The organism is Pseudomonas sp. 2 (assembly GCF_056627435.1).
This window is the reverse complement of sequence record NZ_JBWXNG010000016.1, coordinates 1-57225: the sequence shown is the minus strand read 5'-3', so window position 1 is coordinate 57225 and position 57225 is coordinate 1. Positions and strand designations below refer to the sequence as shown.

General features: G+C 61.7%; 48 protein-coding genes, 1 other RNA gene and 2 pseudogenes. 29 read left to right on the top strand and 22 right to left on the bottom strand.

Annotation, left to right across the window (positions count from 1 at the left end; all coding sequences use genetic code 11):
* Positions 1–44: 44 nt before the first annotated feature.
* The 8 genes from AC1MEK_RS23050 to AC1MEK_RS23015 all read left to right on the top strand — a co-directional run bounded on the left by AC1MEK_RS23050 (position 45) and on the right by AC1MEK_RS23015 (position 6252).
* Complete coding sequence (locus tag AC1MEK_RS23050) at positions 45–845, top strand: heme ABC transporter permease (protein ID WP_480398589.1); 801 nt, start codon at positions 45–47, stop codon at positions 843–845.
* The gene (gene ccmD, locus AC1MEK_RS23045) at positions 842–1018 is read left to right on the top strand and encodes a heme exporter protein CcmD (RefSeq protein ID WP_480398588.1); all 177 of its coding nucleotides are present in this window, start codon (positions 842–844) and stop codon (positions 1016–1018) included. The genes AC1MEK_RS23050 and ccmD overlap by 4 nt, the downstream gene beginning before the upstream one ends.
* The gene (gene ccmE / locus AC1MEK_RS23040; RefSeq protein ID WP_480398587.1) at positions 1015–1494 is read left to right on the top strand and encodes a cytochrome c maturation protein CcmE; all 480 of its coding nucleotides are present in this window, start codon (positions 1015–1017) and stop codon (positions 1492–1494) included. Before ccmD ends, ccmE begins: the two co-directional genes overlap by 4 nt.
* Before the next feature lie 3 nt (positions 1495–1497).
* On the top strand, positions 1498–3471 hold the full coding sequence (locus tag AC1MEK_RS23035) for a heme lyase CcmF/NrfE family subunit (protein ID WP_480398586.1): 1974 nt from the start codon (positions 1498–1500) through the stop codon (positions 3469–3471).
* Positions 3468–4004, top strand: a complete 537-nt coding sequence (locus tag AC1MEK_RS23030; protein WP_480398585.1) for a DsbE family thiol:disulfide interchange protein — start codon at positions 3468–3470, stop codon at positions 4002–4004. Before AC1MEK_RS23035 ends, AC1MEK_RS23030 begins: the two co-directional genes overlap by 4 nt.
* Positions 4005–4138: 134 nt before the next feature.
* A complete protein-coding gene (locus tag AC1MEK_RS23025; protein ID WP_480398584.1) occupies positions 4139–4585 on the top strand; it encodes a cytochrome c-type biogenesis protein in 447 nt (148 codons plus the stop codon).
* Entirely contained in the window at positions 4582–5787 is a 1206-nt protein-coding gene (gene ccmI / locus AC1MEK_RS23020; RefSeq protein ID WP_480398583.1) for a c-type cytochrome biogenesis protein CcmI, read from the top strand. Before AC1MEK_RS23025 ends, ccmI begins: the two co-directional genes overlap by 4 nt.
* Positions 5788–5838: 51 nt before the next feature.
* A complete protein-coding gene (locus AC1MEK_RS23015) occupies positions 5839–6252 on the top strand; it encodes a hypothetical protein (protein ID WP_480398582.1) in 414 nt (137 codons plus the stop codon).
* A 178-nt stretch (positions 6253–6430) separates the two neighbouring features.
* Here AC1MEK_RS23015 and AC1MEK_RS23010 read toward each other — a convergent pair whose 3' ends face one another.
* The 4 genes and pseudogenes from AC1MEK_RS23010 to AC1MEK_RS22995 form a co-directional block, all read right to left on the bottom strand.
* Positions 6431–7429: a sulfate ABC transporter substrate-binding protein gene (locus AC1MEK_RS23010; protein WP_480398581.1), complete on the bottom strand. Its 999-nt coding sequence runs from the start codon at positions 7427–7429 to the stop codon at positions 6431–6433.
* A 120-nt stretch (positions 7430–7549) separates the two neighbouring features.
* On the bottom strand, positions 7550–8434 hold the full coding sequence (locus AC1MEK_RS23005; protein WP_480398580.1) for an urea transporter: 885 nt from the start codon (positions 8432–8434) through the stop codon (positions 7550–7552).
* Between the two features lie 147 nt (positions 8435–8581).
* Positions 8582–9316: a methyl-accepting chemotaxis protein gene (locus AC1MEK_RS23000; RefSeq protein ID WP_480398687.1), complete on the bottom strand. Its 735-nt coding sequence runs from the start codon at positions 9314–9316 to the stop codon at positions 8582–8584.
* Between the two features lie 123 nt (positions 9317–9439).
* Positions 9440–10126: pseudogene (locus tag AC1MEK_RS22995) on the bottom strand (cache domain-containing protein); the annotation flags it as partial.
* A gap of 675 nt (positions 10127–10801) precedes the next feature.
* Between AC1MEK_RS22995 and AC1MEK_RS22990 the strand changes: the two are divergent.
* Positions 10802–11194: a response regulator gene (locus tag AC1MEK_RS22990; protein WP_480398579.1), complete on the top strand. Its 393-nt coding sequence runs from the start codon at positions 10802–10804 to the stop codon at positions 11192–11194.
* Between the two features lie 23 nt (positions 11195–11217).
* On the opposite strand, the gene AC1MEK_RS22985 is transcribed toward AC1MEK_RS22990, so the two are convergent.
* The gene (locus AC1MEK_RS22985; protein ID WP_480398578.1) at positions 11218–11826 is read right to left on the bottom strand and encodes a TetR/AcrR family transcriptional regulator; all 609 of its coding nucleotides are present in this window, start codon (positions 11824–11826) and stop codon (positions 11218–11220) included.
* Positions 11827–12032: 206 nt separating this feature from the next.
* On the opposite strand from AC1MEK_RS22985, the gene AC1MEK_RS22980 reads away from it, so the two are divergent.
* A complete protein-coding gene (locus tag AC1MEK_RS22980) occupies positions 12033–12254 on the top strand; it encodes a hypothetical protein (RefSeq protein ID WP_480398577.1) in 222 nt (73 codons plus the stop codon).
* 158 nt (positions 12255–12412) lie between these two features.
* Here the strand turns inward: AC1MEK_RS22980 and AC1MEK_RS22975 are convergent, their stop codons facing one another.
* The gene (locus AC1MEK_RS22975; RefSeq protein WP_480398576.1) at positions 12413–13171 is read right to left on the bottom strand and encodes a COG4705 family protein; all 759 of its coding nucleotides are present in this window, start codon (positions 13169–13171) and stop codon (positions 12413–12415) included.
* 283 nt (positions 13172–13454) lie between these two features.
* Between AC1MEK_RS22975 and AC1MEK_RS22970 the strand changes: the two genes are divergently transcribed.
* Positions 13455–13760 (top strand): hypothetical protein, encoded by a 306-nt coding sequence (locus tag AC1MEK_RS22970; protein ID WP_480398575.1) that lies wholly within the window; start codon positions 13455–13457, stop codon positions 13758–13760.
* A 49-nt stretch (positions 13761–13809) separates the two neighbouring features.
* Here the strand turns inward: AC1MEK_RS22970 and AC1MEK_RS22965 are convergent, their stop codons facing one another.
* The 7 genes from AC1MEK_RS22965 to puuE form a co-directional block, all read right to left on the bottom strand.
* Positions 13810–14598 (bottom strand): outer membrane protein OmpK, encoded by a 789-nt coding sequence (locus AC1MEK_RS22965; RefSeq protein WP_480398574.1) that lies wholly within the window; start codon positions 14596–14598, stop codon positions 13810–13812.
* Positions 14599–14951: 353 nt separating this feature from the next.
* Positions 14952–16307, bottom strand: coding sequence for a nucleobase:cation symporter-2 family protein (locus AC1MEK_RS22960; RefSeq protein ID WP_480398573.1), 1356 nt, complete (start codon positions 16305–16307; stop codon positions 14952–14954).
* Positions 16308–16526: 219 nt separating this feature from the next.
* Positions 16527–17828: a urate hydroxylase PuuD gene (locus AC1MEK_RS22955; protein ID WP_480398572.1), complete on the bottom strand. Its 1302-nt coding sequence runs from the start codon at positions 17826–17828 to the stop codon at positions 16527–16529.
* Between the two features lie 50 nt (positions 17829–17878).
* The gene (locus AC1MEK_RS22950) at positions 17879–18379 is read right to left on the bottom strand and encodes an ureidoglycolate lyase (protein ID WP_480398571.1); all 501 of its coding nucleotides are present in this window, start codon (positions 18377–18379) and stop codon (positions 17879–17881) included.
* Between the two features lie 168 nt (positions 18380–18547).
* Positions 18548–19543: an allantoicase gene (gene alc, locus AC1MEK_RS22945; RefSeq protein WP_480398570.1), complete on the bottom strand. Its 996-nt coding sequence runs from the start codon at positions 19541–19543 to the stop codon at positions 18548–18550.
* Between the two features lie 49 nt (positions 19544–19592).
* Positions 19593–20108, bottom strand: coding sequence for a 2-oxo-4-hydroxy-4-carboxy-5-ureidoimidazoline decarboxylase (gene uraD / locus AC1MEK_RS22940; RefSeq protein ID WP_480398569.1), 516 nt, complete (start codon positions 20106–20108; stop codon positions 19593–19595).
* A complete protein-coding gene (gene puuE / locus AC1MEK_RS22935) occupies positions 20105–21031 on the bottom strand; it encodes an allantoinase PuuE (RefSeq protein ID WP_480398568.1) in 927 nt (308 codons plus the stop codon). The genes uraD and puuE overlap by 4 nt, the downstream gene beginning before the upstream one ends.
* Before the next feature lie 388 nt (positions 21032–21419).
* On the opposite strand from puuE, the gene uraH reads away from it, so the two are divergent.
* Together uraH and AC1MEK_RS22925 are read left to right on the top strand one after the other, a co-directional pair.
* On the top strand, positions 21420–21773 hold the full coding sequence (gene uraH, locus AC1MEK_RS22930) for a hydroxyisourate hydrolase (RefSeq protein ID WP_480398567.1): 354 nt from the start codon (positions 21420–21422) through the stop codon (positions 21771–21773).
* A gap of 122 nt (positions 21774–21895) precedes the next feature.
* Positions 21896–25090, top strand: a complete 3195-nt coding sequence (locus tag AC1MEK_RS22925) for a dermonecrotic toxin domain-containing protein (protein ID WP_480398566.1) — start codon at positions 21896–21898, stop codon at positions 25088–25090.
* A 20-nt stretch (positions 25091–25110) separates the two neighbouring features.
* Here the strand turns inward: AC1MEK_RS22925 and AC1MEK_RS22920 are convergent, their stop codons facing one another.
* On the bottom strand, positions 25111–25737 hold the full coding sequence (locus AC1MEK_RS22920; protein ID WP_480398565.1) for a LysE family translocator: 627 nt from the start codon (positions 25735–25737) through the stop codon (positions 25111–25113).
* A 189-nt stretch (positions 25738–25926) separates the two neighbouring features.
* Positions 25927–27273, bottom strand: a complete 1347-nt coding sequence (locus AC1MEK_RS22915; RefSeq protein ID WP_480398686.1) for an NCS2 family permease — start codon at positions 27271–27273, stop codon at positions 25927–25929.
* 385 nt (positions 27274–27658) lie between these two features.
* Between AC1MEK_RS22915 and AC1MEK_RS22910 the strand changes: the two genes are divergently transcribed.
* On the top strand, positions 27659–28423 hold the full coding sequence (locus AC1MEK_RS22910) for a GntR family transcriptional regulator (protein WP_480398564.1): 765 nt from the start codon (positions 27659–27661) through the stop codon (positions 28421–28423).
* 144 nt (positions 28424–28567) lie between these two features.
* On the opposite strand, the gene guaD is transcribed toward AC1MEK_RS22910, so the two are convergent.
* The 4 genes from guaD to xdhA form a co-directional block, all read right to left on the bottom strand.
* Positions 28568–29872: a guanine deaminase gene (guaD, locus tag AC1MEK_RS22905; protein ID WP_480398563.1), complete on the bottom strand. Its 1305-nt coding sequence runs from the start codon at positions 29870–29872 to the stop codon at positions 28568–28570.
* Positions 29873–29896: 24 nt separating this feature from the next.
* Positions 29897–30739, bottom strand: a complete 843-nt coding sequence (gene xdhC, locus AC1MEK_RS22900) for a xanthine dehydrogenase accessory protein XdhC (RefSeq protein ID WP_480398562.1) — start codon at positions 30737–30739, stop codon at positions 29897–29899.
* 253 nt (positions 30740–30992) lie between these two features.
* Positions 30993–33404 (bottom strand): xanthine dehydrogenase molybdopterin binding subunit, encoded by a 2412-nt coding sequence (gene xdhB / locus AC1MEK_RS22895; protein WP_480398561.1) that lies wholly within the window; start codon positions 33402–33404, stop codon positions 30993–30995.
* Positions 33397–34866, bottom strand: coding sequence for a xanthine dehydrogenase small subunit (gene xdhA, locus AC1MEK_RS22890; protein WP_480398560.1), 1470 nt, complete (start codon positions 34864–34866; stop codon positions 33397–33399). Before xdhA ends, xdhB begins: the two co-directional genes overlap by 8 nt.
* A gap of 303 nt (positions 34867–35169) precedes the next feature.
* On the opposite strand from xdhA, the gene AC1MEK_RS22885 reads away from it, so the two are divergent.
* The 8 genes from AC1MEK_RS22885 to AC1MEK_RS22850 all read left to right on the top strand — a co-directional run bounded on the left by AC1MEK_RS22885 (position 35170) and on the right by AC1MEK_RS22850 (position 47285).
* Positions 35170–35829 (top strand): GntR family transcriptional regulator, encoded by a 660-nt coding sequence (locus tag AC1MEK_RS22885; RefSeq protein ID WP_480398559.1) that lies wholly within the window; start codon positions 35170–35172, stop codon positions 35827–35829.
* Positions 35830–35832: 3 nt separating this feature from the next.
* The gene (gene smc / locus AC1MEK_RS22880; RefSeq protein WP_480398558.1) at positions 35833–39321 is read left to right on the top strand and encodes a chromosome segregation protein SMC; all 3489 of its coding nucleotides are present in this window, start codon (positions 35833–35835) and stop codon (positions 39319–39321) included.
* A gap of 265 nt (positions 39322–39586) precedes the next feature.
* Positions 39587–40453, top strand: coding sequence for a cell division protein ZipA (gene zipA, locus AC1MEK_RS22875; RefSeq protein WP_480398557.1), 867 nt, complete (start codon positions 39587–39589; stop codon positions 40451–40453).
* Between the two features lie 185 nt (positions 40454–40638).
* Complete coding sequence (ligA, locus tag AC1MEK_RS22870; RefSeq protein WP_480398556.1) at positions 40639–43002, top strand: NAD-dependent DNA ligase LigA; 2364 nt, start codon at positions 40639–40641, stop codon at positions 43000–43002.
* A gap of 165 nt (positions 43003–43167) precedes the next feature.
* Positions 43168–44334, top strand: a complete 1167-nt coding sequence (locus AC1MEK_RS22865; protein WP_480398555.1) for a zinc-binding metallopeptidase family protein — start codon at positions 43168–43170, stop codon at positions 44332–44334.
* A 167-nt stretch (positions 44335–44501) separates the two neighbouring features.
* Positions 44502–46307 (top strand): sensor domain-containing phosphodiesterase, encoded by a 1806-nt coding sequence (locus AC1MEK_RS22860; protein ID WP_480398554.1) that lies wholly within the window; start codon positions 44502–44504, stop codon positions 46305–46307.
* 146 nt (positions 46308–46453) lie between these two features.
* Positions 46454–46550: signal recognition particle sRNA small type (gene ffs, locus AC1MEK_RS22855), an RNA gene on the top strand.
* 249 nt (positions 46551–46799) lie between these two features.
* A complete protein-coding gene (locus tag AC1MEK_RS22850) occupies positions 46800–47285 on the top strand; it encodes a hypothetical protein (RefSeq protein WP_480398553.1) in 486 nt (161 codons plus the stop codon).
* A gap of 299 nt (positions 47286–47584) precedes the next feature.
* Here AC1MEK_RS22850 and AC1MEK_RS22845 read toward each other — a convergent pair whose 3' ends face one another.
* Together AC1MEK_RS22845 and AC1MEK_RS22840 are read right to left on the bottom strand one after the other, a co-directional pair.
* Positions 47585–47938, bottom strand: coding sequence for a hypothetical protein (locus AC1MEK_RS22845; protein ID WP_480398552.1), 354 nt, complete (start codon positions 47936–47938; stop codon positions 47585–47587).
* 284 nt (positions 47939–48222) lie between these two features.
* Entirely contained in the window at positions 48223–49071 is an 849-nt protein-coding gene (locus AC1MEK_RS22840) for a methylenetetrahydrofolate reductase (protein ID WP_480398551.1), read from the bottom strand.
* A 164-nt stretch (positions 49072–49235) separates the two neighbouring features.
* On the opposite strand from AC1MEK_RS22840, the gene AC1MEK_RS22835 reads away from it, so the two are divergent.
* Genes AC1MEK_RS22835 through AC1MEK_RS22825 form a run of 3 tightly spaced genes read left to right on the top strand, consistent with a single transcriptional unit; the run spans position 49236 to position 52005 of the window.
* The gene (locus tag AC1MEK_RS22835) at positions 49236–49688 is read left to right on the top strand and encodes a hypothetical protein (RefSeq protein ID WP_480398550.1); all 453 of its coding nucleotides are present in this window, start codon (positions 49236–49238) and stop codon (positions 49686–49688) included.
* Positions 49685–50005, top strand: a complete 321-nt coding sequence (locus tag AC1MEK_RS22830) for a hypothetical protein (RefSeq protein ID WP_480398549.1) — start codon at positions 49685–49687, stop codon at positions 50003–50005. Before AC1MEK_RS22835 ends, AC1MEK_RS22830 begins: the two co-directional genes overlap by 4 nt.
* Positions 50006–50049: 44 nt before the next feature.
* Positions 50050–52005, top strand: coding sequence for a hypothetical protein (locus AC1MEK_RS22825; protein WP_480398548.1), 1956 nt, complete (start codon positions 50050–50052; stop codon positions 52003–52005).
* 219 nt (positions 52006–52224) lie between these two features.
* On the opposite strand, the gene AC1MEK_RS22820 is transcribed toward AC1MEK_RS22825, so the two are convergent.
* A complete protein-coding gene (locus tag AC1MEK_RS22820) occupies positions 52225–53559 on the bottom strand; it encodes a hypothetical protein (RefSeq protein WP_480398547.1) in 1335 nt (444 codons plus the stop codon).
* A gap of 373 nt (positions 53560–53932) precedes the next feature.
* On the opposite strand from AC1MEK_RS22820, the gene coaA reads away from it, so the two are divergent.
* The 4 genes and pseudogenes from coaA to AC1MEK_RS22800 all read left to right on the top strand — a co-directional run bounded on the left by coaA (position 53933) and on the right by AC1MEK_RS22800 (position 57195).
* Positions 53933–54835 carry a type I pantothenate kinase gene (gene coaA, locus AC1MEK_RS22815; RefSeq protein WP_480398546.1) on the top strand — a complete coding sequence of 301 codons (903 nt, stop codon included), beginning with the start codon at positions 53933–53935 and terminating at the stop codon, positions 54833–54835.
* Positions 54835–55203 (top strand): Rap1a/Tai family immunity protein, encoded by a 369-nt coding sequence (locus AC1MEK_RS22810; protein WP_480398545.1) that lies wholly within the window; start codon positions 54835–54837, stop codon positions 55201–55203. The genes coaA and AC1MEK_RS22810 overlap by 1 nt, the downstream gene beginning before the upstream one ends.
* Positions 55204–55332: 129 nt before the next feature.
* On the top strand, positions 55333–55917 hold the full coding sequence (locus tag AC1MEK_RS22805) for a TetR/AcrR family transcriptional regulator (protein WP_480398544.1): 585 nt from the start codon (positions 55333–55335) through the stop codon (positions 55915–55917).
* Between the two features lie 54 nt (positions 55918–55971).
* A pseudogene (locus AC1MEK_RS22800) lies at positions 55972–57195 on the top strand (MFS transporter).
* Positions 57196–57225: the final 30 nt, after the last annotated feature.

Genomic DNA, 57225 nt, shown 5'->3' with positions numbered 1-57225 from the left:
GATGAATGAAACCGTGAGAAACGCATGATGAAAAAGGCAGCGCGATGAACACAAGCGCCAAGACGAAAGGCGGCATCAGTTGGGCCTGGTTCCACAAACTGGGTTCGCCGAAATGGTTTTACGGCATCAGCGGTCGCCTGCTGCCCTGGCTCAGCATCGCCGCTGCGCTGTTGATCGGCATCGGCGTGGTCTGGGGCCTGGCCTTCGCGCCGCCGGATTACCAACAGGGCAACAGCTTTCGCATCATCTATATCCACGTGCCTTCGGCCATGCTGGCGCAATCCTGCTACGTGATGCTGGCAGTCTGCGGCGTGGTGGGGCTGGTGTGGAAGATGAAAATGGCCGACATCGCGCTGCAATGCGCCGCGCCCATCGGCGCCTGGATGACCGCCGTGGCGCTGGTCACCGGGGCGATCTGGGGCAAGCCGACCTGGGGCTCCTGGTGGGTCTGGGACGCACGCCTGACGTCCATGCTGATTCTGCTGTTCCTGTACTTCGGTCTTATTGCGCTGGGCAACGCCATCAGCAATCGTGACAGCGCGGCCAAGGCCTGCGCAGTGCTGGCCATTGTCGGCGTGATCAACATCCCGATCATCAAGTACTCGGTCGAGTGGTGGAACACCCTGCACCAGGGCGCGACCTTCAGCCTTACCGAAAAACCGGCGATGCCCGTCGAAATGTGGCTGCCGCTGCTGTTCACCGCTCTGGGTTTCTACTGCTTCTTCGGCGCCGTGCTGCTGCTGCGCATGCGCCTGGAAGTGCTCAAGCGCGAGTCCCGCGCCAGTTGGGTCAAGGACGAAGTGTTGAACAGCCTCGGTCGCAATGGCAAAGGAGCCGGGCAATGAGTTTCGAGACATTCGTCGACTTCCTCGCCATGGGCAAACACGGGCTGTTCGTCTGGACGGCCTACGGCATCTGCCTGACCGTACTGGCCGTCAACGTCGCGTCACCCTTGCTGGCGCGCCGGCGTTACCTGCAACAAGAGGCGCGTCGTCTGCGCCGGGAGAGCAACTCGTGAATCCGCTGCGAAAGAAGCGCCTGTTGATTATCGTGGCGATCCTCGCCGGGGTCGGCATCGCGGTCAGCCTGGCCTTGAGCGCCCTGCAAGAGAACATCAACCTGTTCTACACCCCGACCCAGATCGCCAGCGGCGAAGCGCCCCACGACACGCGCATCCGCGCCGGCGGCATGGTGCAGAAGGGCTCGCTGCAACGTTCTGCCGATTCGCTGGACGTCAGCTTTGTGGTCACCGACTTCAACAAGTCGGTAAAAATCACCTATCGCGGCATCCTCCCGGACCTGTTCCGCGAAGGGCAGGGCATCGTTGCGTTGGGCAAGCTCAACGCCGAGGGCGTGGTGGTGGCGGACGAAGTGCTGGCCAAGCACGATGAGAAATACATGCCGCCTGAAGTGACCAAGGCGTTGAAAGACAGCGGTCAGCCTGCATCGAATTCACCCGCCGGTGCCGCCTACGCGCCGGCCAAACAGGGGTAAGCCATGATTCCCGAACTCGGCCATCTGGCCATGATCCTGGCCCTGTGCTTTGCCATCGTGCAGGCCGTGGTGCCACTGCTGGGCGCCTGGCGCGGCGATCGCGTGTGGATGGGCCTGGCCCAGCCCGCTGCCTGGGGGCAATTCGCCTTTCTGTTGTTCGCCTTCGGTTGCCTGACGTATTCGTTCATGGTCGACGACTTTTCGGTGGCCTACATCGCTGAAAACTCCAACAGCGCCTTGCCGTGGTATTACAAATTCAGCGCGGTATGGGGCGCCCACGAAGGCTCGCTGCTGCTCTGGGCGCTGATTCTCGGCGGCTGGACCTTTGCCGTGTCGGTGTTCTCGCGGCAGTTGCCGCAAGTGATGCTGGCCCGGGTGCTGGCGGTGATGGGCATGATCAGCGTGGGTTTCCTGCTGTTCCTGATCCTCACCTCCAACCCGTTCAGCCGCATCCTGCCGCAGAGCCCGCAGGACGGCCGCGATCTCAACCCGCTGCTGCAGGACCCGGGGCTGATCATTCACCCGCCGATGCTGTACATGGGCTATGTCGGGTTCTCCGTGGCCTTCGCCTTCGCCATCGCCGCCTTGCTCGGCGGGCGCCTGGACGCCGCCTGGGCCCGTTGGTCGCGCCCCTGGACCATCGTCGCCTGGGGCTTTCTCGGTATCGGCATCACCCTGGGCTCATGGTGGGCCTATTACGAGCTGGGCTGGGGCGGCTGGTGGTTCTGGGACCCGGTGGAAAACGCCTCGTTCATGCCATGGCTGGTGGGCACGGCGCTGATTCACTCGCTGGCGGTCACGGAAAAACGCGGCGTGTTCAAGAGCTGGACCGTGCTGCTGGCCATCGCCGCATTTTCCTTGAGCCTGTTGGGCACTTTCCTGGTGCGCTCCGGGGTGCTGACTTCGGTGCACGCCTTCGCTTCGGACCCGGCGCGCGGCGTGTTCATTCTGGTGTTCCTGTTGCTGGTGGTGGGCGGTTCGCTGACCCTGTTCGCCGTGCGCGCGCCGGTGGTCAAAAGCCATGTCGGTTTTGGCCTGTGGTCGCGGGAAACCCTGCTGTTGGGCAATAACCTGGTGCTGGTGGTGGCGGCCGCGATGATTCTGCTCGGCACCCTCTATCCGCTGGTGCTCGACGCCCTGAGCGGGGCGAAGATGTCGGTCGGTCCGCCGTATTTCAACGCGATGTTCGTGCCGCTGATGGGCGTGCTGATGGCGGTGATGGCCGTCGGCGTGCTGGTGCGCTGGAAAGACACCCCGGTCAAGTGGCTGATGGGCATGCTCGCGCCGGTGCTGGTCGCCAGTGCCGTGCTAGCTGTGATCGCCGGGTTCGCCATGGCTGATTTCCACTGGGCAGTGCTCGCCACCTTCCTGCTGGCGGCCTGGGTGCTGCTGGCTGGGGTGCGCGACGTGCTGGACAAGACTCGCCACAAGGGCCTGATCAAGGGCATGCGTTCGCTGACCCGCAGCTACTGGGGCATGCAGGTGGCGCACATCGGCATCGCCGTGGTGGCGCTGGGCGTGGTGCTGTCGAGCCAGAACAGCTCCGAGCGAGATATGCGCCTGGCACCGGGCGAGTCGGTGGAGCTGGGCGGTTACCAGTTCGTCTTCGAAGGCGCCAAACACGTTCAGGGGCCGAACTTCACGTCTGACAAGAGCACCATTCGCGTGCTCGAAGCGGGCAAGGAAGTGACGGTGCTGCACCCGGAAAAACGCCTGTACACCGTGCAGCGCTCGATGATGACCGAAGCGGGCATCGACGCCGGGTTCACCCGCGATCTGTACGTCGCACTGGGTGAGCCGCTGGACAACGGCGCCTGGGCGGTGCGGGTGCACGTCAAGCCGTTCGTACGCTGGATCTGGTTCGGCGGCCTGATCACGGCGCTCGGTGGCCTGCTGGCGGCGCTGGATCCGCGTTATCGGGTCAAGGTCAGGGCCAAGGTTCGGGATGCATTGGGGTTGTCGGGAGCGGCGGTATGAAGCGTTGGGTGTTGTTGATTCCTCTGGTGCTGTTCCTGGGCGTGGCGGCGTTTCTCTACAAGGGCCTGTACCTGGACCCTTCGGAGTTGCCGTCGGCGCTGATCGACAAGCCGTTTCCTGAGTTTTCCCTGCCGGCGGTGCAGGACGGCAAGCCGCTGACCCGCGCCAACCTCGTCGGCAAGCCGGCGCTGGTCAATGTCTGGGGCACCTGGTGCATCGCCTGCCGCGTCGAGCACCCGGTGCTGACCAAACTGGCACAGCAGGGCGTGGTGATCTACGGCGTCAACTACAAGGATGTGAATGCCGACGCGCTGAAGTGGCTCAAGGATTTTCACGATCCCTACGAGCTCAACATCAATGACGAGGCGGGCAGCCTGGGCCTGAATCTGGGTGTCTATGGCGCGCCGGAAACCTTCCTGATCGACGCCAAGGGCATCATTCGCTACAAGCACGTCGGCGTGATCGACGAGACGGTCTGGCGCGAGAAACTAGCCGGGCTGTATCAGGGGCTGGTCGATGAGGGCAAGCAATGAGCCGTACACCGATCCCTGTGGGAGCCGAGCTTGCTTGCGAAGGCGATGTCATGGCCGATGCAGATGTTGCGGATGTTCCGGCCTCTTCGCGAGCAAGCTCACTCCTACAGGTTGCGCGTTCAGCGGTTGTAGCCATGTTGATGCTGGGCAGCGCGAGTATCGCCCACGCCGCCATCGACGCCTACACCTTCAAGGATGACGCCGAGCGCGCCCGCTACACCGAGCTGACCCGCGAGCTGCGTTGCCCCAAGTGCCAGAATCAGGACATCGCCGATTCCAACGCGCCGATTGCCGCCGACCTGCGCAAGGAGATCTACCGCATGCTCGGCGAAGGCCAGAGCAATCAGCAGATCATCGACTTCATGGTCGACCGCTACGGCGAGTTCGTGCGCTACAAGCCTGAACTCAACGCCCACACCTGGCTGCTCTGGTTCGGCCCCGGCGGGCTGTTGCTGGGCGGCGTGGTGCTGATCGGCGTGATCGTCGCGCGGCGTCGCAAACAGCGCGCCGCTGAACCTGATGTGCTTTCCACCGAGGAGCGGCAGCGCCTCGCCCACCTGCTGGATAACAAACCCGAATGATCGATTTCTGGCTAGCGGCCGGCCTGCTGTTGCTGGTGGCTTTGAGTTTTCTGCTGATTCCCCTTGTGCGCGGTCGACGCGCCCAAAGCGAGGAGGATCGCACCGCCCTTAACGTCGCCCTGTATCAAGAGCGCTTGGCCGAGCTGCAGGCGCAGCAGGCCGATGGTGTACTGACTGCGGCGCAGATGGACAGTGGTCGCGCCGAAGCGGCCCGTGAGTTGCTGGCCGACACCGAAGGCGTTGCGGCACAAAAGATCGGGCGTCTGGGCAAGCCGTTGCCATTGCTGGTGGCGGTCCTGGTGCCGGTGCTGGGCCTGGGGCTTTACCTGCATTTCGGTGCCAGCGACAAGGTCGAACTGACCCGCGAGTTCGCCACGCCACCGGCGTCCCTTGCGCAGATGACCGATCGCCTGGAGCGAGCGGTCAAGGCGCAGCCTGACTCCGCCGAGAGCATTTATTTCCTGGCGCGTACCTATATGGCTCAGGATCGTCCGGCGGATGCTGCGAAGATGTTCGAAGCGGCGGTGGGGCTGGCCGGTCGTCAGCCGGAGCTGTTGGGGCAGTGGGCGCAGTCGCTGTATTTCGCCGGCAACAAGGCCTGGACCCCGCAGATCCAGGGGTTGGCCGACGAGGCGCTGAAAGCTGACCCCAAAGAGCCCACCAGCCTGGGCCTGAAAGGCATTAACGCGTTCGAGAGCCAGCACTTCCAGGACGCCGTGGATTACTGGCGGCGCCTGCTGGCGGTGCTGCCGCCCAACGATCCTTCGCGCAGTGCGCTGGAAGGCGGCATTGCCAAAGCCAGCGATCGGCTGGTGCAAAGCGGTGGCACCTTGAAGGACGCGCCCTTGGTGGCGGCCGCCGGGGCCCATCTGAAGGTTCAGGTGAGCCTGGCCGATGAGCTGAAGGCCAAGGTGCAGCCGGGCGATACGGTGTTCATCTTCGCCCGCGCGGTTTCCGGCCCGCCAGCGCCATTGGCGGTCAAGCGCGTGACCGTGGCGGATCTGCCGGTGCAAGTGGAGCTGACCGACGCCGACGCGATGATGCCGCAACTGAAACTGTCGAACTTTCCGGAAGTCCAACTGGTTGCGCGGGTATCCCGCGCAGGCCAGCCGACGTCCGGCGAGTGGATTGGCCGCAGTCAGCCGTTGCCCAGCAACGTGACCGCCCGCCAGGCCTTGACCATCGACAGCCCTGATCAGTAGCCGCCGACCCACCCAGCAGGTCGTGCGGCCCGACCCAAAAGAGATGCCTTTATGTATCGCGTCGCACGATTTGCCTTGTTGACTGTGGTGGTGGCGCTGAGCGCCGCCTGTGCGGTCCAGCGCCCCGGCCCTACCAGCTCGGAGCCGATTCCGACGATTCCAGGGCCGTCGCCCACCCCGCAGCCGGGCACGCCCCGCACCACGCCGCAGACCCCGCCTTCGATGCCGATTCCGTCGGGCCCGAAAACCAGCGCCAACTTCGCCCCGCCACCGGGCGGCAACAGTCACTGGGACGCGAAGCTGGGCGTGCATGTGCTCGACAACGTGCCCAACACCTTTTACCGCCAGCGCACCTATTACCGCTGGAACAACGGCTGGAGCTGGTCGACCTCGCCAGCCGGGCCTTGGCAGGAGACTGATTCGAGCGGCGTGCCGGCGGGGTTGAGTCGGCAGTTCGGGAATTGATCCCGGGGAGCGACACCGAACCGTAGCAGCACGGCTTGCCGGCGGGGGCGATCTTGAGGGCCACCCGCGAGCAAGCTCGGCTGCTACGGTCCAGATAACGCCACATCCGCGTACTGGGCCTGTGCAACGGCATAAAAAACGGCGACCTGAGGTCGCCGTTTCTGTTTGCGTGAATGGCTTATTTGGCCGGGTAGATCTGGTCGAACACCCCGCCATCGACAAAGTGGGTCTTCTGCACGGTGCGCCAGTCGCCGAAGGTCTTGTCTACCGAGAGGAAATCGACTTTCGGGAAGCGGTCGGTGTACTTGGCCAGCACCGCCGGGTCACGCGGACGCAGGTAGTTCGCGGCAGCAATTTCCTGGCCCTCCGGCGACCACAGGTACTTGAGGTATTCCTCGGCGGCGGCGCGGGTGCCTTTCTTGTCCACGACCTTGTCGACCACGCTCACCGGCGGCTCGGCTTCGGCGGACACGCTCGGGTAGACCACTTCGAACTGGTCGCGGCCGAATTCGCGGGCGATCATTTCCGCCTCGTTCTCGAAGGTCACCAGCACGTCGCCGATCTGGTTGGTCATGAAGGTGGTGGTGGCGCCACGACCGCCGGTGTCCAGTACCGGCACATGGCTGAACAGCTGGCCAACGAACTTCTTCGCCGCCGCTTCATCGCCGCCATTCTTCAGGGTGTAGCCCCACGCCGAGAGGTAGGTGTAGCGGCCGTTGCCCGAGGTTTTCGGGTTGGGCACCACGACTTCGACGCCATCCTTGACCAGATCCGGCCAGTCTTTCAGGTGCTTGGGGTTGCCCTTGCGCACGATGAACACCGTGGCGGAGGTGAACGGAGCGCTGTGGTTGGGCAGGCGCTCGACCCAGTTTTTCGGTACCAGTTCGCCGTTGTCGGCCAGCGCATTGATGTCGGTGGCCATGTTCATGGTGATCACGTCCGCCTGCAGGCCGTCGATCACGGCGCGTGCCTGCTTGCTCGAACCGCCGAAGGACATCTTCAGCGGGATGTCTTCCTTGTGCTCGGCCTGCCAGTGTTTCTGGAAGGCGATGTTGTAGTCCTTGTAGAAGTCGCGCATCACGTCATAGGAGACGTTGAGCAATTCGGGCGCGGCCTGGGCGGCACTGCCGAACGCCATGGCGGCGACCAGCATCGAAGCGGCGAAGATCTTTTTCACTGGGAAATTCCTTGGGGTGTCGGCAATTATTGTTATGACGAAAAAGAGTGGCTAATGGCCGCGACTATAACGAAATCGGTTAGCGCCCCATAGATTAAAAACTTCTGTACTTATACCTGTTTAACCGTGCAGCCGTTGATTGCCAGCGGCCTGGCGAAACAGCCGGCCCCCAGCCTGCACCAGCCAGCAGGCGAGGATGAACGGCGCGGTCAATGTGGCCAGACCCAGGCCGGCAAAACCCGGTTGCAGGAGGATCGCCAACAGGATGGCAATTCCCGGCAGCCAGGGTTTGTTGCGCACCTGGCTGAAGGCCAGAGCCGCCAGCGCAGGGTTGTAACCGGCCAGTCCCAACAGCAGTGGGTTGTTCTCCTGCTGCCACAAGGCGAACGCCACGCCGCTGACGCAGCCCAGCGCGGCCCATATCGCGGCACGCGGGCTTGCGAACAACAGGCCGATGCCGATCAGTACACCCGCCAGCGGGTTATCCAAGAGAAACACTTGGCCCAACCCCTGTGGCAGTGCGTGGAGCAGGTTGGTGTCAGTGATTGCTGCCGCAGGCATCGGCTCGGCGAACACCAGCAGCACCCAACTGAACAGCACGAACGGCGCGGTGTAGGCCTTCAGGCACGAGGCCCGCGGCGTTCGCGCAAGCCAGGCGTGCATCAGCATTGCGCTCAGCCCGCCGCAGGCGATGATCAGCAGCGGCGACAGGGGCGACCAGTCAAAGCGGTAGCTGATCAGCAGCCCGAGCAGTACGCCGTTGTAGCTGTACACGCCGGACTGGCGCTCAGCCTTGGGGTAGCCGCGGCGTTGTGCCGTTAGCAACCCGGCCACGGCGCCAAGCAGGGCGCCGCCCAGGGAAGAGGGCGCACTGATGAGGATTGCCAACAGGCACATCAGGCCACACAAGGGGTTGCGTTGCAGCAGGACCTGACTGAAGCCGTTGAGTAGGGCTTCGGCCCAGTCAGGGCAGTGAGAGGCGGGGGCAGAGCGAAGGGTTTGCATTGGTGTATTCAATAATGTTTTTTATTGTATACATAATGGCTGAAGGTGATGGGTCAGGCAAGTTTCGCCTCGTAGCAGTCCGGCTTGTCGGCGATGGCGATATCACTGGCACTGTCGCCGGCAAGCCGGACTGCTACGGGCTCTACGTCAAACCCGGAACTGGCGCAACAACCCGTTCAACTGCTCACTCAACCCCTTGAGCTGCACACTGGCCGCGCTGGATTGCTCGGCGGCAATCGCCGTGCCTTGGGACAGTTGCGCGGCTTGGGTGACGTTCTGGTTGATGTCCTCGACCACGTGGGACTGCTGCAGCGTGGCGCTGGCGATCGAGGCGTTCAGGCCATTGAGGTTGCGCAGGGCCTGGCTGATCGAGGTCAGGCTCTGGCCGGCCAGATTGGCCTGCTCGATGGTCAGTTGCGAGGAGCGGCTGCTGTCGCCGATCACCTTCACGGCGGCGTCGGAATGACTTTGCAGGCGCTCGATCATCACCTGAATCTCGGCCGTGGATTTCTGCGTGCGTTGCGCCAGCAGCCGCACTTCGTCAGCCACCACCGCAAAACCGCGGCCCTGGTCGCCCGCCCGCGCCGCTTCGATGGCGGCGTTCAAGGCCAGCAGATTGGTCTGTTCGGCAATGGAGCTGATCACCTCCAGCACCCCGCCAATCTGCGTGCTTTCGCTGGACAGGGTGCGGATCACGTCCACCGCCTGGTTAATGGTGCCGGACAGGTGGTCGATCTGCTTGAGGCTCGAATCGATGTTCGCCTGGCCCTGCTGCGCCTGGGATTCGGCATTGCGCATCTCGCTGGCGGCGTGCTCGGCGTTCTTGGCCACATCCTGCACGCCGTAGGTGACTTCGTTGATCGCGGTGGCCACCTGTTCCATCTGCAGCGACTGCTGCTGGCTGCGCTCTTGAGCCTGCAGCGCGTTGTTGCCCAGTTCGCCGGACGCCTGGCCAAGGCTCACCGCCGACACTTGCAGTTGGCCAATGACACCGCGCAGCTTGGCGGTGAAGGCGTTGAAGTGCCCGGCGAGCTGGGTGATTTCGTCCTTGCCGTGGGTTTCCAGGCTGCGTGTCAGGTCGCTTTCGCCGCTGGCAATGTTGGCCATGGCCTCGACCGTGGCGTTCAGGGGGCCGGAGATGCTGCGGCCGATGACGATCAACAGCAGCGCCATCACCACGATGATCGCGGCGCTGATCGACAGCGCCTTGATCACTTGCTGCTGGAATTCGGCCTGCACGTCGTCGACGTACACCCCCGAGCCGATGATCCAGCCCCAGGGCGTGAACAGCGAGATATAGGAAGTCTTCTGCACCGGCTCGCTGGCGCCCGGCTTGGGCCAGCGGTAGTTGACCATCCCGGCGCCCTTGGCCTTGGCCAGGGTGACCATTTCGTTGAAGACCTGGAAGCCGTCCGGGTCCTTCACCCCGGAAAGGTCCTGGCCCACCAGCTTGGGGTTGGCCGGGTGCATGATCATCACCGGGCGCAGGTCGTTGATCCAGAAGTAGTCGGTCTGGTTGTAGCGCAGGCCGCGAATGGCATCCATGGCCTGCTGCTGGGCCTGTTCGCGGGTCAGTTTGCCGCTGCTTTCAAGGCTTTGGTAATACTCCAGCACACCATTGGCGGTCTGCACCACGTGCATGGTTTTCTGCGCCTTGGCGTCATACAGATCGTCGTGGATCTGCTTGAGCATGGCCACGGCCAGGGTGAACAGCATCAGCACGGCGACGATTAGAATCAGCCACAGACGCCGGCTGATCGACAGATTACGCATATTCATGACCGTCACTCCGTTTCATTGTTCTTGTTATCGCGCGGGCCCTTCTTGACCACTCGCAGTCGCCTGCGAGCAGCACGGGCCCGTCTTCAGCATCTCGGCGCAGGATCGGCAAACCTGAGTGCGTGACGGGCGATTTGTACAGTCAGTCGTCGACTAAGGCCAATTCGCCATTAGTCCTAGAATCCACCTTTTCAGAAATCTGACGTCAAATTGCCAGCTTTGTAGGCAAAGGCTTACACGAAGTGGAGATTTCAGCTCTAGGTTGGATCCCAGATTCGCGATAAATTGGATCCATCAACCGCAACGAAGGAACGCTGCGGGATCAGGGACGATCGACCGTTCGCCAGGAATGGCTGCCGACAAGGAGTTGGACGGTCTTGCACAAACCCGCTTCGGCGGGTTTTTTAATGCCCGCAGAAAGGTCGACTCCCTCGCCGCAGCCTCCGCCGCTAATAACCTTATCGAGCAAATTTCATCATCGAATGGAATTTCCAGCGCGCGCGCCGCTCACAGTACCGACAGCAACCCGAGTCCAGGGCAGGGCTGGCTGAACAGGTAATGGGAAGACTTATGGTGGGTGCAGCGCAAATGGCAGCGAACGAGCAGGTAAAACGTCTCATTCTGGTGGTGGAGGATGAGTCGATCATTCGCGATTTCGTCTGCGAGATCCTGGGCGATGAGGGCTTTGCCACCCACGCGCTGGAAAACGCCGACGACGCCGTGAAGTTTCTCGATGATCACGCCGAGCGAGTGTCGCTGCTGCTCACCGATATCCTCATGCCTGGCACCTTGAACGGCGCCGATCTGGCCAACCTTTCAGGCAACAAATGGCCGCAGATTCCGATTCTGATCATGTCCGGCCATGAAACGCCGGAAAGCTCCGGCGTGCAGCACCCGGTGACCTTCATCCGCAAACCCTGGAGCTTCGGGCAATTGCTCGATGGCGTCGACAAGGCGCTGCAGTCAGTGAAGGCGCCTTAGCCCTAACCGATCTGAGTCCGCGCCTAGCGATCCGGCTCACACCCCTTGAGCACCAGGCGCACGATGGTCTGGGCGGCGGCCTCGTAGTCGGCGTCGTCCAGCTTCGCCTTGCCGGTGACCGACGAAATCTGCCAGTCGAAATCGGCGTAGGTCTGGGTCGCGGCCCAGATGCTGAACATCAGGTGATGCGGGTCGAGCGGGGCGATCAGGCCGTCGTCGATCCAGCCCTGGATGCACTCGATGTTGTGCCGGGCCTGGGCGTTGAGCTGTTCGGTCTGCTCATTGGTGAGGTGCGGCGCGCCGTGCATGATCTCGCTGGCGAACACCTTGGAAGCAAACGGCAGGTCGCGAGAGATGCGGATCTTGGAGCGGATGTAGCCGCTCAGCACTTCGCCGGGAACCCCTTGGCGATTGAAGGGGGTCGACGCCTGCATGATCGGCTCGATGATGCTTTCGAGCACCTCGCGGTAGAGGTTTTCCTTGGATTTGAAGTAGTAATAGACGTTGGGCTTGGGCACACCGGCCTTGGCGGCGATGTCGCTGGTCTTGGTGGCGGCGAAGCCCTTGTCGGCGAATTCTTCACTGGCTGCGCGCAGGATCAGTTCTTTGTTGCGCTCGCGGATGCTGCTCATAAAGCGGAATGTCCTTGCCTGCTCGGCGGTGGCGAATGGTAGCACCGGCCTCGCGACAGGCTCAAGATTGCGCCGGGCACCCAGGCGCAGGGGCTGTGCTGGCGGTTGTCGGCGGTGCTATGGTGCGCCTTGCGGTCGGATCAAGCGGGAATCAACTGGCGCCTTTTCAAGGCTGAACGGGATTTGCACGGCGAGGTGTCAGCAGCATGAACAACCCTTTGTTTTCCAGCGTCGTTGCCTATGCCCAGCACTGCGAGCGGCAACTGGTGGAAATCCTCCACCGCAGACCCACCCTGGATCGGCAGCAGGTCATGACCTGGGTCGACGAACAGAGCCACGCCCTCGAAGACTGCGACCCGCTTGAGCTGCTGCGCTCGCTCAACGCCAAGGTGCGGGCGGGCAAGCCGATGCCGTGGGAGAGCCACTGAAGCAGGCTTTTAAATGTGGGAGCCGGCTTGCTGGCGAATGCGGTGTCTCATTCAACGACGATATTGGCTGATCAACTCCATTCGCCAGCAAGCCGGCTCCCACGCCCTTCGGGCAGAGGCAGATCCCGAGCACTCCACCGTGCCAGGCCGAACCCTACCTACTGGTCCGAAACCTGCGCATATGCCTTGGCGGGCTCGCGGTTGTAGAAACTGGCCACGCCCACCAGCACCACCAAAACGCTCAACAACACCATCGACGAACCCACGGTGCCAAAATCCAGGCCGCCTTTCTCGTGGGGCTTGGTCAGCACATCGCCCAGCGTCGCGCCAAACGGCCGGGTCAGCACGAACGCGATCCAGAACAGCGCCACCGACGACAGCCGCGTGGTGTAGTGCAGCACAGCCACCACCGCAATCGCCGAACCGATCAGCAGGGCGCCGCCGGCAAAACCCAGCCCCGAGTCGTCCGCCAGGAAATCCCCCAGCGCCGTGCCCAGGGTGTTGGAAAACAGAATCGCGAACCAATAGAACAGCTCGGCCTTGAGCGTGGTCACGCGGGTCACCGAGAGAGATCTCTCACTCAAGTACCAGACCGAGAAAATCGCCAGCAAGATCGCCACGAGAATCGCCGAACCCGCCGCATACCCCAGGCCCAGCGTACGGTCCATGAAGTCCGACATCGCGGTGCCTGCCGTGCTGGTCGACAGAATCACGATCCAGTACAGCGCCGGGTTATAGCGCTTGGAGGCCAGTTGGGTCAGCAGTGTGGCGACGAACACGCTGATCAGAATCAGTGAACTCATCAAGTAACCGACGTCCAGGGTCATCGACAACAGGTCGCCGGCGGTTTCGCCAAGGGTCGTGGCACAGATCTTCATGATCCAGAAGGCGAGGGTAATCTGCGGAAGTTTATTCATGGGCTATACCGAAACAGGTCAGACACAGGGGTTGTCATAGGCGTCTGGCCTGAGCCGACGGTGGCCCATGGTCGGTGAAGGCGCGTTAAAAACAGGTCCAAGGGACATGAAAATCCCATGAAAGAGGCAGTTGGCGGACATATTCGCTTGCAGTTCTTTCGATCGCGACACGCCTTGAATAGTCAGCAGGTGTAAAATCCGCCGCGGCATATCGATGGACCGAATTGCCGTTACAAAGGTTACGGATTCAAACGAAGGAGATAGACCGATGCATGGATACGGAATGTCCGGAGACTTGCTTCACCTGAGCCTTTATCTGCTGACCATCGTCGCCTGGCTTTATTTATGGCTGGTGTGCGTCTTTGGCAGCGTGCCGTTCAAGAAGCGCCTGGGCACTCACGCACTGTTGATTTGCGCGCTGGGCGTGCCGAGCCTTGCCACCTTTATGGTGGGCGGGGCGTTTTTGTTGTTCGGGCTGGAATATATCTTGTGGAGTCTGATGGTGGTGGGCGTCGGCATGCCACTGGCGGGCGCACAGTGGGTCAATCGCGACCGGCAAAAAGACCAGTCGGTACAACTGCGACGTTGAACTTCATCGGGCGTGGGCTTTGCACGAACAAAGCCCACGCCCGCGTTCGTTAGAAGAATACCTTCACCAAAAAACTCGCCGTATTCTGGTCGGTATCAAAGTTACGGGTGTCATTGATCCCGTACTTGTTGCTCCAGTAGTCATACTCGATACCCACGTACAACTGTTTCTCCGGCAGGTTCATGGCCTTGCCCAGGTCGTACTTGATCTGCGGGTTGAAGTGCAGGTTGGAGTGGTAGTCGCCTTTGGTGTTGGACTGTTTGTTGTCCACCACCCAGTCCATGAAACCGTCGATCAGGATGTCGGATTTGCCCACGGGGATGGTGTAGGACCATACCGGGGTGATCTGCCAGGCGCCGTAACCTGCGCGGTGGCCGTCGTTGTAGCGTTTGTAGAAGTTGAGCTGGAAGTAGTCAAAACCGGGGATGGCCAGGTCGAAGCCCGGGCCGATCAGGTAGGACTCGACATCGCCTTCGCCAAACTCGTAAGTGCCGGCCAGCAGTACGTCCTTGATCGGGCCCAGTTCGAACTTGCGGTCGAAGATCTTGCCCATCGACAGGCGCGGGGAGAATTCGCCGTAGATCGACGAGTTGCCCAGGTTGGCGTCTTGCTTGCCGTTGTAGTTGATGTAGTCGACGAAGAGGAAGTTGTCGCCGTATTTCCAGCCGTCGGCGTGTTCGAAGGTGAACGTCTGTTGGATCGACGGGTTCACCGCGAAGTTGTGGCCGTTCAGATAGGTCAGGCTGTTGCTCTGCCACTGCAGTAGGTCGTCTGCCATGGCAGGCGTTGCCCCGATCAGGCTGGCGGCGGCCATCAGGCTGGAAAGTGTACGGTTCATGCATTTACTCCCTAAGGTTAAAGTCGTTGTCGCTCGGTTGTAACGCTCTGTTGTGGCGCTATTTCTTCTGAATAAGTTGTCCGTTCGGTCAACTTGATGGGTGCAACAAGTCCGCGCCCGCAGCCGAAAAAAGGCCGAAAGAACTCGTCGGCTGTTTTGCAACAGTCGCCTTGATGAACGTTCGGTGCCTTTTCGAGGGTGCAGCGGGTGATCGGTTATCCGTCTTTGCAGTCAGAATCTTGTTGGTGGTCGTTCGACCCTGATTTCGAGCGGCGGCGGAGGATACTGACTCGCGCGGCCGCGCTCAAGTGCTCCGCGACGGAGCACCTGAGTCGACACCGGGTAAACGGGTGTCAGTGCGAGTGCACAGGCCCTGCCATGGCTGCGCGTTCGGCACCGCCGAGCACGTTGAACAGCAGGTTCAGCGCCACGGCGCTCAAGGTCGCCATGGCGATGCCGCTGTGGGTGATGGGGCCCATCCAGTGTGGCAACTGGCTGAAGAATTCCGGGCGTACCACCGGAATCAGGCCCATGCCGATGCTGACCGCGACCAGCAGTTGGTTGCGACGGTCGGAGATGTCGGCTTCCTGGAGGATCTTGATGCCGGTCGCCGCGACCATGCCGAACATGGCGATCGCCGCGCCGCCCAGCACCGCGGGCGGAATCGACGCCACCAGGTACGCCGCCTTGGGCAACAGGCTCAGCAGCACCAGAAAACCACCGGCGACCATGGTCACCGAGCGGCAGCGCACGCCGGTCATCTGCACCAGGCCGATGTTCTGGGCGAAAGAGGAGTGGGTGAAGGTGTTGAGAAAACCGGCCAGGAACGAGGCCGCCGCGTCACACAGCAGGCCGCGGCGGAGCATGCCGGGCGTGACTTCGCGGTCGGTGATCTTGCCCAGCGCCAGAAACATCCCGGTGGACTCGACGAAGATGATCACCACCACCAGGCACATCGACAGGATCGGCGCGAGGCTGAAGGTCGGCATGCCGAAGTGCATGGGCGTGACCACTTTGACCCAGTCGGCCTGCGCCAGACCGCTCAAGTCGACCATGCCGATGAAGCCCGACAGGATGTAACCCAGGCCCATGCCGATCAGCACCGAGATGTTGACCCAGAAGCCGCGCATGAAACGGTTGATCAGCAGAATACTGCACAGCACCAGCGCGGCCACGCCCAGGTACAGCGGGTCGCCGAAGCTCGGCGCCTTGCTGCCGCCGCCCGCCCAGTTCACGGCCACCGGAAACAGCGAAAGGCCGATGGAAGTGATCACGGTGCCGGTCACCAGAGGCGGGAAGAACCGCACGACCTTGGACATGAACGGCGCGATCAGCATGCCGAAAAAACCGGCGGCGATGGTCGCCCCGAAGATCCCCGGCAAACCGACCCCCGGCATGCCCGCCATCGCCACCATGCTGCCTACGGCGGCGAAGCTGGCGCCCATCATCACCGGCATGCGAATCCCCACCGGGCCGATGCCGAAGGACTGCACGACGGTGGCGATACCGGCGACCAAGAGGTCGGCGTTGATCAGGAAGGCGATTTCTTCACGAGACAGGCCAGCGGCCTGGCCGATGATCAGCGGCACCGCGACGGCGCCCCCGTACATCAGCAGGACGTGTTGCAGGCCCACCAGAATCAGTTGCATCAGTGGCAGGGGCTGTCGTGGTGGCGCAGCGGGGATGCGCGCGTGAGTTGACTCGGACATGCAACACCTCGGATTTTGTTCTTGTTTTTGAGTACGCCCGTTGCGGCTGGGCGGTGGAATCTCTACATCAGGAGCGCGTTGGGCTCGGTCCCTGTGGGAGCCGGCTTGCTGGCGAAAGCGGTGTGTCATTCAACTTTGCGGTGTCTGACAGATTGCATTCGCCAGCAAGCCGGCTCCCACAGGGTTGCGTACATCGGGGGCATCAGCGATGCCCACGCATCAGTTGGTCTGCGCCCCCTTGTCGATCCATTGCCCCAGCAGATCACGTTCCTGCTGGGTCATCTGGGTGATGTTGCCCAGTGGCATGATCTGCGCGGTGACGGCCTGGGCCTGGATGCGCGGTGCCAGTTGCTGGATCTGCTGCGGGGTGTCGAACATGATCCCGGCCGGTGCGCTGCTGAACAGCGGGCTGGTCGGCTTGGCCGAATGGCAGACCGCGCAACGTTCCTGAATCACGCTGTGGACCTTGCTGAAATCGACGCCGCCGGCATTGCTGGCTTGAGCAGGCTGCTCGGCAGGGGCGGGGGCTTTCTCGGGTTGCGGCTCGTCGGCGCGGTGGCCGCCGATGGCGGTTGCAGGCAACGGCTGGTATTCGATCTTCGCCGCCACTTCCGGGCCCTTGGTCATTTGCGCGGGACCGGTGACATAGGCCAGGCAAATCATGCCCAGAGCACCGACCGGCAATGCCCAGGCAAAGCGGTTGCTGTCATGACGGGTGTTGAAATAGTGACGCACCACCACCGCACACACCGCGATCCCGGCCAGGATCAGCCAGTTGTACTGGCTGCCGTAGGTGCTCGGGAAGTGGTTGCTGATCATGATGAACAGCACCGGCAGGGTGAAGTAGTTGTTGTGACGCGAACGCAGCAGGCCTTTGGCCGGCAGGGTCGGGTCCGGCGTGCGGTTCTGCTCGATGGCCGCAACCAGCGCGCGCTGGGCCGGCATGATGATGCGGAACACGTTGCCGACCATGATGGTGCCCATGATCGCGCCGGTGTGCAGGTACGCACCACGGCCGCTGAACACCTGGGTGAAGCCATAGCAGGCGCCGATGATCAGCACGAACAGCACCAGGCCCAACAGGCCAGGGCGCTTGCCCAGTGGCGAGTCGCAGAGCAGGTCATAGATGAACCAGCTGGCGATCAGCGCGCCGACACCGATGGCGATGCCTTCGCCGCCGCTCAGGGTGCTGCCGGGGGCGAGCAGGTAAAGGGTAGGGTTGGAGTAGAACACGATGCACAGCAGCACGATGCCCGACATCCAGGTCCAGTAGGCTTCCCATTTGAACCAGTGCAGGTTGTCCGGCATGGTCGGCGGGGCCAGTTTGTATTTCTCCAGGTGGTAGATACCGCCACCGTGGATCGCCCACAGATCACCCGAAAGGCCATCACGGGGGTTGGCGCGGTTGAGGTTGTTCTCCAGCCAGACGAAGTAAAAGGATGCGCCGATCCAGGCGATCCCGACGATCATGTGAATCCAGCGCACGCCCAGATTCAGCCATTCCATCAGATGTGCAGCCACAGTTCTTACCGTTTGCCTGACGTCACTGGCGGACGTTTAGGCCCTTCTTATTAGTGGGGATCGAGAATCATCTTCTGACTCTCTTCGAAGAAATGCTCATCGCAGTTATTGCCACTGCCACTGCGATCAACCACCAGGAAGTCATCCCGCTTTTCGATCGTCAGCACCGGGTGGTGCCAGACGCCGCGATGGTAATTAACACCCTGCCTGCCATTGGTGATGAAGGCGCGGGTCAACTCTGGTTCAGGTACATCGCCAAATGGCGCGACCACGACCAGAAAAGGGTTGCCGAGCAGCGGAATGAAAGCCTGGCTGCCCAGCGGATGGCGCTCCAGCATGCTGACGGTCAGCGGCATGTCCTGCGCGTCGGCGCGGAAAATGCTGATGATCGCCTTGTCCTCGGGCGTGGCCGTTTCAACGTCGGCCAGCCGGTGGAAGCGCATGGTCGAGCCGTTGTTGATCATGAAATGATCGCTGCCATCGGTTTCGATGACATCACCGAAAGGGGCGAAGGCTTCTTTGGTCAACGGCTCGATAATCAGTTTGCGCATGCGGGTTCTTCTTTCTCGAAATTCATTGATGATCGTTGTAACGGTTTTGCACGGTCCCTGTGGGAGCGAGCTTGCTCGCGAAGAGGCCGGTGAATCCGGTGCATTTATGGCGCCTGGCCCAACGTATTCGTGAGCAAGCTCACTCCCACAGTCTCACAACCGTATGGCTTATTTCGCCACTTTGCCCAGCACACGCAAGCGGCTCACGCCACCGTCCGGGAACACGTTCAGGCGGATGTGGGTGATCGGGCCCAGGGCCTTGATCTGCTCGATGAAGCTGTGTTCGGCGTGCATTTCCAGCTTCTGGCTCGGCAGCAGTTCGCGCCAGAACAGGCTCTGGGTTTCGATCTGGCTGTCGGTGCCACCTTTGACGAACGCGCCCTGGATCGAGCAGCTGTCCGGGTAGTTGCCCTTGAAGTGCAGGGTGTCGACGATGATCTGCTCGACTTCACCGGCATGGCCCAGCGCCACGATCACCCAGTCATTGCCCGGGGTGCGGCGACGCGCGGTTTCCCAGCCGTCGCCCATGTTGATGCCGCGGCCCGGGTTGAGGATGTTGCTCATGCGGCCGAAGTGCTCGTCGGAGCAGGCCAGCGCACGGCCACCATTGAGCGCCGCTGCCAGATCCACCTGCTCGTTGTCGCCCACCGCCGACCAGTCGCGATGCGGCACGCCGTACACGCGCAGACGCGCCACGCCGCCGTCCGGGTAGATGTTGAAGCGCAGGTGGCTGTAGGCCTGGGTGTCGCTGATTTCGTGGTAGTGGTGGCTGTCGCCCTTGAGCTCCACGGCCGGCAGCACTTCAGTCCACACGGTGTTTTCGTCCGGCTCGCCCGAGGCCAGGAAGCAGGCTTCCAGCGAGGCCGATGGCGGGTAGTTGCCGGTGAAGTACGAGGTGTCTATGTCCACGCCCTTGATCGAACCGGCCACGCCCAGGCGGATCACGGCGCTGTCATAACCTTCGAAACGCTTGCGGCGCGATTCCCAGCCGTCCATCCACTTGCCGTTGTCGTCGAACACGCCTTCTTTCCACACCGCGGGGGTGGGCTGGAACAGGCGGTTGGCGTCGGCGAACCAGTCGTCGGTGACGGAGATGATCTTGGTGCCCAGGCGGGCATCGGCCAGGTTGACGAATTTCTCGAAGGGTACGGCGTAAGCTTTCATTCTTTTTGTCTGCCTTTGATTGATGGCGTGGGAGAAGGTCGGTTGGGGCTCAGAGTGTCTGCAAGCGGAACATCGCGATCTTGTTGATCTCGGCCAGCGCGCAGGCGAACTCGGTGTCGACCGGGTTGTGAATGCGCGTTTCGAAAGCCGCGAGGATCTGATGCCGGTTGCTGCCCTTGACCGCCATGATGAAGGGGAACTTGAACTTGGCTTTATAGGCGTCGTTCAGCTCGGTGAAGCGTGCAAATTCTTCAGCCGTGCATTGGTGGATACCGGCGCCAGCCTGTTCATTCGTGCTGGCTTCGGTCAGTTGGCCTTGCACGGCGGCTTTGCCGGCAAGATCCGGGTGAGCGTTGATCAGCGCCAGTTGCGCAGCGTGATCGGCGCTCAGCAGGATATCGCTCATACGGGCATGCAGGACGTCGATGTCATCGATGTCGGCGCCTTGGCCGAGGTCATAGGCCTTTTCGGCGACCCACGGCGAATGCTCGTAGATATCGGCGAAGGCTTTGACGAAGTCTTCGCGGTCAAGAGATGAAGGGGTCAGCGTCTTAAAACGGCTCACTTGCGGGCTCCTTCGAATGGATGGGTTTCGTGCCAGTGGCGGGCGATGTCGACGCGGCGGGCGAACCACACCTGCTCATGGCCTTTGACGTATTCGATGAAACGCTGCAGCGAGGCCAGGCGGGCAGGGCGGCCGATCAGGCGGCAATGCAGACCGATGGAGAGCATCTTCGGCGCTTCGGCGCCTTCGGCGTAGAGCACGTCGAAGGCGTCCTTGAGGTAGTCGAAAAAGTCGTCACCCTTGTTGAAACCCTGCACCTGGGTGAAGCGCATGTCGTTGGTGTCCAGGGTGTAGGGGATCACTAGATGCGGCTTGCCGGTGGGGTTGTTCGGCTCCCAGTAGGGCAGGTCGTCGTCGTAAGTGTCGCAGTCATAGAGGAAACCGCCTTCTTCCATCACCAGGCGCCGGGTGTTCGGGCCGGTGCGGCCGGTGTACCAGCCCAGCGGGCGCTCGCCGGTGAGCTCGGTGAGGATGCGGATGGCTTCGAGCATGTGCTCGCGTTCCTGGGCCTCGTCCATGTACTGGTAGTCGATCCAGCGGTAGCCGTGGCTGCAGATCTCGTGGCCGGCCTCGACCATGGCGCGGATCACGTCCGGATGGCGCTGGGCGGCCATGGCCACGGCAAAAATCGTCAGTGGAATGCCCGATTGTTTGAACAGCTTGAGAATGCGCCACACCCCGGCACGGCTGCCGTATTCGTACAGCGACTCCATGCTCATGTTGCGCTGGCCTTGCAGGGGCTGGGCGGCGACCATCTCGGACAGGAAGGCTTCGGATTCCTTGTCGCCGTGCAGGATGTTGCGCTCGCCGCCTTCTTCGTAATTGAGCACGAACGACAGCGCGATACGGGCATTGCCTGGCCAGTGTGGGTGGGGCGGGTTACTGCCGTAACCGATCAGGTCGCGAGGATAGTCGGCGCTCACTGCAATCTTCCTTATCTTGGTGTTGTCTGTGGCAGTGGCCGGATCGAGCCTGGCAGGACCACTGCGGCGATGGAGAGATTGTATACAACTTTATTTGCGATTTGTAACCCTGTTTTTTCGCCTTTCTCCTGCCGTACATCAGCCAATTGCACGTAGCAAGAAACTTGCCTGACTGGTCAGGTTAGCCGGAAAAAGCTCAGTAATATCCGCGATGCCCGTGAAATCGGGCGCTGCGCGACCGGCGGCCCGGTGTGGGGCAAAAAGGCGATTTTAATTGTGTACAATTTTTAAAGAAAATGTCTTAATCGTTCATCGCTCGCCTCTTCATCCGCCCTGAATGAGTGCGCGCCGCCCCTTCCAACCATCCAAAAAGAGGCACTGACACGCCATGGGACGATTGACCACACACGTGCTGGACGCCGCGCACGGCTGCCCGGGCAATGACATTCGGGTTGTGCTGTACCGCGTCGAAGGCGAACGCCTGGAAAAGGTCGCCCAGACCCTGACCAACAGCGACGGCCGTTGCGATGCTCCCTTGTTACAGGGCGAGGATTACGTTTCGGGCGTCTACCAGCTGCACTTCAGCGCCGGCGACTACTACCGCGCCAAGGGCGTGAAACTGGGCGAGCAGCCGTTTCTCGATGAAGTGGTGCTGCGCTTCGGCATTGATGCCGGTCAGGATCACTACCACGTGCCGCTGCTAATTTCGCCGTACAGCTATTCGACCTACCGCGGCAGTTGATCCGCCGTTTTCATCTGCTGCACCACTTCCTCATTGCCCGCCCCACACTGCGGGCTTTTTTTCGTCCGTATCAGGCAGGGAGCGGTTGCCAATCAATATGTATGGACGGCGCAGACCGATAAATGTGGACACTCCGACGTTCCTTATGTGAATCGGAGAACCTCCCCATGACAGTTGCAACCCTGGTCCCGCTCGACCTGATGTCGACGCACGACCATCAGGAACTTCTCGATATATCGGTGCCCCTCCCGCATTGGTTGAATAATGCCGGACAGGATGTGCGTGATGAATATGTCGAACAATTGAGCGCCTATCACCAGTGCGCACATCGCCTGGAGGCGCACTTGAGCGATGCACTGCCCTCATTCGACGAGTACGTCCAGGAGCAATTGGCCAAACGCATCAAGAGCGACTTTTCGACCGATCTTGATCCGGATGTCCTGGTGGTCGATTTGCCACTGCATGTTTGGCGCGCCTATGAACTCAATCCGCAATTCGGCGGGGTCAAAAGCTACTCTCCGCCATGGGCCGCAGGCACGGCGCGCGAGCAACTGAGCCTGTCAGAAATGGCGCGCCGCAACTTTCGGGCCGACGATCAGGAAATGGCCGCTCGCCTGAGTTTTGCCAGTATCAGTCAGGACGGATCGAGCTTGCCCGACGGTTTGAATGGCGCGTGGCTGCAGCGCGTTGTGCCTGAACTGGACGTCGCTCAGGGCTATCGCAAGAAACTCGATGCCACCTTCACCTTGCCCTCGATGAGCTCGGCACAGGGGCAGCGCGAGGCGAGCCTGTTGCTCGACCCCTACGAGCGGCTGATTCAGTTGCAGGGATTCTGTGAGTTCGCCCGCAACCGCCTGAGCAAGCAGGGCTACTGGATGCTGCGACTGGCCGCGCAGGCCCGTTCCAGAAGTGAAACCGACGCGGCCGGTCTTGAGATGAATTGGGTCGAGCTCAAGCCCGGCACGTCGGTCAGCGGCGAGAGCAGCGGACATACGCTGAGCGGGGTGTGCGTGATACGCGACCGTGCCACCGACCGGGTTTTGATGTACCTGTCTGACGCGCCCTCGGACATCGCTTTCATCGAGGGCGATAACCCGGCACAGGTCAGGTCGCGATTGATCCAGTGGATGTACCTCAAGCCTGCGCTGATCGACTACCTCGCCGAACGCACCCTGGATACCGAGAACGTGGCTCGGCATGCCAGCTACATCAACCAGGCGCTGGCGCGAAATTTTTCAGGCTTCATCCGCTTTGTTCCGGCGATTGATCTGCAGCCGGCCGCCCAACAGTTGCAGCGGCGCGCGCGGTTGCTGCATCTGAAGACTCAGGAGAGGGCACAGAGCCAGTTTGACCTTGCGGTCCAGCGCAATCGGGAGCAGAACGAGTCTTTCCTGGCGTATTTTCGAGCATTGCTGAGCTTGTTGCCCGGTATCGGTACGCTGATCAGTCTGCAGGAAGGGTGGGCCAGTGGGCACGAAGCCGCGAAGGCCTTTAGCGAGGGCAAGCTCGATGACGGGCTGCTCGCTGCCGGCGGCGTTGCAGTGAGCGTGCTGGACGTCGTGTTGTCGGCTGTCCCTGGCGTGCTGGGCATGCGTTTGCTCACCCGTATGGCGCGATCGGGCGTAGTCACGCGCGCGGCCTCATCGCCTGCCCGCTCGTATGTGCTCAAGCCGTTCGAGGGCTACGAAGTGCGTGTTTCGCTGGCTGGCGCTGTGCCTCAGAACGGCCGGGACGCGGGCACTTTGCTCAAGGACGGCACGCTGTGGATCGAGCGTGAAAATCAGGTCTATGCGGTGTACCGACGCAGTGGCGAGCAGACCTTGCGCCTGAAGAAGACGTCTGTACGAGGCTACGAGCCGGCTGTGCGTTTTGAAGACGGTCGCTGGGTCTACCACAACGATGTCGGCCTCAAGGGGGGCGTGCGGTCGACCATCGCCGAAACGCTGATCGTCAAGGCGCGCAACGATCCTGCATTCAAGAATCGCCACGCCCGGGAGCTGCTCGATCAGTACCTGTTTCCGGCCGATCAGCAGCGACGCCTTGAACTGGATATTGCCGTTCATTATGAAAAGCACCGGGAATTTCCGGCATGGGCGCAGACCTACCGCAAGGCGCAGCCGGCAACGGATGCCACGCCTGTGCCCGGCAGCAGCGGGGTCAAACGCAAGCCATCAGCATCCGGCGACAGCCAGGCCAAACGTACGCCGGCAACGGCGGCAACGAGCAGCGCCACGACCGTGTCAGGCCCTGATGGCTGGAAGGCTTGGGCACGTACGTTGGACAGCACCCAGGATGTTCGCCAAGTCGAAGTGAGCCCTCCGATCTTCCAGCTCGCTTCAGACGAGGCCAGCCGATTCATCCAGATCGACGGCGCGCGCTACGACATTCTTCCCAGCGGCGCCAGTCAGCACCCCTCGATGGTGCTATTGAAAAACCCGGCCATGCTCGATGACACGTTCTCCGTTTTGAACGAGACCATTCGGCGCAACCGCTTCGAGCAGCCGATCATGGCCGCGTTCGAAAACGGGCAATGGACCGTGCACGGGCCGCTGTTCAAACACAAGATTCAAGTCCTGGTGGAGCAGGCGCGCCCGGGCATGACGCCGGCGACCAACCGCGTGCTGGCGGAAAAACTCTACGACGGCGCCGATTCTGCCCACGGCACGATGACGGCCTGGCGTCTGATCAACATGCGGGCCACGCTCAATGCCTGGCAGAAGGGGAGCGCGGCGCCTTTGGTCGGGTTGAACGATCCGCTGCTGATGCTCGAGGGCGCGCGCCTGGAGCGCATTGACACCTTGGCGCCCTGCGTCAAGATCAGTTATGGCCCGTCCCTGCAATCGTTCAGGCGTCTGGATTTCGTGGTTGAAGACCCGGCGCTGGTGAGTTTGCGCAACGCAGCCATCGCCGACGCCGGCGTCACTCAATTGACCAAGACCAGCATGCGTGAGCTGATGACCCGCTTGCTGACGCGGCAGGGCTACACCATGGTGTCGGCGGATGAGGTGGTGCTGTCCAACCGCTCGATTCTACTGTTCAGGCGCACCGGTCAGGAGCAGCTCTACATATTGAATACGCGGCGTTCAGTGGGTGCGACCGTGGATTTTCAAGTGAGGACAATTGGCAGTGCCGCTCCCCTGTCCAACCGCTGGATCGACGAGTGGCTGGCGGCGCACCCGCAGGAAGCTGCGCTCACATTGATCGTCCAGGCGCGCGATGAGGGGCGCCTGGTGAAGCTGGTGGGCGGGGTCCGGGTCCGCAGCAGTGCGGCGGCGGCGACCCAGGTGTTCGTTCAGCGCCTGGCGGCGGATTTCTGATCCGCTGTTCGCCCGTTGGGTCAGCGGCTGATCAGCGCCGCCAAGCCTGCGCCACCGAACAAGCCAGCACTGATGCGGTTGAACCAGCTCTGGCCACGGCCGGTGCGCAGGTAGCGCGCCGCGCCTTGGGCGCTGAGGCCGTAGAACAGCTTGCAGGCCAGATCCAGCAGGGTCCAGGTGGCGATCATGGTCAGCAACTGGCTGAGGAAGGGTTGATCGGCCTTGAGGAACTGCGGCAGGAAGGCGGCGAAGAACAGGATGTCTTTCGGGTTGCTGCCGCCCAGCACGAAGGCACGCCAGAACAGTGAAGCAAAGCCCGGATGGCTGATCGCCTGCGGCACTTCCCGGGCGGTGGCCGGCTGGCGCGACTGCTTCCAGCTTTGCCACGCCAGATAGAACAGATACAGGCCGCCGGCGACCTTCAGCACGCTGAACAATTGCTCGGAGGCCATCAGCAACGCCCCCAGCCCCAGGGCCGAAGCGCTGAGCAGGCAGATCGACGCGCAGACCCCGCCGAGAAACGCCGGGTACGAGCGCAGCAGACCGTAATTCAGGCTGTTGCCGATCATCAGCAGTGACAGGGGGCCGGGGATCAGAATCACCACCAGCGCAGCGCCGCTGAACAGCAGCCAGGTTTCCAGGGTCATGCAGTTTCTCCTTTTTCCGAAATGACAAAACGCCACCCGGTGGGTGACGTTGTGGGTGGCGCTTCACCCTGTGGGAGCGAATTCATTCGCGAATGGTGTTTCAGGCGACGACTATGTATCGGTCGTGCTGGCCATTCGCGAATAAATTCGCTCCTACAGAGTGTTGCATCCGGCAAACGGGTGGTGGATTTACAGGAACACAAACTTGGCAATGAATATCGCGCACAGCGCCCACAGGCTCACCGAAACCTCCTTGTGCCGCCCGGTGCAGGCCTTGAGCACCACGTAAGTGATAAAGCCCAGGGCAATCCCGTCGGCCACCGAAAAGGTCAGCGGCATCATGATCGCGGTGACGATGGCTGGAATCGCGTCGGTGGCCTCATCCCACTCGATGTGCGCCATGCCGCCCATCATCAGCATCGCCACGTAAATCAGCGCGCCTGCGGTGGCGTAGGCAGGAATCATGCCCGCCAGCGGGGCGAAGAACATCGCCGCCACGAACAGCACGCCCACGGTCACGGCGGTCAGCCCGGTCCGACCACCGGCAGCCACGCCCGAGGCACTTTCCACGTAGCTGGTCACCGGCGGCACGCCGACCATGGCACCGGCCACGCTCGATGCGCTGTCGGCCTTGAGGGCGCGGGACAGGTTCTCGATGCGGCCATCGTCATTCACCAGGCCGGCGCGCTGGGCCACGCCCATCAGCGTCCCCGCGGTATCGAACATGTGCACGAAGAGAAAGGCCAGTACCACGCTGATCATGCTGACGTTGAACACGCCGGCGATGTCCATCGCCATCCAGGTCGGCGCCAGGCTCGGCGGGGTGGAGAAGATACCGTTGTAATGCACCAGGCCCAGCCCCCAGCCGGCCAGGGTCACGGTGATGATGCTGATCAGGATCGCGCCGAACACGCGGTGGTAGCTGAGCACCGCGATCATCAGGAAGCACACGGCGGCGAGCAACGGGCCGGGCTCGCGCAGCGAACCGAGCTTGATCAGGGTGGCGGGGCTGTCGACCACGATGCCGGCGGTTTTCAGGCCGATCAGGCCGAGAAACAGGCCGACCCCGGCGCCCATGGCGAAGCGCAGGCTCACCGGGATGCTGTTCAGCAGCCATTCGCGAATGCGCGACAGGGTCAGGATCATGAAGATCACCCCCGAGATGAACACTGCGCCCAGCGCCGTCTGCCAGCTGTAGCCCATGGTGCCGACCACGGTGTAGGTGAAGAACGCGTTCAGGCCCATGCCCGGTGCCAGGCCCACGGGCCAGTTGGCGTACAGGCCCATCAGTAGGCAGCCCAGCGCGGCGGCGATGCAGGTGGCGACGAAGGCCGCGCCGTGGTCGATGCCGGCGTCGGCCATGATGTTGGGGTTGACGAAGATGATGTAGGCCATGGTGATGAAGGTCGTCAGGCCTGCCAAAAGCTCGGTCTTGACGGTGGTGCCATGCAGGCTCAGCTTGAAGATGCGTTCCAGCAGGCCGCTGCGTGCGGGCGCAAGCTCTGGCTGGGCAGCTTCGCGTCGGGTGGCATCCAGCGACGTGGCGTCGGTTTTGCGAGTGTCCACAGTGAAATCCTCGGGGCGTTTTTGTTGTTTTTTTCAGAGCCGGTAACTGCTCTTTGAAGCGGATCGAGCTGTGCGTGGATTTTCTTGACCGAAAGGTCAGAAATGCACACGAGCGAATTATCCTTTTGTATACAAAAAATGCAAATAATGTTTTTGATTTTGTCGCAAGGATTTTGCCGATTGTGTGCATAAGGCCCGATGGATCAAGGCCCTGTGCAGACTTTGCACACTGTGTACAATGCGCCATTACTTTTACTGTGACTTTGCCGGGATATCTGCTATTGCTTTAGCCAACAGTGGCTTGTCCCCCAGTCACGGCACGGCCCCGCGCCGGATCCAGGTCTTGTGAGTGTCCATGAACGATCAGCTGCAACCCCTCAAGAAACAACCGCGCGCCGCCAAGGCTGGCCGCAGCGGCACCCAGGACGACATCGTCTACGCGCACATTTTCGAGGCGATCCTCGAGCAGCGCCTGGCGCCGGGCACCAAGTTGTCCGAAGAAGCCCTGGGCGAGATCTTCGGCGTCAGCCGCACCATTATTCGTCGCGCCCTGTCGCGTCTGGCCCACGAAGGCGTGGTGTTGCTGCGTCCGAACCGTGGCGCGGTGGTCGCCAGCCCCAGCGTCGAAGAAGCGCGCCAAGTGTTCTTTGCCCGGCGCATGGTGGAGAAGGCCATCACCGAGTTGGCTGTGCAGCACGCCACCCTTGAGCAGCTCAACGACCTGCGCAAGATGGTCAGCGACGAGCGCGACAGTTTTGCCAGAGGGGATCGCGGCGCGGGGATTCGCCTGTCCGGCGAGTTCCACCTGAAACTGGCGGAGGCGGCGAAAAATGCGCCGCTGATCAGCTTCCAGCGCAGCCTGGTGTCGCAGACCTCGCTGATCATCGCCCAGTACGAAAGCGGCAACCGCACGCACTGTTCCTACGATGAACACACCCAGTTGATCGACGCGATCCAGGCCCGCGATGCAGCGCTTGCGGTGAACCTGATGATGCACCACATGGATCACATCGACAGCAAGCTCAACCTGGACGAAGAAAGCGCCTCGGACGACCTGCACGCGGTGTTCTCGCACCTGGTGTTGCCGAAGAAAAAGCCGGGGCGCAGTACGGCGGTGTAAGCGCTGATACAGAAATGGTGGGAGTGAGCTTGCTCACGAAGAAGGCAGCACAGCCGATGAACATGTGTCGGTTGTACCCCCGGTCTTCGTGAGCAAGCTCACTCCCACATGAGACACGTGCAATGCCCCGGACGGCGTACAGGCTTAGCGTTTATGGACCAAAACCCCCGCCGCATACGTCTCGCTCACCGTCCGGTCATCCCCCAGGGTCATCAGCACGAACAGCTTCTCCTCAATGCTGGTGGCCTGCTGCATGCGGTACGACAACAGCGGCGTGGCGTTGAAGTCCAGCACCACGAAGTCTGCTTCGGTGCCGGCATGCAGGTTGCCGATTTTGTCCTCCAGGCGCAGCGCCCGCGCACCGCCCAGCGTCGCCAGGTACAGCGACTTGAACGGGCTCAGTTTGGCGTTCTGCAGCTGCATCACCTTGTACGCCTCGTTCAGCGTCTGCAGGATCGAGAAGCTGGTGCCTGCACCCACGTCGGTGCCCAGTCCTACATTGACCTTGTGCTTTTCCGCCATTGGCAGGTTGAACAGGCCACTGCCGAGGAAGAAGTTGGACGTCGGACAGAAGGCGATGGCTGACCCGGTTTCGGCCAGGCGCGCACATTCCTGATCGCACAGATGCACGCCGTGGGCGAACACCGAACGCTCGCCCAGCAGCTTGAAGTGGTCGTACACGTCCAGGTAGTTCTTGCGCTCCGGGAACAATGCCTTGACCCACTCGACCTCCTTGAGGTTTTCGCTGATGTGGGTCTGCATGTAGAGGTCCGGGTATTCGTTCAACAACTGGCCCGCCAGCTGGAGTTGCTGCGGCGTGCTGGTCGGCGCGAAACGTGGGGTCACGGCGTAGTGCAGGCGGCCCTTGCCGTGCCAGCGTTCGATCAGCGCCTTGCTGTCGACGTAACTGGATTCGGCGGTGTCCACCAGATAATCCGGGGCGTTGCGGTCCATCATCACCTTGCCGGCGATCATGCGCAGGTTGAGCTTTTCAGCGGCGCTGAAGAACGCGTCCACCGACTCCTTGTGCCGACTGCCGAATACCAGCGCGGTGGTGGTGCCGTTGCGCAGCAGCTCCCGGATGAAGATGTCGGAAACTTCCGCTGCGTGGGCTGGATCGGCGAACTGACGTTCGACAGGAAACACGTAGGTGTTGAGCCAGTCGAGCAACTGTTCGCCGTAGGAACCGACCATGCCGGTCTGTGGCAAATGGATGTGGGTGTCGATGAAACCGGCGGTGATCAACGCGTCTTTGTAGGTCTGCACTTCAACGTCGCTGGCGAGCGTGCCGAGCAGGTCTTTGGCGTGGCCGACGGCGGTGATCTTGCCGTCTTCGACCACCATCAGGCCGTCTTCGAAATACTCATAGGACGCCTCGATCACCACCTCGGCCGGGTCGGCGATGCTGTGGACGATGGCGGCGCGGTAGGCTTTTCTTGCGTTGGTCATGTCAGGAATTCTTTGTGCAAAGGTTCATTGAGCCAGGCTACGGCGCGACACCGGCATCAGCTTGGCAACGGGTTCTGAGGTCGAGCCTTCTTGCTCTCCAAAATGCATGTTGTACGTCGCGATCACTTCAGCGGCGACCGACACGGCAATCTCGATCGGCAGCTTGCCCTTGACCTCGGACAGGCCCATGGGGCAGCGCATGCGCTGGACCAGTGCCGGGTCGAACCCGCGATCGCGCAGGCGGTGTTCGAACTTGGCGCGTTTGGTTTTCGAGCCGATCAGGCCGAACCAGGTGAAGTCGCCGCGCTTGAGGATGGCAGCGGTCAGTTCCAGGTCCAGCTGATGGTTGTGGGTCATGACGATGCAGTAACTGCCTGCGGGCAGATTATCCACTTCATCGACCACCTCATCGTTGACGATCTTCGTCACGCCTTCGGGCATGTGCTCGGGAAACTCGGCTTCCCGCGAGTCGATCCAGCGCACCCGGCAGGGCAGGCTGGCGAGCAGCGGCACCAGCGCGCGGCCCACGTGGCCTGCGCCGAATACCGCGATCTGCGCCTGAGGCTGGCCCATGGGTTCGAACAGCAACACGTTAACCCCGCCGCAGCACTGGCCCAGGCTGGCGCCGAGGCTGAAGCGCTCCAGGCGGGTCTGCTGGCTGCCGCTGGCGAGCATTTCCCGGGCGATGTCCATGGCGCGGTATTCCAGATGGCCGCCGCCGATGGTGTCGTAGATCCGCCCGGCGCTGACCACCATCTTCGAACCGGCATTGCGCGGGGTCGAGCCGCGCTCTTCGATGATGGTCACCAGCACGCAGGCTTCACCCAGGGTTTGCAACTCGGCGAGGGCGCTGATCCAGTTGTTCATGTGTTTCTCCTGATCACCTTGGTGGCAGATCAAAAATCCTGTTGTCCGTTCGGGCCCTTTCGTGAGCAAGCTCACTTCCACAGGTGACCGGACTGCATGTCAAATACGTGATGCCTGATCACAGTGCTCTGCGTGGGAGCAAGCTCACTCCCACAGTTGAGCGCAGCGGTCAGAGGGAACAGGTTTCAATCTGAAAACCCGATCCCTGTGGGAGTGAGCTTGCTCACGAAGGCGTCATTTCAAACGACGCCAATCAAACGGGAGAAACGGTCAACTCATGCGCGACGCCGACCGCTTCACTGCAACTGGCCTGCTTCAATTTGCGCATCTGCTCACACCCCCACAACACCCGCTCAGGCGTGGCCGGTGCGTCGATCTTCGGCTGATGCCTGTAATCACCCAGGCTTGCCACCGCATCCTTGATCGCGCACCACGCAGCGATGCCGAGCATGAACGGCGGCTCGCCCACGGCCTTGGAATGGAACACGGTGTCTTCGGGGTTCTTGCGGTTTTCCACCAGCTTGACGCGCAAGTCCGGCGGCATGTCCGCCACGGCCGGGATCTTGTAACCCGCCGGGCCGTTGGTCATCAGCTTGCCCTTGGCGTTCCACACCAGCTCCTCGGTGGTCAGCCAGCCCATGCCCTGAATGTAGCCGCCCTCGACCTGGCCGATGTCGATGGCCGGGTTCAGCGAGGCGCCGACGTCGTGCAGGATGTCGGTACGCAGCATCTTGTACTCGCCGGTCAGGGTGTCGACGATCACCTCGGTGCAGGCTGCGCCGAAGGCGAAGTAGTAGAACGGTCGACCCCGCGCCTGGCTGCGGTCGTAGTAGATCTTCGGCGTCTTGTAGTAGCCGGTGCTCGACAGAGACACCTGGCCCATCCACGCCTGCTGCGCCAGGGTCTCGAAGCTGATGACCTGCTCGCCGACGCGCACGTGGCCATTGCGAAATTCCACTTGGGATTCTTCGCATTTGTAGTGCTTCGCGGCGAACTCCACCAAGCGCTGCTTGATGGTTTCGGCGGCGTTCTGCGCGGCCTTGCCGTTCAAATCGGCGCCGCTGGAAGCTGCGGTGGGCGAGGTGTTCGGCACCTTGTCGGTGTTGGTCGCGGTGATCTGCACGCGGCTGAAGTCCACCTGGAACACCTCGGCCACCACCTGCGCCACTTTGGTGTTCAGGCCCTGGCCCATCTCGGTGCCGCCGTGGTTCAGGTGAATGCTGCCGTCGGTGTAGATGTGGATCAGCGCGCCTGCCTGGTTGAGGAAGCTGGCGGTGAACGAGATGCCGAATTTCACCGGAGTCAGCGCCAGGCCTTTTTTCAGGATCGGGCTGTTGGCGTTGTAGGCCATGATCGCCTTGCGCCGCTCGGCGTACTGGCTGCTTTCTTCGAGCTCGGCGGTCATCTCTTCGAGCATGTTGTGCTCGACTTCTTGATAGTAGTGGGTGACGTTACGCTCGGTTTTGCCGTAGTAGTTGGCCTTGCGCACCGCCAGCGGGTCCTTGCCCAGATGGCGGGCGATGGCATCCATCACTTCTTCGATGGCGACCATCCCTTGCGGGCCGCCAAAGCCGCGATAGGCGGTGTTCGATGCGGTATTGGTCTTGCAGCGATGGCCGTTGATGGTGGCATCGCCCAGGTAGTAGGAGTTGTCGGCGTGGAACATGGCGCGGTCGACGATCGAAGCCGAGAGGTCCGGCGAGCAGCCGCAGTTGCCCGCCAGCTCCAGCTGGATGCCCTGCAGGCGGCCGTCGTTGTCGAAGCCCACGTCGTACTCAACGTAAAACGGGTGGCGTTTGCCGGTCATGATCATGTCTTCCATGCGCGGCAGGCGCATCTTGGTCGGCTGCCCGGTCAGGCGCGCCACCACCGCACACAGGCAAGCGGGGCTCGCGGCCTGGGTTTCCTTGCCGCCGAAACCGCCGCCCATGCGGCGCATGTCCACCACCACCTTGTTCATCGACACGTCGAGCACTTCGGCGACCAGCTTCTGCACTTCGGTGGGGTTTTGGGTGGAGCAGTAGACGATCATGCCGCCGTCTTCGGTGGGCATTACCGAAGAAATCTGGGTTTCCAGGTAGAAGTGTTCCTGGCCGCCGATGTGCAGCGTGCCCTGAATCCGGTTGGGGGCGGTGGCCAGCGCCGTCACCGAATCACCGCGCTTGTGGGTGTGGCTCTCCAGCACGAAGTGCTTCTTGCGATAGGCCTCGACCACGTCGAGCACCGGTTCCAGGTCTTCATATTCGATGATCGCCGCCATGGCTGCCTTGCGTGCGGTTTCATGATCGCGGGCGGCCACGGCAATCACCGGCTGGCCGACGAACTCGACCTTGTCGATGGCCAGCAACGGATCCCCTGGCAACAGCGGGCCGATGTCCTTGAGGCCCGGGATGTCTTCATGGGTGATGGCGATGCGCACGCCTTCGAAGTCGTAGCAGGGCGTGACATCGACACTGACAACCCGCGCATGGGCCCGGTCCGACAGGCGCGCGTATACATGCAACTGGTTGGGGAATTCCAGGCGGTCGTCGATATAGACCGCTTCGCCGGAAACATGCTTTTCGGCGCTGTCGTGCTTGACGCTGCGGCCAACGCCCGAGGTGAGGTCCTGCTGAAACAGGGCGACCAGTTCTTCCTGGGTTTTCTGCGGGGCATGATTAGACATAAGCGGTCACCCGAGTCTCGACGTGTGGCGTTTGCAGCTCGATGAAGTATTTACGCAAAAGGTTCTGCGCGCTCAGCAGACGGTATTCCTTGGTGGCGCGAAAATCCGAGAGCGGGGTGAAATCCTGTTCCAGCGCAGCACACGCACGCTCCACGGTGGCCTGGGTCCAGGGCTGACCGATCAGGGCCTTTTCACAGTGGGCCGCACGTTTCGGTATCGCCGCCATGCCGCCGAAGGCTGCGCGGGCATCGACGATGGCGCCGTTTTCCACCTGCAGGCGGAACGCGGCGCAGACCGCCGAAATGTCATCGTCCAGGCGCTTGGACACCTTGTAGGCGCGGAACGCCTGCTTGGCATTGGCCTTGGGCACGATGATCTTCTCGATGAACTCGCTTTCCTGGCGCGCGGTGACGCGGTAATCGATGAAGTAATCTTCCAGCGCCAGCGTGCGAGTCTTCTCGCCCTTGCGCAGGACGATCTTCGCGCCCAACGCAATCAGCAGGGGCGGCGAGTCACCGATGGGCGAGGCGTTGCCGATGTTGCCGCCCAGCGTGCCCTGATTGCGGATCTGCAGTGACGCAAAACGGTGCAGCAGCTCGCCGAAATCCGGGTATTGGTGGGCCAGCGCTTCGTAGCAGTCGGTCAGCGCAGTGGCGGCGCCGATTTCGATGCGGTCGTCGAAATGCTCGATCTTCTTCATGTCGGCCACGTTGCCGACGTAAATCATCACCGGCAGCGGGCGGTGGAACTGGGTGACTTCCAGCGCCAGGTCAGTGCCGCCTGCCAGCAGCCGCGCTTGCGGGTAGGAGTCGTAAAGATCGGCCAGATCGGCCACCGTCAGCGGCACCAGGCAGCGCTTGTCGCCACTGTTCAGTTCGGCGGTTTCAGCCGGCTTGATGGCTTTCAGGCGGGCGATGGTCTGCGCCTGGCGGGCGTCGAACTGGTCCGGCTGGGCCTTGCTGCAGCACTGCTCGGCAGCGGCGAGAATCGGCCGGTAGCCGGTGCAGCGGCACAGGTTGCCGGCCAGTGCTTCGTGGGCCTGGGCGTGTTTGATCTTCGAGGAGTCGGCGTCATCGCTGTTCTTCTGCAAGGCGAACAGGGACATCACGAAACCCGGCGTACAGAAGCCGCATTGCGAGCCGTGGCAGTCGACCATGGCCTGCTGCACGCTGTGCAACTGGCCCTGATGCTTGAGGTCTTCGACGCTGATCAGCTGCTTGCCGTGCAACGAGGCCACGAAGGTCAGGCAGGAGTTGAGGCTGCGATAGCTCAGGCGCTCCTGGCCGTTCGCATCGGTATTCAGTTCACCCACCACCACGGTGCAGGCGCCGCAGTCGCCGCTGGCGCAACCTTCCTTTGTGCCGGGTTTATGCAGGTGCTCACGCAGGTAGTTGAGCACCGTCATGTTGGGGTCCAGGGCATGCTCGGTCTTGAGCTCCTGGTTGAGTAAGAACTGGATCACGGGTCGCGCCTCGTCTTCTTGTAATGGTGAGCAGGTCGTAACAGAAAATGTGTAATAGAACCTGTCGATGAATCTATCAGTTCTGACTATGGGGTCAATTAAAATCTGACCTTTAGGTCAAGAAATTCAATTTTCAGGGGACTTGCCGATTAACGGCAATAGCGCGTTGCAATAAAACCGTGGGACGACGCTCAAAGAATTGCTTATTTCATGCCAGTTTCCATGCATATGGCCCTGCGCCATGGGTATCGGGTGCGATACACTGCGCCGCTTGTGTGCAGCCATTGGTTTTAAAGGAAAGAAATGACGTTCAAGGCACCGGACAGCCTCGCTGAGCAGATCGCTCACCACCTCGCCGAGCGGATCATTCGCGGCGAGCTCAAGCCAGGGGAGCGGATTCAGGAGCAGAAGGTCACGCAAGCGCTGAATGTCAGCCGCGGCTCCGTGCGCGAAGCCTTGCTGATCCTTGAGCGGCGCCATCTGATCGTGATTCTGCCGCGCCGTGGTGCCCAGGTGTCGGTGCTCACCCCGCACAACATCGAAAGCCTGTGCGCGCTGATGAGCGAGATGTACATCCTGCTCGGCCTGGCCGTGGCCAAACGCTGGGCCGAAGAGCTGGACCTGGCGCCGTTCCAGCAGATCCAGCAGCGGCTGATCGCCAGTTGCGAGCGCGGCGACGTGAAGTCCTTCGTCGAAGACAGCTTCAACGTGATGCGCGCGGCATACCCGTTCGCCAACAACCCGTACCTGGAAGAAACCGTCGAAAACCTGCAGCCGTCCATGAGCCGCTTCTACTATCTGGCGCTGGACCAGCGCCAGGCCGAGATGAGCGAGTACCTGACGCTGTTCGGCCAGTTGCTCGAAGCTGTGGTCGCCCGCGACCTGCCGCGCATCCGCGAAGTGCTGACCGCCTACGCCGAGCGCAGCTGCCAGTCGATCCTGTCTGCCCTGGCGGCCAGCTGATCCATGCGCCTTAAATGCATCAGGCTGGCCGGGTTCAAGTCGTTCGTCGACCCGACGACGGTGAACTTCCCCAGCAACATGGCGGCCGTGGTCGGCCCCAATGGATGCGGCAAATCCAACATCATCGACGCGGTGCGCTGGGTCATGGGCGAAAGCTCGGCCAAGAACCTGCGCGGCGAGTCGATGACCGACGTCATCTTCAACGGCTCCACCAGCCGCAAGCCGGTGAGCCAGGCCAGCATCGAGCTGGTGTTCGACAACTCCGACAGCACACTGGTGGGCGAATACGCCGCTTACGCGGAAATTTCCATCCGCCGCAAGGTCACCCGCGACAGCCAGAACACCTATTACCTGAACGGCACCAAATGCCGGCGTCGCGACATCACCGACATCTTCCTCGGCACCGGCCTGGGCCCGCGCAGCTACTCGATCATCGAACAGGGCATGATCTCCAAGCTGATCGAGGCCAAGCCTGAGGACTTGCGCAATTTCATCGAAGAAGCCGCCGGCATCTCCAAGTACAAGGAACGCCGCCGCGAGACCGAGAACCGCATTCGTCGCACCCACGAAAACCTCGCGCGCCTGACCGACCTGCGTGAAGAACTCGAACGCCAACTGGAGCGCTTGCACCGTCAGGCCCAGGCCGCCGAGAAGTACCAGGAATACAAGGCCGAAGAGCGCCAGCTCAAGGCGCAGTTGTCGGCCTTGCGCTGGCAGGCGCTGAACGAGCAGGTGGCCCAGCGCGAGTCGGTGATCGGCAGCCAGGAAGTCAGCTTCGAGGCGCTGGTGGCCGATCAGCGCAGCGCCGATGCGGCCATCGAACGCCTGCGTGACGGCCACCACGATCTGTCCGAGCGCTTCAATCAGGTGCAGGGTCGCTTCTATTCAGTGGGCGGCGACATCGCCCGCAACGAGCAGAGCATTCAGCACGGCCAGCAGCGGCTGCGCCAGTTGCAGGACGACCTGCGCGAAGCCGAGCGCGCGCGCCAGGAAACCGAATCCCATCTGGGCCACGACCGCACCTTGCTCGCGACCCTGGGCGAAGAGCTGGACATGCTCGAGCCCGAGCAGGAAATGACCCTGGCCGCCGCCGAAGAATCCGCCGCTGCGCTGGAAGAAGCAGAAGCGGCCATGCACGGCTGGCAGGAAAAGTGGGACGCCTTCAACCTGAGTTCCGCCGAGCCACGGCGTCAGGCCGAAGTGCAGCAGTCGCGGATCCAGCAGCTGGAAACCAGCCTTGAGCGCCTAGCCGAGCGCCAGCGCCGTCTGGGCGAAGAGCGCCAACTGCTTGCCGCCGACCCGGAAGACGCGGCGATTCTTGACCTCAGCGAAGACCTCGCCGCTCGGGAAATGGCTTTCGAAGAACTGCTCGCCGAAGAAGAACAGTTGATCGAGCGCCTGGAGCACTTGCGCCAGCAACTGCAGCAGGCCACCCAGGCCCAGCAGCAAGCCCAGGGCGATCTGCAACGCCTGAACGGGCGCATTGCCTCCCTGGAAGCCTTGCAACAGGCGGCGCTGGATCCGGGCACCGGTACCGCCGAATGGCTGCGCGATCATCAGCTCAATGAGCGCCCGCGTCTGGCCGAAGGCTTGCGTGTCGAAGCCGGCTGGGAGCTGGCGGTGGAAACCGTGCTCGGCGCTGACTTGCACGCGGTGCTGGTCGACGATTTCGCAGGGCTGGATCTGGCCGGTTTCAGCCAGGGCGATCTGCGCCTTGCGACGCCATCTTCAGACACGACCCGCGCGCCCGGCAGCCTGCTGGACAAGGTGGAAAGCTCGGTGGATCTGAGCAACTGGCTGGGGCAAGTCCTGCCGGTGGAAAGCCTTGATGATGCGTTGGCCCGGCGCAAGCAATTGGCCAGCGGGCAGAGCCTGATCAGCCGCGACGGCTTCTGGGTCGGTCGGGATTTTCTGCGGGTGCGCCGTGCCAGCGAAGCCGAAAGCGGTGTGCTGGCCCGAGGGCAGGAATTGCAGCGTCTGGAAGCCGAGCGCGATGAGCGCGAAGCAACCCTGGCGACCCTCGAAGAACAACTGCTGAGCCAGCGCGAACAGCAACGCCTGCAGGAAGATAACCGCGAGCAGCTGCGTCGGCGCCTGCAGGACGAAACCCGCCAGCAGAGTGAATTGAAAGCGCAATTGTCGGCGGCCAAGGCCAAGGTCGAACAGTTGACCCTGCGCCGCACCCGGCTCGACGAAGAGCTGGCGGAAGTCGGCGAACAGCGCGTGCTGGAGCAGGAAAACCTCGGCGAATCGCGTCTGCAACTGCAGGACGCCCTCGACAGCATGGCGCTGGACACCGAGCAGCGCGAGTTGCTGCTGGCCCAGCGTGACAGCCTGCGCGAGCGGCTCGACCGCGTGCGCCAGGAAGCGCGCCAGCACAAGGACCACGGCAACCATCTGGCCGTGCGTTTGAGCTCGCTGCGTGCGCAGCACGATTCCACCCGCCAGGCGCTGGAGCGTCTGGAAATGCAGTCCGAGCGCCTGACCGAAAAGCGCGAGCAACTGAGCCTGGGGCTGGAGGAGGGCGCCGCGCCGCTGGAAGAGCTGCGCCTGAAACTCGAAGAATTGCTGGAAAAGCGCATGGTCGTCGACGACGAAATGCGCACCGCCAAGAACGCCCTGGAAGACGCCGACCGCGATCTGCGTGACGCCGAGAAACGCCGCACCCAGGCCGAGCAGCAATCGCAATTGCTGCGTGGGCAACTGGAGCAGCAGCGCCTGGAATGGCAATCGCTGACCGTCAGACGCAAGACGCTGCAGGAGCAATTGCACGAAGACGGCTACGATTTGAATGGTGTGCTGGCAACCCTGACGCCCGAAGCCAACGAGCAGGGCGCCGAGGAAGAACTGGGGCGGATCGACGCACGTATCCAGCGCCTGGGCGCGATCAACCTCGCAGCCATCGACGAATACCAGCAGCAGTCCGAGCGCAAACGCTATCTGGACGCTCAGGACGCCGATCTGGTCGAGGCACTGGAGACCCTGGAAAACGTCATTCGCAAGATCGACAAGGAAACGCGCAATCGCTTCAAAGAGACCTTTGATCAGATAAACAGCGGAATTCAGGCACTTTTTCCAAAAGTTTTCGGTGGCGGCAGCGCTTATCTGGAACTGACGGGCGAAGATTTACTCGATACAGGGGTGACGATCATGGCGCGTCCTCCCGGCAAGAAGAACAGCACGATCCATTTGCTGTCCGGCGGCGAGAAAGCCCTGACCGCATTGGCACTGGTATTTGCCATTTTTAAACTCAATCCGGCACCGTTCTGCATGCTCGACGAAGTCGACGCACCACTGGACGACGCCAACGTGGGCCGCTATGCCCGACTGGTCAAGGAGATGTCGCAGACCGTGCAGTTCATCTACATCACGCACAACAAGATCGCCATGGAAATGGCCGACCAGTTGATGGGTGTCACCATGCATGAGCCGGGGTGTTCGCGCCTCGTGGCGGTGGACGTAGAGGAGGCGATGGCGCTGGTGGATGCGTGACGGACTGCGATGCGGTCGAACGAATAGACAGGGAAAAGTGGCGTTCTGATAGCGCGGCACAGGAATTACCGTCGCAGCCATACAGATGCTCGCGACATGCCAGATGTAACTGACGGTGTAAAGTTACCTTTGGTCGTGCTAGCTTAATGTCCACTTTTTCATTTTGGCGTGGGTAAAAGGCCATTCAGAACATAGAGTTGGCTCCACGTTTTAAAGGGGTTTACGCCCTTAATTTTCAGAATTTTCAATAGAGGCACGGGATTACATGGAAATCGGTCTGCGAGAGTGGCTGATCGTCATCGGCATTATTGTCATTGCCGGTATTCTTTTCGACGGCTGGCGCCGGATGCGCGGCGGCAAGGGCAAGTTGAAATTCCGACTGGACCGCAGCTTCTCCAACCTGCCGGACGACGAAGAAGGCTCGTCCGCCGAGGTGCTGGGCCCTGCACGTGTCCTGGAAACCCAGAAAGAACCGCAACTCGACGAGCACGACCTGCCGAGCATGAGCGCCGCCCGCGAGCGCCCGGAACGCGCCGAGCGTCCGGAGCGTGAGAGCAAGCGCGGCAAGCGCAAGGACGAGCCACAGCAAGGCGACCTGAACCTGGATCTGGATGGCCCGAGCCTGTTCAGCGCCCGCGAGGACGACTTCCCGGACGACAAGCCGGCCCAGCGCATCACCGACGACAAGGACCAGGCGCCGGTCGAAGAAGTGCTGGTCATCAGCGTGATTTCCCGTGACGAAAGCGGCTTCAAGGGGCCTGCTTTGTTGCAAAACATTTTGGAAAGCGGCCTGCGTTTCGGCGAGATGGACATTTTCCACCGTCACGAAAGCATGGCCGGCAATGGCGAAGTGCTGTTTTCCATGGCCAACGCGGTCAAGCCGGGCGTGTTTGATCTGGACGACATCGACCATTTCAGCACCCGCGCCGTGAGCTTCTTCCTCGGTTTGCCGGGCCCGCGTCACCCGAAACAGGCGTTCGACGTGATGGTGGCGGCAGCCCGCAAGCTGGCCCACGAACTGAACGGCGAATTGAAAGACGATCAGCGCAGCGTCATGACCGCGCAGACCATCGAGCATTACCGCCAGCGCATCGTCGAGTTCGAACGCCGCGCCCTGACACAGCGCCGTTGATAGCACTGTTTGGCACCGCTAGACGTATTCCTGTGGGAGTGAGCTTGCTCACGAATGCGGTCGATCCGGCACCGCATTATCCGACCCATTCGCGAGCAAGCTCGCTCCCACGGGGTCATGTGGCAGATCCAACCTTTTGAATTGAGCAGCCCAGGCTGCTCTTTTGCTTTTTAGAGAACACTTCTATGACCGCCGCCCAAACCCGAATCCTGGAACTGCGCGCAGAGCTGGACCTGCACAACTACCGCTATCACGTGCTCGACGAGCCGAGCATTCCGGATGTCGAGTACGACCGCCTGTTCCATGAACTCAAGGCGCTGGAAGCCGAGCACCCGGATCTGGTCACCGCCGATTCGCCGACCCAGCGCGTGGGCAGCGCAGCGTTGTCGGCGTTCACCCAAGTGCGGCACGAAATCCCCATGCTCAGCCTGGGCAACGCCTTCGAAGAAACCGACATGCGCGAATTCGACCGCCGTGTCACCGAGGGCCTGGACTTGCCGGTGGGCGATCTGTTCGGCGCAGGCGCCAAGGTCCAGTACAGCTGCGAACCCAAGCTCGACGGCCTGGCCGTAAGCCTGCTGTACCAGAACGGCGCGCTGGTGCGTGGCGCGACCCGTGGTGATGGCACCACCGGCGAAGACATCAGCGTCAACGTGCGCACCGTGCGCAACATCCCGCTCAAACTGCACGGCGAAGGCTGGCCCGAAACGCTGGAAGTGCGCGGCGAAGTGTTCATGTCCAAGGCCGGTTTCGAGCGCCTCAACGAGAGCCAACTGGAAACCGGCGGCAAGACTTTCGCCAACCCGCGCAACGCCGCCGCTGGCAGCCTGCGCCAACTGGACTCGAAGATCACCGCCAATCGCCCGCTGGAGTTCTGCTGCTACGGCATCGGCCAGGTGTCCCACGACATCGCCGACACCCACATCGGCAACCTCGAACAGCTCAAGGCCTGGGGCATGCCGATCAGCCGCGAGCTGAAGGTGGCCGACGGCATCGAAGACTGCCTCAAGTATTACCACGACATCGGCGAGCGTCGTCTGTCGCTGCCCTATGAAATCGACGGCGTGGTGTTCAAGGTCAACAGCATCGCTTCCCAGCGCGAACTGGGTTTCCGCGCCCGCGAGCCACGCTGGGCCATCGCCCACAAATTCCCGGCCATGGAAGAACTCACCGAATTGCTGGACGTGGAATTCCAGGTCGGTCGTACGGGCGCGGTGACGCCGGTTGCGCGCTTGAAACCGGTCAAAGTGGCGGGCGTCACCGTGGCCAACGCCACCCTGCACAACATGGACGAAGTGGCGCGTCTGGGGCTGATGATCGGCGACACCGTGATCATCCGCCGCGCGGGCGACGTGATCCCTCAAGTGGTTCAGGTGGTGCTGGAACGCCGCCCGGAAAACGCGCGCAAGGTCGAAATCCCGCAGACCTGCCCGGTGTGTGGCTCGCAGGTGGAGCGCACGCAACTGATCAAGCGCAGCAAGGGCAAGGAAACCGTCAGCGAGGGCGCGGTGTACCGCTGCGTCGGGCGGCTGGCCTGTGGTGCGCAGCTCAAGCAGGCGATCATCCATTACGTGTCGCGCCGCGCCATGGACATCGAAGGCCTGGGCGACAAGACCATCGAGCAACTGGTGGACGAAAAACTCATCGGCTCGCCGGCCGATCTGTACAAGCTGCAGTACGAGCAGATCATCGACCTGGAAGGCTTCGCCGACATTTCCAGCAAGAAGCTGCTCAAGGCCATCGAAGACAGCAAGCGGCCAACGCTGGCCCGCTTCATCTATGCGCTGGGCATTCCCGATGTAGGCGAGGAGACCGCCAAGGTCCTGGCCCGCTCGCTGGGTTCACTGAGCAAGGTCAAGGTCGCGCTGCCGCAGGTGCTGACTTACCTGCCGGACATCGGCCTGGAAGTCGCCCACGAGATTCACAGCTTCTTCGAGGACGAGCACAACAAGGACGTCATCGGCGCGCTGCTGGGTGAGTGCCAGATGCAACTGCAGGACGAAGGCGAGCTGGGCGCCGAGTTCGCCGCCAGCGTGACCCTGGGCGGCATGCTCGACAAGCTGAATATCCCGTCGGTAGGACCGGGCGGCGCGCAGAAACTGGCGGACAAATTTGCCACGCTGGAAGGCGTGATCAAGGCCGACTGGCTGGACATGCGCCAGACCTTGCCGGAAAAGCAGGCGCAGTCTGTCAGAAGCTTCTTCGACAATCCGGAAAACGCAGAACTGGCCCTGAAGATCGAGCAACAGCTCAAGGATTTCGGCATGCACTGGCAGAGCGAGAAAAAGGTCGTCGAAGGCCTGCCACTCACCGGCCAGACCTGGGTGCTGACCGGCTCCCTGGAACTGATGAGCCGCGACGTCGCCAAGGAAAAACTCGAAAGCCTCGGCGCCAAGGTGTCAGGCTCGGTGTCGGCCAAGACCCACACCGTGGTCGCAGGGCCGGGGGCGGGATCGAAGCTGACCAAGGCCAATGAACTGGGGTTGAAAGTTCTCGACGAAGACGCATTCGTGGCGTTCCTCAAACAGCACAATATCTCTGTCGATTGACGCCACCCCCCGTAGCAGCACGGCTTGCCGGCGGGGCGATATATCTGTGACGAAAATGTCGCCTGACACACCGCGCCGCCGACAAGCCGTACTGCTACGGAAAAATCCACGGAACCCCGGCAACCGCCCATGATCTAGTCTTTGCGGCCACATCGGGAGATCGCCATGTTCCAGTTCTTCGAGCAACTCAGCACACGGATCGCGGCGCCTTTTGCCACTCCATCCAATCGCACCGGTAAAGTCTGGCAATGCCGTTGCGGCCAGTCGGTATTCTTGCGTAACAGTCAGTGCCTGGCCTGCTCGTCGGCGCTGGGTTATCTGCCGGAACAGGGCAAGGTCGCCTCCATCGAGCCTGGCCCGGACGCCAACACCTGGCGCCAGAGTGACGAGCCGCAGGCGGGCCTTTATCGCCGCTGCGCCAACCTCGACACGCCCGCCGCCTGCAACTGGATCTTTCCCGCGCACAACGCAGGCGACTTCTGCATCGCCTGCAGCCTCAACAAGACCATCCCCGATCTGTCCGTGGCGGAAAACCCTGAACGCTGGCGCAAGATCGAGACCGCCAAGCGGCGACTGGTGGCGCAACTGATCAACCTCGGGCTGCCGGTCATCTCCAAGAATGTCGACGAAGAACGCGGCCTGGCCTTCGAGTTTCTCGGCGTCGACCTGGAAGGCAACCTGCCGACCACCGGCCACGCCAACGGCCTGATCACCCTCAACGTGGAGGAAGCTGACGACGCCATTCGTGAGAAGGTTCGCGTGCAGATGCACGAACCCTATCGCACATTGCTCGGGCATTTCCGTCATGAGGTCGGGCATTACTACTGGGATCGTCTGATTGCCGACACCTACTGGCAGGACGGTTTCCGCAACCTGTTCGGCGACGAGCGTGCCAGCTACGCCGAGGCCTTGGAGCAGCACTACCAGCACGGCGCCCCGGCGGACTGGCAACAGCGCCACGTCAGCGCCTACGCTACCATGCACCCTTGGGAAGACTGGGCTGAAACCTGGGCCCATTACCTGCACATGACTGATGCCGTCGACACCGCCCTGAGCCTGGGCATGAGCGCGCGGGACATGGACCTGGACTACCAGCCGTTCGCCCTGCACACCCTCTACGATCCGCAACATCCCGGCGGGCCGGCGTTCCTGGCCTTTATCAACGCCTGGATCGAACTGGCGGGCATGCTCAACGAACTGTCTCGCGCCATGGGGCAGCCGGATTTCTACCCCTTCGTGCTGTCATCCGAAGTGATCACCAAGCTGCATTTCATCCATCTGGTCATTCAGGATGCCGGCGGTAAGGCGGATGAAGTGGTGCAGATTCAGTGACCCACTCAAACGAGTGATGTCATTGGTTTCATTGCAACTTTCCTGCGCAGGGCCAGTCGTCGCCGCCGGTCTGCGATTGCCTGCACGCAGGCCAATCTAGTGCTAACTTGGGGTTTCAATATCGTTTTGATACTACTGGCACAAAGCAGTTGCACAGGGATTCGCATATGGCCAATAGCGCACCAATTCCTTTGAATGAGGCTTCGCGTCTCTCTCGCATTTCCCACATGGGGCTTCTCGATTCCGCCGCGGACGATGTGCTGGATCACATCGTTGACATGGTCGCTCACTATTTCGAGGCGCCGGTTGCGCTGGTGTCGATCATCAGCGAACACCGCCAGTGGTTTCGCGCGGGCACCGGGCTCGACGAGCGGGAAACGCCTCGGGAAATTTCCTTCTGCGCTTACTCCATTCTCTCTCACGACGTCTTCCAGGTGCCTGACGCACTGCAGGACAAACGCTTCCGGGACAACCCCATGGTGGCGGGGGAGCCGCACATCCGTTTCTACGCCGGCGTGCCGCTGGTGACCGCCGATGGGCTGGCCCTCGGCACCCTGTGCATCATCGACAGCAAGCCGCGCCCGCCGCTGGAAGGGCGCGACGTGACCATGCTGCAGATGTACGGCCAACTGGTCATGAAGCGCCTGAACAACCTGCGCAACAGCAACTACGTCGATCAGCCCACCGGCCTGTTCAATCGCCTGCGCCTGGAAGAAGACATCATGGCGCTGGCCGATCGCGACAACCATGCGCTGGTGGCGCTGGACATGGTCGATCCGCTGTTTCTGGACAGCATCGTCCGCGCGCTGGGCTACAGCTTCTCCCAGGAACTGGTCAAGTGCATGATCGACAGCTGCCGCTCGCAACTGCCGCCCGACACCTCGCTGTACAAGGTCAGCCCGACCCGCATCGCGCTGTTGACCCATCATGAAAGTCCCGAACAAGCCGAGCAGCTGTTTCGCAAGTTACTCAAGCATTTCCAGCGCCCGCTGGTGTGTCGAAATATTCCGATCCAGATGGATGTCGGTATCGGCGTGTTGCCGCTGGGGCTGGGCAAGCACGACGAGCGCGACTGGATTCGTCTGGTGGTCAGCGCCGCCGACGAAGCGCGCGGCAAGGCCACCGGCTGGCGCTGGTACGAGCCGCATCTGGATTTCGCCCAGCAGCGGGCGTTTCTGCTGCTGGCCTCGCTGGCCGACGCTGTTCGTAGCCCCGACCAGCTGTCGCTGGTGTTCCAGCCCCGACTGGAAGTGAGCACCGGCCGCGTCGTCACCGTCGAAGCCCTGCTGCGCTGGCAGCACCCGGTACTGGGGCCGATCAGCCCGGCCGAGTTCATTCCGCTGGCAGAGAAGACCGCGCTGATCCGCACCCTCAGCCTGTGGGTGCTGCGCCACGCCGTGCAGCAGGCGCGAACCTGGCAACAGCAGGGCTATGCGTTCAAGGTGGCGATGAACGTCTCGGCCATTGACCTGGCCAACTCGCAATTCAGCGATGCGCTGTTCGAACAACTGGCCATCAGCGGTCTGGACCCGGGCCGCTTCGAACTCGAATTCACCGAAAGCGCGCTGTGCGACAACCCGGAAGTCACCCGCGAACAGCTCGAACGCCTGCGCGCCTTGAGCATCGACATCGCCATCGACGACTTCGGCACCGGCTACAGCAACTGGACCTACCTGCGCCAACTGCCGGCCACCACCGTCAAACTCGACAAATCCCTGGTGGAAAACCTCGACGCCAACGAAAAGGACCGGCGCCTGGTCGAAGCCATCGTCGACCTGGCCCGGCGCCTGGGCTACCGCGTGGTCGCCGAAGGCGCGGAAACCGAAGACGTCTACGAAATCCTCTGCCAGCTCGGCTGCCACGAAGTGCAAGGCTACCTCGTCGCCCGGCCCATGACCGTAAGCGCCCTGGAACACTGGATGAACGGCGAACGCACCGCCAAGGTTCGTGAGCTGCGCGCCCTGGGGCACTGAGGAGAGAGGGGTATACAACACGACGCGCTCAAGTGCTTGAGCGCGTTCGGATTTTTTATCTCACACCAGAGGTTGTAACTTCCCGCCAGACCGGTACAATGGCCCCCGCTCGCCGGGCAAGCCGGCAGCACGCGTTATGGTGACCCCATCGGTCCCCCCGCAACGATTACCCGTGAACCTGGTCAGAGCCGGAAGGCAGCAGCCACAGCGGGAACATTGTGTGCCGGGGTGTGGCTGGTGGGGTCGCCTCCATTTCAGGGTCTTGAAATCTCAAGGCTTTTTAAGCCGAAATACCTAAGCCGGATGTCTGCCCATCGATAACGATGCGGCCGAGCGTGCGATCAGACCGTTCGTAAACGCGCCGCCCATCTTTGGCTAGATGAGGTTTATGGGCTTGCAAGCAATCAGCGATGCGAGGAGCTCTCAAGATTTTGATACCCGAGTCGATCTATGTCGGCTAAGTATCAATTCTCAGCTACGAAGGATCGTCACATGTTCTATCCCCGTGAAGCCGCGCGCGACCATCTCTATAACCGTGTCATGATGCTCACCATCGCTTGTATCGTCGCGCTGTTCATCGCCCTAATGGCCAAAAAAGATGGCATTCGTTATGCGGCACTGCTGGTAGACGCCTCCGAAACAACGGGCATGGTGACGTTGGTGGAGCTGCCTCCACGAAACTCGCAGACGGGCATTGTCCATTATCGGTATAGCGACGACTCGGCAAGGTCGCACGAAGGGGAATACTTCGATCCACACTACAGCACTGGCATTCAATACGATGTCGGCAGTCCCATTCAACTGCGGTATTGCCGTTGGCTACCATCGATCCACAGCACTGTGGATCAGTTGCCTGGCTTGGTTCCGGGGTTCTACATCATGACGGGGGCTTTGATTGTGGTTCTGTTGTTTCTGGGAATCTCCTTGCTGACTATTTGCCAGATCAGCCGGATGAAAGCGGAAGACGCGTACTACTAGCCTATGGGCGTTGGGTTCGAGCGCTTTGCGATGAGCCATCGATGGATTTTCGAAAATCCACAGGCTTGGGATAGAGGTATACCTTGCCGTTCGTTATCTCTTTCAGTTTCGCACTGAAGTCCTTCTCCATTTCAGCGGTAAACATTGATCAGCCCGCCCCAAGAGTGCGCTCATATCTCTTGCCTCCGTTCATCCATCGATTCAGACCATACGAAGAAACCGCGGCATCATGCGCAAAACAACGCGCGCCCATCAGCCAATGATGAGCGCGCTGCGAATTATTGCTCACGCTTACGTGGTTACCAACGACCACCCCCACGATGGTCATACCCCCGATCATGCCCATGACGCCACCCCCCATCGTGATACCCATGCGGCCGCGGCGGCTCGAACCGGCGATACACGACCGGCGGCGGTGGCGGCGCGTAGACCACCGGTTGGTAACGCGGCACGTAGCGCGGTGGTGGCGGTGCGTAGTAGCGCGCCGGGCGGTAGTGGTCGTGGTGGCTGTTGCTGGCCAGTGTGGCCACGACTGCACCGACGGCGGCGCCTGCGATGACGGGGACGATGACGTTGCGGTCGCTCGCGTTGGCTGCACCGGCAGCGACGAGGGTACCCGTCAGGATCAGGGCTTGGGTCATCTTCGAAATCATGGTGTCTCCTTTGGCGAAAGGTTTGGAATCGCCATGGACGTATGAAACACCGGATTCGTGTAAAGGCAGGTCTAGGGTGGGTAAAGCCTGAGTAAAGCGTGTTTGGATACAAAAAAGCCCCGCCAGTGACTGAAGATCAATGCTGGCGGGGCTTTGAGGGCTGTAAGCGAATGTAAGCAAGCGGGTACGGGCGACTTCGTTCGCGAACGGCCAGTGCAGCCGATGCAGCTCTATTGCCTGAAAAATCTTTCGCGAATGAATTCGCTCCTACAGGTTCGACATCGTCAAGAGAGGTGGCGTTGTTTGCCGCGCTCCAGCCACTGTAAAACATCGGCAGGATCGCCGATGGGAAACAGGTGCAGGCGCAAAGGCCCCAGATCGGACTGGTTCATGCGCTGGACCAGCGTGTCGAGAAAGCGATCTGGCCCGTCCGGGCTCATTAACGAGGTCAGGCGCCAGCCGTATTTCTGCAGCAACTGCGTCGATGTGCTGACGCGGCACTGCCTGGCGAAATTCAGGATGCCGGCCATGGTGGCAGGTGCCGGGATTCCGATGCGGATTGGCACTGCGATCCCGGCGGCTCTGACCCGTTCGATCCAGCTCACCACGGCATCGACGTCGAACGACAACTGCGTAGTGATTTCGACCTTGAAGCCGCGATCAGCCAGTGCCTTTGTCTTGTCTTTCAGGTAGCGCCAGAGAATGTCGTCGGTGATGCGTGGGTGGCCTTCGGGGTAGCCGGCGATGCCCACACTTTCCAGCCCGAGATTTTCCAGATGCCCGCCTTCGATTACCTGCAACGCGTCGCTGAATGGCCCGACCGGGGAGGCTGGATCGCCACCCACCAGAAATATGTCCCGGACCTTTCCGAGCTCAACAGCACTGCTCAAGTAGCTGCGCAAAACCTCAGGCGATACCAGACGACGGGCTGAAATGATTGGCCTTGGCCGCAAACCCAATCGATTGAGCAAGACTACCGCCGACACTCGCTCGTCGAATGACTCGCTACCAATGAAGGCGATGTTGACCGATGTTCCGGCAGGAGCCTGGCCGACCAGCGCGTTGTACCTGGCGACGTCCCGGGCGGTGGTTTCCAGTGAGCATTGGTCGAACAGATCAAATGGCAGCGTCATGGTGAGAGGGTCTATGGGCAGGGGAATGATTGACTGATCGAGCCTAAGCCACTGTCCCCTGCAGTAACAGCAGCAGACCCGGCTTTGGCCTGCAGATCAGATCACAGGCCCGGCCCCTCAGAAGCTGGCATACTTCACCCCTTGGCTTTATGAGGTATCACAACGTGGACGAAAGGGACGATCTGACGCGAGCCCGGGTGCGCGAGTGGCAGTTGCGGCGCATCGAGATCAAGGACCAGATGCAGGCGCATCCCGAGAAAACCCTGGAGCTGTCCAGGCTGCTCGACGCGATGGACGATGAGCATGCGCAGATCCTGGCCGAAGCTGCGGGCAGTAAAACTGTGAGCACCGATGTATCGCTTGTGTCGGTCGCGAAAAATGTGCCGGCCAAGCCTGATGCAGTAGCGGCGGCCACTGCGGTCGAACTGCAGATGAATGTCGCTGCTGACAATCTTGAATCTTTACGCAGGTTGCTGGACGTGGCGGTTTACGAAGTGCAGGCGCGGATTGATCGTCAGGGTGCTGGTGAGTCGCACGGGCATTATTCTGGCAATTCGTCGGGGACGCTGGGCCATTATCGATTTGAGCTGGCCGTGAATGTCGAGGCTAACAAATGACTGACTGGACTGACAAAACTGAGTTGGCTCGACACTTAATGCCGTTGCTAGAGCGTTATGAGGTCAAGTGGCGAGGGCATGGGGTGATTTATGTCGACTATCAGAATGACAATATCACCACCGCAGAAACGATCGTGGCGAACCTAAGCCAGATACTCCATGTACCTGGCAGTCAGATATGGGACAGGTTGGTCGAGGTGGGATTACTCCGCGATATGCGCGGCAGAAAACCGATGAGTGATGTGATTGCTCGGATACTTGAGGCGCCTCGCCGCTCCCAGAACGATGATGACATCTGTCTAGATGACGAGCTTTGACAAGCATGACGCCGGGAAAACCCTTCCCTTGGCGATGAGGTGATATGCAACCGGAACATTTTGATTTGGCCGTTCCCCTGTTCCTGCCGGTCACGGCGCAAACCTGCGCCCGGCTGCTGGAGGCCGACGGCGCGCAGGCGCTGGCGGATTTGAGCGATCCGGAGCTGGCGGCCGTGCTGGTGGTGCAGAACCTGGCGCAGGCCAGCGAGCAGGATTTGACGGCGGCAGCGGCGGAGAAATTGCTGGCGCGGCTGCTGGCGTGGGCGGTGGAGGGGCGGCATTCGGCTGAGGTCGGGCTGGCGTCCGAAGCCCGACGTCTGTTTGATCAGCGCAAGTTGTACTTCGGCCTCAACGCGGCCAAGGACCTCAACTTGCGCTTTCTGCTGCCTGAGGAAGTGTCGGCGCAGGAATACCTGCTGGGCGATGGCAAATGGGATGTCGAGTTCAAGGTCCGCCATCAGCGCCAGCATCATCCGTTTCGTGAGCAGATGGTCACTCCGCGCCATCGCGAGCGCTGGCTGAGTGCGGCGCAGGACAAACTCGTGCGCACCTTTCGCGCCAATCTCGACGAAGACCTGCATGTGCAGGGCTATGCGGGCATCGGCAAAAGCCACCTGTTGAGTGTGCTGGTGGAATGCCTGCGGGCTGACCGTACGCTGCTGTTGGCGCGCACCCCGGAAAAACTGCAGACCCTGCGTCGGCGCCTCAAGGGATCCCATGACCAGCAACAACGGATGGGCGCGACCTTCGAAGGTTTTGCCAAGGCCTTGCTGCGTGGGCCCAGAGCGCCGCAGCACGAGGGGCGGGCCGCAAGGCAGCCGACCCGGGAAGCGGTCGCCCAGGCGCTGAACATTTTCGGTTTCCAGAGCCGGGGCGCCCAGGCGACGCTGGAGCTTTGCCTCAGCGTGCTGGAGGCGTACTGCCATTCCCGCGATCACAGCATTTCGCCCCGGCATCTGCCGCATCTCAAGGCGCCGTTGTCGCCCACTGAAACCCAGGTGCTGCTCGAGTATTCCAGCCGGCTGTGGCGCTACCTCGAGGCCAATCCCGGGTGGGGCACGCAGACCGGGTTCAACGGGTTATGGATGCTCAAGAGCGCGGCGCTGGCCGGCTGCGAAATCCCGGCGCGCTACAGCCACGTGCTGATTGATGAAAGCCAGGACATCGCGCCATGCCTGCTGCAGATCATCGAACGCGGCAAGCAGGTGCTGGTGACCCTGGGTGATGAGTATCAGCACCCCAGCGAAGACCCGGTGCGGCGCAAGCGTCAGGTGCGTCAGGTCGACATCAGCTACTCGGTGCGCTCGGGGCCGAACATCGAGCGGTTGCTCAATCCGTTGATCTATCGGCACCAGAAGAAGATCAAGATCCCGTTCGAAGGTTCTCGGGACGCCGATGTCAGCATTGAGGAATACCCGCAGGGCTTCGTACCGCCGCAAGGCTGTGTGATTCTGACCGCATCGCTGTGGGACATGATGAAGTGGGCCATCGAACTGGCCGAGGCCAACTGCCCGTTCAGTGTTCAAGAAACAGGCCTGGAGGCGTTCATGAACGCGGCGGTTGCCTTGTTCCGGCCGGACCTGTACAGCCACGAACACATCGAAGGCTTGCACGGGTATTTCAGTGATCTGACTGACTGGCAGCAGGTGCGCGATACCAACCGTTTCGACGAAGCCTTCCTTTGGGTTCAGGCACGCCTCGAGCGCGGCTTCAATCGCGCAGACGTGACCCGGCTGAACCGCCTGGCCAGCGTGCCCGGCGAGCGCTGCCTGTTGATGCTGGCGCAGGACGCCGGCGGCATGGAGTTCGATCAGGTGCTGCTGACCACCGAACTGCTGACCAACGTCCGCTTCAAGGACGCCTACACCTTCGACGAGCGCCTGTGCGAGGTCTACATCGCCATCTCTCGGGCGCGGCGCCAGTTGTTCGTGCCCTATGACGTGGTCGGGTGGGTCGAGTACCACGATTACCAGGGGTATCGCGAATCCCACGGCTTCTGAGCAAGGTGATGGGCAGGTGTGTCACCGGCCCGCTTCTGCCCGCAGGGCGTAGCAGCCCGGCTTGCCAGCGGGCTGGCGCGAAGCGGCAGTAAAATCAGGCGAATTGGCCGTGCCAGACACACCGCGTGCACAGGAGTTACTGCCGCTGCGCGCCAGCCCGCCGGCAAGCCGTGCTGCTACGGTTCACGTGGGGCTTATGATGTGCGACCGGGCTCACCCTCAGGCGCCGGGCGGCGCAGCACCTTCAAGCAAACTGCTAACCGCCTGATCCAGCGCCAGGCCATCGCGAATCATTCCGGCGAACTGCAACAGCAGCTCCTTGCCGGTGTCGTTGATCAGCGCGCCGCACAGCAATTGCCGCACGTCCGCCGCCGAGACCATATGATCGGCGTAGGCGGGCGGCTCGCTGGGGGCGAGGTCGAGCAGGCGTTCCAGCACCTCGATGCCCGGCGTGTCTTCGTCCACCTTGAGCCATTCGTTGAACACCATGCCCAGCGTGCCTGCCGCTTGCTGGTCGGGGCGGTCCCATTTGCGCAGGAGCGTGCCTTCCTTTTCGGTCTTCTCCAGCGTGCGGCGGATCTTGCCGGGAATGGTCGCCGTGGCCCGCGCGGCGCTGTAGTAGACCAGCCGGGCCAGGCTGGCGGCGTCCTTGACGTTTTTCCAGATCACGAACCAGACCTGCGAGACGCTGTGCACTTTCAGCGCTTCACGCAGGGTGCTGCGGATTTCCTTGAGTTGCGTCTCGTCCAGGTCATGGTCGAAGGCCCGGCATTTGTCGATCAGGTAGCGCATGCAGTCGGCGCAGGCAAAATCCAGCCAGAGTTCGAACAGCGCGCTGCTGTCGGAGAAACTTCGATCGATCATCCGCTCCCACGCCTCGTCGCTGTTGCCCGATTGCACGTCGGGCGCCAGACGGTAGGCCTTGTAGGTTTCGATGACGTACAGCTGGCCGTCGCGCAGGTAATAGGTGCCCGGTGTGGCGCTCAGTGGGTCCTCGTGCAGAACGCCGGCCGCTTCCAGACGCTCGATGAACGGGCGCACGTCCCAGGGCGTCAGCGCGATGCAGTCGCTGACGGTGAACGCTTCGCGCAGCAAGCGTGGCGACAGCGCGCCGTTCAGCGCCACCAGCAGCAGTGCATGATCATCGGGCAACTGCTCGTAGTCGATCGGGTCGTGGGGCAATTGCTCGGCATAGGCCGCCAGCTGTGTCTGCAGTGCTGCCGCAGCGGCTTGCTGTTCGGCCAGCCGGCGCGCGCTGCGCAGTTGCGCGCACTCGGGGCAGGGCATGTGTGAGGGTTGCGGATGTTTCTTCACCGCCGAGCGGCTGCTGACCTCAAGGCAGCTGTCGCAGTCAGGGCAGGTGAGGTATTCGTCGTAGGCGCGACACCATCCTCGCACGGCACCGGCCAGCGCGCCGCTCTGGGTGATGCTGCGAAACGGCACGAGGTCGACGACTTTCTCCAGAAACTCGCCGCTGGCGCCCATGGCCCAGTAACGCACCGCCAGCTGTTGCTCCTCGGGGTCGTCGCTCAACATCTCAAGTCTTACGGTCATGGCTGGGTTCCCTCCGCTATTCACGGTTATCAAAGGCAGAGGCAGGGCGGCTTCACGCCAGAACACCTGCGCTGCGGGGCCCATGATGGCGGGGAGAATCCGTGGTAGATGTAGGTAAATGCGGTTCAAGAACGTAGGGCGATTCCGTGAATCTGTACCGACACAGCATTTGCCTGACAGGCCATGCAGGTGGCGTCGACTTCGCCATTTTCCGCGATCCACGCCTGGACCGAGCTACGCCGATCACGCCAATAATGCGTGGTAAATCAAAGAAATCTGCCCGGTTTTGGGGGCAATACGATAGTCTTCGCACCATTGTCGATACCGACACTGGATTGGAAGGCTATGAATGGCGCCTGATGACTATCTCGTAATGACCAGCAAAGAGTGGGCGGGGCTGCGTGCCAACACGCCGCTGACTCTGTCCGAAGAAGACCTGGTGGCGTTACGGGGCGTGAACGAAGATATTTCCCTGGAAGATGTCGTCAACGTCTATCTTCCGCTGTCGCGCCTGATCAACCTGCATGTCAACGCGGCGCGCAACCTGGCCAGCATCAAGGACACCTTTCTGGGGCGTCTGGCCAAGAAACAGACCTACGTGGTGGCGGTGGCCGGCAGCGTGGCGGTGGGCAAAAGCACCTTCGCCCGGGTGTTGCAGGCGCTGATGGCGCGCTGGCCGGACCATCCGCGCGTGGACTTGGTGACCACCGACGGTTTCCTGCACCCCAATGCGCGGCTCGACGCCGAAGGCATCATGCACCGCAAGGGCTTTCCGGAAAGCTACGATCGCAAGCGCATGGTCAAGTTTCTCTCCGAGCTCAAGGCCGGTACGCCCGAGATCAGCGCGCCGGTGTATTCGCACATCAGCTACGATATCGTCCCGGACAAGTTCCTCACCGTCAGCCAGCCGGACATCCTGATCTTCGAAGGCCTGAACGTGTTGCAGACCGAAGGCAACGATGGTCAGAAACCGGGCACTATCGTGTCGGACTTCTTCGATTTCTCCATCTACCTGGACGCCGACGAAGGCGACATCGAGCGCTGGTACGTCGAGCGCTTCCTGATGCTGCAACGCACGGCGTTCCGCGCCCGCGGCGCCTATTTCCGCGAGCTGGCGGACCTGCCGCCGGAAAAATCCCCGGACGCCGCGCGCAAGATCTGGCGCGACATCAACCGCCCGAACCTCTTGGAAAACATTCTGCCGACCCGCGAGCGGGCGAGCCTGGTGGTCCGCAAGGCGGCGGACCATTCGGTGAAGGAGTTGTGGCTGCGGTGATGACCAGGACGATCAGCGGATTGCTCGCGTTGCTGGCCTTCGGCTGTGGCATACCCGCCATGGCCGACGGCAACAAGTTGTTGCTCGAATGCCAGGACGGCATCGCCAGCATGAGCGGCGCGGCGGCGAAGAATCCGGTTGGCGTCGGCCACTGCGTCGGTGTGCTGCAGGCGACCATCGACACCCTGGACATCGTCCACGAAGCCGGGGGCGCGCCGAAGCTGGTGTGCGTGCCCGAAGGCGGCATTCCGATGATTCAGTCGATGCGGATCGTGGTGCAATCCCTTGAAGAACATCCCGAAGCCTTGCACCTGAACGAATCGGTGCTCGTGGTCTCTGCCTTGAAGAATGCCTTCCCCTGTCGGTAAGCCGACGCCTCGATCCCTGTCATCCATTTCCTGAACAACCGCTCGTCGCGAGAATTTTCTCGCGCTGGCTGTTTCTGGATATGCGGCTATCCTTACCGGTCAGTACAGTTCATTTTTTCGAGGTGACTCATGCCGGCCAATCACGATGCCAGCCTGACCCATCAACGCCTGATCGAGGCGGCGTCGGCGCTGTTCTTTCGCGACGGCATCAATGCCACCGGGATTGCGGCGGTGGCCGAGTTTGCCGGGGTGTCGAAGATGACGCTTTACGCCCACTTTGCCTCGAAGGACGAACTGGTAGTGGCGTATCTGGATCAGCGCAACGAGCGCTGGAATGCCGCGGTCCTGCAGTCGCTGGCCGCTGCCGATTCGCCTGCCGACAAGCTGCTGTCGCTGTTCGACCTGCACCGCCAGTGGCTGGCCGAAGGGGGGTTGCGCGGTTGCCCCTACGTGAATTCGGCCGCCGAGTTTCCCGACCGCCAGCACCCGGTGCGCCAGGCGGTGGACCGGCACAAGCAAGGTGTGAAACAGCACTTGCTGGATTTGGCGGAGTCGGCGGGGCTGGCCAGCCCGCGCACGCTGGTGCGGCGTTTGTTCCTGCTGCTGGAAGGGGCGTTTCTGACAGGCGCCCTGGAAAACGATGACAGCGTCTTTCTGGTGGCCAAGGACCTGGCCGCCGAGCTGATCGACGCAGCGCAGCCTGCACGGCCCTGAGTGTTTTCTGACAGGGCGCACTGGATTTCCTGACCTCAAGAAAGGAGTCTCGCCATGCGAAATGCACTGATCGTGTTACTGCTCACGGGGCTGGTGGCCGCCACTTTTGGCTTTGGCATCTACCTGTTTGCGCAGCTGGTGCCGGACATGCGCGCCAGCCTGGGTTTCGATATTTCCTATGTCGGCACCATCACTGCCAGTGCCCAGCTGGGCTATCTGGCCAGTGCGCTGTTCGCCGCCTGGCTCACCCCGCGCGTGGGCGGCGGTTGAGTAGTGTTCGGTTCGGGCGCGGTGTGCGCTACAGCGCTGTTGTTGATTCCCCTGACTGACAACATTGTGCTGATCGGCGCGTTGCTGACGGTGTTGGCAGGCACTGCCGCCACGGTGTTCGTGCCGATGGTGGACGTGATCGCGCGTACCGTCGCCTTCAAGTATCGCGGCATGGCGATGGGGCTGGTGTCCAGCGGCACCAGTTATGGCGTGTTCATCAACAGCCTGCTGGTGCCGATGTTCGCTCCTGTCGGTGAGTGGCGCACGGTGTGGGGGCTGGTGGGGTTCATTACGGTATTGGTGGCGCTCGGGGTGCTGGTGGTGTTCATTCGTGCGCGGTTGTTCGGTCATGCGCGGGATGAAAAGGCGAGCGTTGGATCCGGGGTCAAAGTCGACAGAAAGGCGCTGACTCAGCGTTGGGTGCTGATGGTGTGGGCGATGACGCTGTTGCTCGGGTTTTCGACTTTTCCGTTTCAGAATTACCTGTCTTCCTACCTGCGCACGCAGCTTGATTTCGATGTGACCTATACCGCGCAGATCTGGGCTTGCATGGGCTTTGTCGGGATGTTTGCGGGGCTGGCGGTGGGCTGGCTGTCGGATCGCATCGGTCTGCGTCTGGCGATGCTGCTGGTGTATGTGTGCATTTGTGTCGCGGCGTTGATTTTTGTGTTGCATCCGGTGGGGCGTTGGCCGTTGGTGGCGGCGGTGCTGTTTGCGTTGGCGTTTTATCCGATTTTCGGGCTGATTCCGGCGTATGTCTCGAAGATGGCGGGCAGTGCGGCGGTGTCGGTGGCGGTGTTCGGGGTGGCCAATATCACTCAGGGGGTGGGCGGGATGTTGGGCAATTTGTGTGGGGGGCTGTTGGCCAGTGCTTCCGGGTCGTTTGTCGGGGTGTATGCAGTTATTGCTTTGGTGGCGGTGGTGCTGGGGATTTTGGCGTTGCGGTTGCCCAGGGAGGCGGGGGAGGTGACTGTCGAAGGTGCGGGGTGTGTGCAGGCGGGTGTTTGAAGATCAAAAGCGCTCTTCCTAACGTCAGAC

Bases quoted from the DNA above. Each gene is read 5' to 3' on its own strand.
- AC1MEK_RS22965 (WP_480398574.1), bottom strand. From the start codon at position 14,598: ATGAACCGTACACTTTCCAGCCTGATGGCCGCCGCCAGCCTGATCGGG.
- AC1MEK_RS22805 (WP_480398544.1), top strand. From the start codon at position 55,333: ATGCCGGCCAATCACGATGCCAGCCTGACCCATCAACGCCTGATCGAG.
- xdhB (WP_480398561.1), bottom strand. From the start codon at position 33,404: ATGTCTAATCATGCCCCGCAGAAAACCCAGGAAGAACTGGTCGCCCTG.
- AC1MEK_RS22825 (WP_480398548.1), top strand. From the start codon at position 50,050: ATGCAACCGGAACATTTTGATTTGGCCGTTCCCCTGTTCCTGCCGGTC.
- AC1MEK_RS22860 (WP_480398554.1), top strand. From the start codon at position 44,502: ATGGCCAATAGCGCACCAATTCCTTTGAATGAGGCTTCGCGTCTCTCT.
- ccmI (WP_480398583.1), top strand. From the start codon at position 4,582: ATGATCGATTTCTGGCTAGCGGCCGGCCTGCTGTTGCTGGTGGCTTTG.
- uraH (WP_480398567.1), top strand. From the start codon at position 21,420: ATGGGACGATTGACCACACACGTGCTGGACGCCGCGCACGGCTGCCCG.
- AC1MEK_RS22850 (WP_480398553.1), top strand. From the start codon at position 46,800: ATGTTCTATCCCCGTGAAGCCGCGCGCGACCATCTCTATAACCGTGTC.
- AC1MEK_RS22910 (WP_480398564.1), top strand. From the start codon at position 27,659: ATGAACGATCAGCTGCAACCCCTCAAGAAACAACCGCGCGCCGCCAAG.
- xdhC (WP_480398562.1), bottom strand. From the start codon at position 30,739: ATGAACAACTGGATCAGCGCCCTCGCCGAGTTGCAAACCCTGGGTGAA.
- ligA (WP_480398556.1), top strand. From the start codon at position 40,639: ATGACCGCCGCCCAAACCCGAATCCTGGAACTGCGCGCAGAGCTGGAC.
- AC1MEK_RS23000 (WP_480398687.1), bottom strand. From the start codon at position 9,316: ATGGAACAGGTGGCCACCGCGATCAACGAAGTCACCTACGGCGTGCAG.
- AC1MEK_RS22865 (WP_480398555.1), top strand. From the start codon at position 43,168: ATGTTCCAGTTCTTCGAGCAACTCAGCACACGGATCGCGGCGCCTTTT.
- AC1MEK_RS22990 (WP_480398579.1), top strand. From the start codon at position 10,802: ATGGCAGCGAACGAGCAGGTAAAACGTCTCATTCTGGTGGTGGAGGAT.
- AC1MEK_RS23025 (WP_480398584.1), top strand. From the start codon at position 4,139: ATGTTGATGCTGGGCAGCGCGAGTATCGCCCACGCCGCCATCGACGCC.
- AC1MEK_RS22885 (WP_480398559.1), top strand. From the start codon at position 35,170: ATGACGTTCAAGGCACCGGACAGCCTCGCTGAGCAGATCGCTCACCAC.
- AC1MEK_RS22975 (WP_480398576.1), bottom strand. From the start codon at position 13,171: ATGAATAAACTTCCGCAGATTACCCTCGCCTTCTGGATCATGAAGATC.
- AC1MEK_RS23035 (WP_480398586.1), top strand. From the start codon at position 1,498: ATGATTCCCGAACTCGGCCATCTGGCCATGATCCTGGCCCTGTGCTTT.
- AC1MEK_RS23030 (WP_480398585.1), top strand. From the start codon at position 3,468: ATGAAGCGTTGGGTGTTGTTGATTCCTCTGGTGCTGTTCCTGGGCGTG.
- guaD (WP_480398563.1), bottom strand. From the start codon at position 29,872: ATGACCAACGCAAGAAAAGCCTACCGCGCCGCCATCGTCCACAGCATC.
- AC1MEK_RS22820 (WP_480398547.1), bottom strand. From the start codon at position 53,559: ATGACCGTAAGACTTGAGATGTTGAGCGACGACCCCGAGGAGCAACAG.
- AC1MEK_RS22920 (WP_480398565.1), bottom strand. From the start codon at position 25,737: ATGACCCTGGAAACCTGGCTGCTGTTCAGCGGCGCTGCGCTGGTGGTG.
- alc (WP_480398570.1), bottom strand. From the start codon at position 19,543: ATGAAAGCTTACGCCGTACCCTTCGAGAAATTCGTCAACCTGGCCGAT.
- AC1MEK_RS22960 (WP_480398573.1), bottom strand. From the start codon at position 16,307: ATGTCCGAGTCAACTCACGCGCGCATCCCCGCTGCGCCACCACGACAG.
- AC1MEK_RS23015 (WP_480398582.1), top strand. From the start codon at position 5,839: ATGTATCGCGTCGCACGATTTGCCTTGTTGACTGTGGTGGTGGCGCTG.
- smc (WP_480398558.1), top strand. From the start codon at position 35,833: ATGCGCCTTAAATGCATCAGGCTGGCCGGGTTCAAGTCGTTCGTCGAC.
- AC1MEK_RS22845 (WP_480398552.1), bottom strand. From the start codon at position 47,938: ATGATTTCGAAGATGACCCAAGCCCTGATCCTGACGGGTACCCTCGTC.
- AC1MEK_RS22830 (WP_480398549.1), top strand. From the start codon at position 49,685: ATGACTGACTGGACTGACAAAACTGAGTTGGCTCGACACTTAATGCCG.
- AC1MEK_RS22925 (WP_480398566.1), top strand. From the start codon at position 21,896: ATGTGGACACTCCGACGTTCCTTATGTGAATCGGAGAACCTCCCCATG.
- AC1MEK_RS22980 (WP_480398577.1), top strand. From the start codon at position 12,033: ATGAACAACCCTTTGTTTTCCAGCGTCGTTGCCTATGCCCAGCACTGC.
- AC1MEK_RS22950 (WP_480398571.1), bottom strand. From the start codon at position 18,379: ATGCGCAAACTGATTATCGAGCCGTTGACCAAAGAAGCCTTCGCCCCT.
- coaA (WP_480398546.1), top strand. From the start codon at position 53,933: ATGACCAGCAAAGAGTGGGCGGGGCTGCGTGCCAACACGCCGCTGACT.
- AC1MEK_RS22810 (WP_480398545.1), top strand. From the start codon at position 54,835: ATGACCAGGACGATCAGCGGATTGCTCGCGTTGCTGGCCTTCGGCTGT.
- ccmD (WP_480398588.1), top strand. From the start codon at position 842: ATGAGTTTCGAGACATTCGTCGACTTCCTCGCCATGGGCAAACACGGG.
- AC1MEK_RS23050 (WP_480398589.1), top strand. From the start codon at position 45: ATGAACACAAGCGCCAAGACGAAAGGCGGCATCAGTTGGGCCTGGTTC.
- zipA (WP_480398557.1), top strand. From the start codon at position 39,587: ATGGAAATCGGTCTGCGAGAGTGGCTGATCGTCATCGGCATTATTGTC.
- AC1MEK_RS22970 (WP_480398575.1), top strand. From the start codon at position 13,455: ATGTCCGGAGACTTGCTTCACCTGAGCCTTTATCTGCTGACCATCGTC.
- AC1MEK_RS22985 (WP_480398578.1), bottom strand. From the start codon at position 11,826: ATGAGCAGCATCCGCGAGCGCAACAAAGAACTGATCCTGCGCGCAGCC.
- AC1MEK_RS23005 (WP_480398580.1), bottom strand. From the start codon at position 8,434: ATGCAAACCCTTCGCTCTGCCCCCGCCTCTCACTGCCCTGACTGGGCC.
- AC1MEK_RS22840 (WP_480398551.1), bottom strand. From the start codon at position 49,071: ATGACGCTGCCATTTGATCTGTTCGACCAATGCTCACTGGAAACCACC.